Here is a 57267-nt window from a genome sequence, read left to right on the forward strand (position 1 = left end):
TGAGCCGCCAATGGGGGATTCGTGTGACGTGTTTGTGACAGGGAATGTCATATAAGTGTCATGGTAAGAGTGGCGAGCCGCGTTGAATTTTTCTTCCAACGGTTCGCGACCGATTGCCGCTGGGGCGGATTGCAAGGCTCGGCATGGATTCGAACCTGCATTCGTCCTAAATGCCAGCTTTGCACGGAAGGCGGCTATCCCATGATCCTCATTACCGGCCACGTCATCATGACCCCCGAACATCGCGAGCACGCGATCGCGCTCGGCGCTGAGCATAGTGCGCGGTCGCGAGCCGAAGCGGGGTGCCTGGCGCACAACTGCCATGTCGATGTCGAGGACCCGCTGCGGCTTGTCTTCGTGGAGGAGTGGGAGAGCGTCGATGCGGTGCGTGCCCATTTCGCGGTGCCCGCGTCGGGCGCCTTTGTGGCCGAAATGCGCGCGCTGTCGCCAGAGCCGCCAGTGATCCGGATTTTTGCCGCCGAGGATGTTACCGCGAAGCTGATGGGGTGACCGTCTTCTCCCCTCCCGCCTGCGGGAGGGGTTGGGGGATGGGTCGCGAGCGATGGCGAGCATTCGGGGTTGCATTGCCCATGCCGCTGCGACTAGCGAACATGTCGCAAGTCTCGCTGCCCTTCCCGCTTGCGGGCGGGGAAGAGGTTAGCCGGGGGCATATGAGCGGGTTCGAATTCATCTTTTCGCTGTTCGGGCTGATCCTTGGCCTCGCGCTGGCCGAGGGGCTGGGCGGGCTGGCGCGCGCGCTGAAGGCCAGCCACAAGGTGCGCATCGGGTGGCCGACCGCATTGCTCGGCCTGTTCGTGTCGTGCGACGTCGTGACCTTCTGGATGTACGGCTGGGCGATGCAAGGTCAGTTGCCGCTCGGCTGGCCGGTGATGTTCGGGGGCTTTGTCGTTACCGCTATCTATTATGTCGCCGCGTCGCTGGTATTTCCCGACGACCCCGAGGGGTGGAGCGATCTGAACGCCCATTTCGACAAGCACCGGCGCAAGGTGATCGGCGGCATTTTCCTGTGCAACATCGCGCTGATCGTCACTTATGGCGTGCTCGTGGACGTCCCGCCCTTTGACCTGCGCCGGATCGTCATCACCTGGAGCTTCTTTCCCGCCGCGGCCGTTGCGATCTGGGCAAAGGACCGGCGCGTCGTCATCGCCTGCCTGATCTGGCTGATCGCCACTTATCCGCTGTCGGCGGTGTGGCATTGACGGCCGACTGACGCCCGCGTCCTCGTCACCCTCGAACGAGGCCCGTGCCTCGGCCGACTTTATCCGAGATCCATGACTTCGGCGCCGTGGTGGATCCCGGATCAAGTCCGGGATGACGAGGTTGCGGGACAGGCCCTCCCCCAAACCCCTCCCTGAAGGGAGGGGCTTAGCTATTTCAGCAACGGTGCTAAATACTGCCCGGTGAAGCTGCGCTTTTCCTTCACCACTTGCTCGGGTGTTCCCGCCGCGACGATCTCGCCGCCCTTGACCCCGCCTTCGGGGCCGAGGTCGAGGATGTAGTCGGCGGTCTTGATGACGTCGAGGTTATGCTCGATCACCACGACGCTGTTGCCCTGATCGACCAGCGCCTGCAGCACTTCGAGCAATTTGCGCACATCCTCGAAATGCAGCCCGGTCGTCGGCTCGTCGAGGATGTAGAGCGTCTGTCCCGTCGAGCGGCGCGATAGCTCCTTGGCCAGCTTGACGCGCTGCGCCTCGCCGCCCGAAAGGGTCGTCGCCTGCTGCCCCACCTTGATGTAACCAAGCCCGACACGAACGAGCATCGCCATCTTGTCGCGGATCGCGGGGACCGCCTTGAAGAACTCAGCCGCGTCCTCGACCGTCATGTCGAGGACGTCGGCGATGCTGAGTCCCTTGAACTTCACTTCAAGGGTTTCGCGATTGTAGCGTTTGCCGTGGCACGTCTCGCACGTCACATAGACGTCAGGCAGGAAGTGCATCTCGATCTTGATCAGTCCGTCGCCGGTGCAGGTTTCGCAGCGACCGCCCTTGACGTTGAAGCTGAAACGCCCGGGCTTGTACCCGCGCGCCTGGCTTTCGGGCAGGCCCGCGAACCAGTCGCGGATGATCGTGAAGGCGCCGGTGTACGTGGCGGGGTTCGAGCGCGGAGTGCGACCGATCGGCGACTGGTCGATGTCGATGACCTTGTCGCAATGTTCCAGCCCCTTCAGGCTGTCGTGCGGTCCCGCGACCATGCGCGCGCCGTTGAGTACGCGCGCCGCGCTGGCATAGAGGGTGTCGATGATCAGGCTCGACTTGCCCGATCCCGACAATCCGGTGACGCAGGTAAAGGTGCCGAGCGGGATCTTCGCGGTGACATTGTTCAGGTTGTTCGCGCGTGCGCCCTTCAGCACCAGGTCGAAGCCGTTGCCGGGACGGCGGCGTTTCGGCACCTCGATCCTCTTCGCGCCCGTCAGATAGGCTGCGGTCAGGCTGTTGGTATTGGCAAGGACTTCGTCCAGCGTACCCTCGGCGACGATTTCGCCGCCGTGCAGGCCCGCGCCGGGACCCATGTCGACGACATAATCGGCGTGGCGGATCGCATCTTCGTCATGTTCGACGACAATCACGGTGTTGCCGAGGTCGCGGAGGCGCTTCAGCGTCGCGAGCAGGCGGTCGTTGTCGCGCTGATGCAGGCCGATCGATGGTTCGTCGAGGACGTAAAGCACGCCCGAAAGCCCCGATCCGATCTGCGAGGCGAGGCGGATACGCTGGCTTTCCCCGCCGCTGAGCGTGCCGCTGGTGCGATTGAGGTTGAGGTAGTCAAGCCCGACATTGTTGAGGAAGCCAAGCCGCTCGTTGATTTCCTTCAGAATGGCTTTGGCGATCTGGCGCTGGGTATCGTTCAGTTTCTCGTCGAGCGTGCTGAACCAGCTCAGCGCGTCGGCAACGCTGCGCTGGGCCGACAGGCTGATGTCCTCGCCTGCGATCTTCACCGCCAGCGGTTCGGGGCGCAGCCGCGCGCCGTGGCAGGTCTCGCACGGCTGCGGCGTCTGATACTTGCTGAGTTCCTCGCGCATCCAGGCGCTTTCGGTCTGCAGCAGGCGGCGGTTGAGATTGCCGATCACCCCTTCGAACGCCTTGTGCGTCGTGTAGCTGCGCTTGCCGTCCTTGAACGTCAGTTCGACGGGCTTGCCGCCGCTGCCATAGAGGATGATCAGTTGTACCTCGCCGGACAAATCCTGCCACGGCGTCGTGAGGTCGAAGCCATAGGCTTTGCCAAGGCTTTCGAGCACCTGCATATAATAAGGCGAGGGCGGGTTCGACTTGGCCCACGGCACCACCGCGCCCTTTTTCAAGGACAGCGCATGGTTCGGGACGACCAGGTCGGGGTCGAATTCCTGCCGTTCGCCCAGCCCGTCGCAGGCGGGGCAAGCGCCCTGCGGCGCGTTGAAGCTGAACAGTCGCGGTTCGATCTCCGCGATCGTGAAGCCCGAGACCGGGCAGGCGAATTTCTCCGAGAAGATGATGCGATTGGCAGGAATGCCGGCGCCCTTCATGGCCCCGCCCATATCCTCTTCCTCACGGCCCGGCACCGGTCCGTCCGCAAGGTCGACATAGGCCAGCCCCTCGGCAAGCTTCAGCGCGGTCTCGAAGCTGTCGGCGAGCCGCGTGCCAAGGCCTTCGCGAACCGCGATGCGATCGACGACGACCTCGATGTCATGCTTGAACTTCTTGTCCAGCGCCGGCGCGTCGCCAATCTCGTGAAACTCTCCGTCGATGCGGGCGCGCGTGAAGCCTTCCTTCTGCCATTGCGCGAGTTCCTTCTTATATTCGCCCTTGCGACCGCGGACGACCGGCGCGAGCAGATAAGCGCGCGTACCCTCGGGCAGTTCCATCACGCGATCGACCATCTGGCTGACCGTCTGCGCGCTGATCGGTTCACCGGTCGTCGGCGAATAGGGAATGCCGACGCGCGCCCACAGCAGGCGCATATAATCGTAGATTTCGGTGACCGTTGCGACCGTCGAGCGGGGATTTCGCGAGGTCGTCTTCTGTTCGATGCTGATCGCCGGCGACAGGCCGTCGATATGTTCGACGTCGGGCTTTTGCATCATTTCGAGGAACTGACGGGCATAGGCCGACAAGCTCTCGACATACCGACGTTGCCCCTCGGCATAGATGGTGTCGAAGGCGAGCGATGACTTGCCGCTTCCCGAAAGCCCGGTGATGACGATCAGCGCGTCGCGCGGCAGATCGACGTCGATGCCCTTGAGATTATGTTCGCGCGCCCCGCGAACCTTGATGTGGGTGAGACTCATGGGAGGAGTATGTTCCAGATTTGTTCTTAACGCGCAAGAGGCGCGAATTGGTTGGGAAGATGGGAGCCGACGCCGAAGCGCGCAAGGGCGAACAGGACGTCTTTGTGTATTGCTTATATAATACACTAATGCTAGTTTCTCCCGGACTGGAGAGGCGATGGCGGCGTTGGTGGAATTGGGATCGGAGCGTTGGCTGAAGCCCGGACGCTATCGGTGGCTTCGTGCGCTGGCGTTCCTCGCTGTCCTGGCGGTCGCCTGCATCCTGGCGTTCAATCTGGCCGCCGATGCAACGCTCCGTCTTGCGGCGATGTTGGCGGGTGAACCCTTCACGACCCGCGCGGCCGCGCCGTCCGGCGCCCGGCTGTCGGCGGTGTTGGTCGGATCGGTGGGGATGCTCGGCACTTATGCGCTGGCGGTGCGGCTTGGTGAGGGGCGTGCGGCGCGCGAAATCGATCCGAAGCGGGCGCCGCGCGAACTGGCGTTGGGCATTGCGATCGGCGGCGCTATCATGGCGATCATCATCGGTGTGATGTGGAGCGCCGGCTGGGTCGTCATTTCCGCGGCGCCAATCACTGGCGTCGCCGAAGCGATGAAGCAGGCGATCCAGTCGGCCGTGATCGAGGAAACGCTGATGCGAATCATCATTTTTCGCATGTTGTGGCGCGCTTTCGGTGTGTGGCCGGCCTTGCTGTCGACCGCCATTCTGTTCGGCGGACTCCATCTGGCAAACCCCGACGCCAGCCTGTTCGGGGCGATCTGCCTCATCGCTGGCGAGGGGATCGGTGCCGGCCTGTATCTGCTGACCGGGCGCGTGTGGATGTCGATCGGCATGCACGCGGGCTGGAACTTTGCGCTTGGCTGGTTGTTCGGCAGCGCGGTTTCGGGCCTGGACAGCTTCGTGAGCGGGCCGCTGCGGATGCATCCGGCGGAAGGGGTGACGACGCTGCTCAGCGGGGGAGGGTTCGGCCCGGAGGCCTCGGTTGCCGCGTTCGTCGTCTCGCTGGCGGGCAGCCTGATCTGCCTGACGCTGGCGTGGCGAAAGGGGCGGCTCCAAGCATAGCGGGCGCCCGGCTTTCCACCAACATCCCAAAGACTTCGACCAGCGTCCGGTCGCTCGCTTGACGCCTTGGAGCGCGGAGCGGACAAGGATAGCCATGTGCGCCGTCCTGCCGGACGGCGCGGGACATGAGGGAGACCGGGGATGAAGAAGCTTTTTGCAGGTGCGGCGGGGATTGCCATTGCCGTATCGCTCGCGGCGACGCCCGCCGCCGCGCGCCAGATCGCCGCTGAGGCGACACTGGCCGCGAAGGCCGACGATGACGGCGCCGTACCCGCCAAGGACGAGGGGTCGCTTAACGCGCTCACATTCGGTAGCTGGGGGGTCGATCTCGGCGCGCGCGACACGAGCGTCAGGCCGGGTGACGATTTCGACAGATATGCCAACGGCGGGTGGTTCGCGCGAACCGAAATTCCGTCCGATCAGGCGTCGGCAGGGGTCGACTACGACGTCTACAACCTGACGCAGCGCCAGCTTCGCCAGCTTGTTACCGGAGCGCCCGCAACGAGCCAGGTGGGCGGACTGTATCAAAGCTTCCTCGACGAAGCGCGCGTCGATGCGCTTGGCGCCAAGCCGGTGATGGTGGACGTCAATGCGGTCGCCGCGATCAAGGACAAGAGCGCGATGGCGCGCTTCATGGGTACGACGCAAGGGACCTTCGGGTCGACGATCGTCAGCGGCGGGCCTTATGCCGACACCAACGACCCCACGGTCAATGTGCTGTGGCTGGGGCAGGCCGGATTGGGCCTTCCCGAGCGCGACTATTATCTGAACGACAGCTTCAAGCCGCAGCGCGACGCCTATCGCAACTACATCGCCCGCACGATGAAGATGGTCGGCAACGCCGCGCCGGAGAAGGCGGCTGACGCGATCATGGCGTTCGAGACCGAAATCGCGAAGGCCAGTTGGGCGATCGCCGATCGCCGCGACATCGGCAAGATCAACAACCCGATGTCGTCGGACGAGCTGGCGGCCTATGCGCCGGGGCTGGACTGGAAGGCGTGGTTCGAGGGTGCCGGCATCGCGCCGCAGCAGCGGATCATCGTCAATGAAAACACCGCTATCCGCGACATCGCGGCGCTCTATGCCAAGACGCCCCTCGATACGATCAAGCTGTGGCAGCAATTCCACATTGCCGACAATGCCGCGCCTTATCTTTCGAAAGCGTTCGTCGATAGCCGCTTTGAATATACCAAGGTGCTGAGCGGGGTCGGCGAACTTCGTCCGCGCTGGAAGCGCGGATTGACGCTGGTCGACGGCAGCCTCGGCGAATTGGTCGGCGAGACCTATTCGAAGCAGTATTTTCCGGCCAGTGCGAAGGCAAAGATGGAAGCGCTCGTCGTCAACCTGAAGCTTGCGATGGGCGACCGTATCCGAAACAATAGCTGGATGGCGCCGGAGACCAAGACGGCGGCGCTTGCCAAGCTCGAAAAGATGGACGTCATGGTCGGCTATCCCGACAAATGGCGCGACTATTCGGGTCTGAAAATCGATCCCACCGACCTCTATGGCAATGTGAAGCGCAGCGCGGCGTTCGAATATGCCTATGCGCTGTCCGATCTGAACAAGCCGGTGGACCGCAAGAAATGGTCGATGAATCCGCAGGAAGTGAACGCCTATAACGGTGGGCTGGAGAACAAGATCGTGTTCCCTGCCGGCATCCTTCAGGCGCCCTATTTCAGCGAAAGCGTCGACGATGCGGTCAATTACGGCGCGATCGGAGCGGTGATCGGGCACGAGATCACCCACGGCTTTGACGACCAGGGGCGCAAGATCGATGCAAACGGTGCGGTTCGCGACTGGTGGACCGCCGCCGATGCCGCCCGTTTCGAGGCGCAGGCCAAGGGTTTTGGCGCGCAATACGCAACCTATGAGGCGGCACCTGGCGCCTTCATCAACCCGGACCTGACGATGGGGGAAAATATCGCCGATCTTGCCGGGCTGGAGGTCGCCTATGACGCCTATCACCGGTCGTTGAACGGCAAGGAAGCGCCGGTGATCGACGGGCTGACGGGCGATCAGCGCTTCTTCCTCGCTTTTGCGCAGGCGTGGCGCGACAAGGCGCGTGAGGATTCGGTCAAGCAACAGGTCGCGAGTGACCCGCACAGCCCAGCCCGCTGGCGGATCATCGGCCCGGTCCGCAACGTCGATGCCTGGTACAAGGCGTTCAACGTCACGCCCGACAGCAAATATTACATCAAGCCCGAAGCGCGCACGCGCATCTGGTAAAGGCCCGTTCCTCCCTGTGCCATGGGCACGGGGAGGGCGGCCGCGACCCGCAGGTTTCCGCCGCCCGTGCCCGAATGGTCGGGCGCTTGATGGCTCCTCTCGCTCTCGCGGGGAATCTGCCCTAATGCCGTTGCATGACTCCACCGACCACCCGATCCCGGTTTACGGCTCGGGGTGGGAACGGATTGCGGGGGCGGACGTTGGACCGGGCAGGTGCCTCGATGGAAGGAGAGCTTCGATGATCAGGACGATTTTCACGGCAGTGGCGGGGTTTGCGTTGCTTGCGGGGGCACAGGCGGGCGCGATGCAGAAGCAGCCCGACGGCACAACGGCCGAAGAGCGCGCCAATACTGCGCGATTGAATGCCGAGCAGCAGGCGAAGGCGCAGGCTGAAACCGATGCCTATAATGCGCGCGTTGCGGCAGCGGCGCAGACCGAAGCGGCGGCGCAGGCAACCTATGCACAGGAAACCGCGGCTTACGAGGCTGAAAAGGCGCGCGTAGCGGCGCTGTCGGCGGAAGAGCGGATGAAGTGGGAGGCCGACGTCGCGGCCTGCAAGGCCGGCGAAGCCGCGCGTTGCGCGCACCCCCAACCCGAACCCCGGAACTGATCGCTACTGCGGCGGGACAGAAGGCTCCGGCGGTTCGCCGGGGCCTTCTTTCTGCTTGGCCGTCGGTCCCGCGGCCGGGTCGGGAAGTTCAACCGGCACGATCATCCTGGGGACCGGCATCGCGGGGACGGGGGCGCCGCCGGGCAGGGGCGCGGGGTCGGGAAAACGCCCACCATAACGATATTCGTCGTCGGCCTTAAGGCGCGGCGCCGGCGGATCGATATCCACAGCATCCAGTTCGCGGAACGGTTCGCTCATCCGGCGATCATGCTCCTCGCGAAGCCGGCGGCCCACTCCATAGCTGTCGGCACAGCCGGGGCAGGGTATGGCGGAGGCGTCCGCGCTGCTGACCAGCGCATCGGGGTTCGAGCTAAGCCCAGCAAAGGACGGGGCTTCGCTCCCGCCGCCGCGCAGGCCGTCGCCTACCGCCAGCACCCCGAGCAGAGCGCCGGTACCGAGTCCCGCAGCCGCCAGCACGGAGGCCAACATCAGCCGCCGCATGGAGGCATCGCGACTCGCGGCCGACTTGCGCTTCCTTGCCATGCGGCAAGAAGGCCATGATGAACGCCGGATTACAAGCTTTCGGCCACTGGTCGATGCGCGGGCGCGCTTCGTCCTTCCAATCGATGGCGTCTCGGGGCCGGTCGAACCGTGCGTGCGATCGGCATGGCGATCCGGCATTTCCGGTTTGCGGGATGCGGGAGGGTCTTGGTCTTCCCCGGTTCCAATCTCTTTCGTGTCCCGCATCATCATCCCCCAGATGAGAGGACGCTCCCCATGTCGAAACTATCCCTGATCCTGATCGCAGCCCTTGCAGGCAGCGCGGCCAGCCCCGCTTTCGCCCAAGATGGCGATGAGCGGCCAACCGCAACGGTCCGCTACGACGACCTCAACCTGTCGACCGCCGCGGGCCGTGAACGGCTCGATACCCGTGTCCGCATGGCGATCCGGTCGATGTGTGCGGTCGATCCCCGTCCATCGCTGCGCCAGCGTGCGGAAGGTCGTGAATGCGAAGCTATCGCGAAACGCAGTGTCGATCCTCAGGTCGCGGCGCTCTACAATGGCAGCCATGCGCGGTTCGCGAGCGAAAAGCCGCCGGTGGTCGCCGCTCCCTGACGGCAAACGGCGACGAAGGCGGCCATGCCCCGGTGGCATGGCCGCCTGTTCGCATTAGGCGTGCATGATCGCCTTGACGTCGTGCAGGTAGGTCCGCCCGATCCGGTGGATGCCACCTTCGCCCAGATCGACGCTCCACGCACCGTCGCCATGGTGTTTGAGCCCGACGATACCGCCGCGGCGGATCATCTTCGATCGGTGGATACGCATGAACTGGTCGGGGTCCATCCGCGCCTCCAGCGATTTGATCGTCTGGTGAATAAGCCAGCTACGGCCGCCTACATGAAGGCGCATATAATCACGTTCGGCCTCGATCAAATCGACCTGGGCGGCATCGATCCGCAGCATCTCGCCGCGATTCTGGACCCAGAATTCGGTAATCCACTTGCTCTTCTGCTTTGGCGCCCGATCGGCGGAGCGCCACTCGCGGACACGTCCGAGCGCGCGCGAAAGGCGGTCGGGCGAAACCGGCTTCAGCAGATAGTCGACCGCCGCGACGTCGAAGGCGGCGACGGCATATTGATCGAAAGCGGTGACGAAGACGACGGCGGGTGGATTGTCGAGTTTGTCCAGTGCGGCGGCAACGGCAAGGCCGTTGAGGTCGGGCATCGCGATGTCGCACAGGACGAGGTCGGGCGCCAGCGCATCGACCATGCGGAGCGCGGAGGCTCCGTCGCTCGCGGTACCGACGAGCGATACACCGTCCTGCTGCCCCGCCAGGATCTGGAGTCGTTCGATTGCGAGCGGTTCGTCGTCGACAATCAGGGTTCGAAGCGTCTGCATCATGTCAGCAACCTTCCCGCGCCAAGGGTAGCCACAGCGATACGAAGAAACCACCCGTATCGGACGGGCCCCATTCGCAGCCTGCGGTGGGACCATAGCGCGTCAGCAGGCGCTCGCGCACGTTTCCGAGCCCGAGGCCGGTCCCCGACGCGGGCGCAGGGGCCTTTGGATCGATGTCGTTCTCTACCCTGACGACCAGCAAGCCATATTCGCTGCTCGCCGTCAGGCGGATCGCGATCTTTCCCTTGCTGGGTGCGACGCCATATTTGATCGCATTCTCGATAATCGGTTGCAGAATCAGCACCGGGACGCACGCATGTTGAAGCTCGGCGGGCATGTCGACCTCGACCTGCAGACGGTCGGGGAAGCGCGTTTGTTCGATATCGAGATAGAGGCGCTGGAGAGCAATTTCCTCGTCCAGACTGACAAGCTGTTCGGGATCGACGGCAAGGCTCGACCGGAGGAAGGACGAGAGATTCATGATCATCGTCTCGGCCTCCGCCTTCGACCCGCGCAGGACGAGTGTCGAAAGCGAGTTCAGCGTGTTGAACAGGAAGTGCGGATTGACCTGATAGTGGAGTGCGCGAAGCTGCGCCGTCTGGGCTTCGATCCGGAAATGATTGGCGCGGCGTTCGACCGCGCGCATTTCGTTGGCATAGCCGAAGGCGACATAGAGCGCGGCCCACACCGCGAAAAAGAAATACCAGCGGATCGAGCTGTCGACGATCAGGACGGTTTCCCATGCAATCGGAAATTTGGATTGCACTTCCTTGACGATCTGCGCGGCATCGGGCCCCGGAAACCAGTAGAAGAAGACGAGGAGGTTGATCGAGGCATAGAGCCCGACCAGCGGCACCGCCGCGCCGAGCGCCACGGCAAGCCGTGCGCCGAAGCCGCGCGGCTGAACCCGCTGAATAAGCTGGTAGAGCACGAAGGTGCAGAGGATACCCGCGACGACGACGATCGCGCGGCGGCCGGCATATTCCCATTGCTCGGCCCCGGCGAGAATGCCGAGCCCGGTCGTGATCAGGAAATAGAGCATCCACATCGCGAGGATCGAGCCGATCGCGACGCGCGGATTGACGCGGGCGTCGGATGCACGCCAGTCGGGCGCCGCTGCCAGCATTTTTGCCCGCTGATCGCGCAGCGCCTCTTTGCGGATAGTCCCGTTCATCGATGCGGCTTTAGCGTCAAACATCGCCTGTTGCCTAGCAGACGCCGGGCCGCCAGTCGAAGGTGTGCGGTGTTTTGTCGAAAGCGAACGGTTCAGACCGTCTTCGGTTGGGGAAGTGCGCGGCGCCAGTTGCCGCGCTTGTAGACGATCCAGGCCATCGCGAGCGAGGCGAGCGAAGAGAGCGGGAAGCTCCACCAGATGATGTCGCTGCCGATCAGGGGATATCCGAAGTAATAGATGCCAAGCCGGATCGGGAACATCGACAGGAACAGGATGACGAGCGGCGGGACGACCGACCCGTTCGCGCGCAGCGTGCCGATCAGGACGATGGTGGTGCCGAAGGGCAGGAAGGTCCACGTCGCGATATACTGGATGTTGCGGGCGACCTCGATCGCCGCGCTGCCGCTGCCAAGGAACAGGGCCAGTGCGGCGCGGTCGAAAAGGAGCAGCAGGGCGATCAGCACGCCGGTCATGGCAAGGTTGATCGCGATTCCGCTGTTCGTGACGCCCGCGACGCGATCCCAGCGCTGTGCGCCGATATTCTGTGCCGCCATCGAACTGACCGCCGCTCCGACCGCGAGCGCGGGCATCTGGATATAGTTCCAAAGCTGAAGCGTCGCACCATAAGCTGCGGCCGTAACCAGCCCTTCCCGGTTGACGAGGCCGACCATGATCAGCCCGGCGCCCGAAATGACCAGCATCTGCGCCCCCATCGGCAGGCCGCGTCCGACGATGAAGCGCATCTCGTCCCAGTTGGGCAACAGATAGGCCAGTTCGCGGCGGCGCAGGCGCAGCACATGATCCTTGGCATAGAACCAGCCGATCATGCCGATCAGGCTGATGGTACCAGCGATCGCCGTAGCGAGCGCGCTTCCCGCGATGCCGAGGCGCGGTGCGGGACCGAGCCCGAGGATCAGGATCGGATTGAGCGCGATGTCGAGGACGACGGTCAGGATCATGAAGCGCAGCGGAGTGACGGCGTCGCCTGCGCCGCGTGAGGCCATCGACAGCATGACCATCAACATGCTCGCGGGGACGGCGACGAAGGTCACGCGCAGATAATCATGCGCGAGCGTGAAAGCTTCGGCCGGCGTTTCGAGCCAGCGCAATATACGGTCGGATGCAAACCAGCCGACGACCGCGATGACCAACGAAAAGGCGATAGCGAGGCCAATGGCTCCGCCGCTGGCGCGCCGCGCGGCGTCGATATCGCCGCGGCCGATCGACTGGCCGATGAGGACGGTTGCGGCCATGCCAAAGCCAAAGAAGGCACCGAACATCAGGAACATGATGATGTTCGCATTGGCGGTGGCGGCAAGCGCGCTTTCGCCGAGGAACTGGCCGACCCAGATCGAATTCACCGATCCGGACAGTGTCTGGAGGATGTTCGAGGCAAGCGTCGGCAGCGCGAACAACAACAGCGTCCTGGCGATCGGCCCGTTCGTCAGGTCGATCGCCCCGCTGCCGCGCACGACCTGGCGCGGAGGGACGGGTCCCGAAGCCGGGTCGCCCGCCGTGGCGGCAGGCGGCGGGGTTACGGGTTCGCCGTCGCTCACCCCAGCCGCGCCAATGCGGCGTTCAACCGGTCCGCTTCGGCTTCCTTGGCGGCGTGGTCGGCGCGCGCCTTTTCGACCGCTTCGGGCTTCGCGCGCTCGACGAAGGACGGGTTGTTCAGTCGTCCGGCAAGACCGTCGCGTTCCTTGGCCGCCGCGGCGAGTGCCTTGGTCAGGCGATCGCGTTCTGCTGCGATGTCGATCACGCCTTCCAGCGGGACGGCGATCGTCTCGCCCTCAATGACGAGCTGGGCCGATGCGCCGGCGGGAGCGGGATCGAAGCGGACCGCTTCGAGCCGTGCGAGGCGATCGATCTGCGCGGCAAGCTTTTCGGTGCGCGGCTTGAGCGACGCCGGGAAATGCGCGGCGAGACGCGCGCCCGGCGGCAGACCGAGTTCGGACTTGGCGGCGCGCAGTTCGCTTACCAGCTTGATGAGCCAGTCGATGTCGGCGCTGGCGTCTGCATCGCGTGCCGCGTTCGGCGCGGGCCATTTCGCGGTAATGAGCGGGTAATCGGCGCGGTTGCCGAGCCCGGTCCACAGCTCTTCGGTGATGAAGGGCATGAAGGGATGGAGCATGACCAGAATCTGGTCGAGCACCCAGCCAGCGACGGCCTTCGTTTCGTCGTCGATCGCGCCCTTGATCAGTTCGAGATACCAGTCGCAGAAGCGGTCCCAGGCGAAGCTGTAGATCGCATTCGCGGCATCGTCGAAGCGATAGGCGGCAAAGGCCTTGTCCATCGCGGCGACGGTGTCGACGACTTCGCCAATGATCCAGCGGTTGACCGGCAGGCTTGCGGGAGGCGCTTCGAGGCTGGTCGAGGCCGAAATGCCATTGGCTTCGCAGAAGCGCGCGGCGTTCCAGAGCTTGGTCGCGAAGTTGCGATAGCCGGCGAGACGTGCGTCATCCATCTTGATGTCGCGGCCCTGGCTTTCCATCGCCGACATGAAGAAGCGGAGGGCATCGGCGCCATATCGGTCGATGAGGCCGAGCGGATCGACGACATTGCCCTTCGACTTCGACATCTTCGCACCGTCGGGCGCGCGAACGAGGCCGTGGAGATAGAGCGTCTTCCACGGCACATCGCCCATGAACTCCATCCCCTGCATGGCCATGCGGGCATCCCAGAAGAAGAGGATGTCGAAGCCCGAGATGAGGACGTCGTTCGGATAGTGGCGTTTCAGCAAGTCGGTATTCTCGGGCCAGCCGAGGGTGGCAAAGGGCCAGAGCGCTGAAGAGAACCAGGTGTCGAGAACGTCTTCGTCACGGGTCAGGGTTATGCCCGCGCCCGCTTGAGCCTGCGCCTCTTCTTCGGTCTCGGCCACGAAGATGCTTCCATCCTCGGCGTACCATGCCGGAATCCGGTGGCCCCACCAGAGCTGACGCGACACGCACCAGGGCTGGATATTCTCCATCCAGTTGAAGAAGGTTTTTTCCCACGTCTTGGGGACGATGTTTATGCGGCCGTCGCGTACGGCAGCCATCGGCGGCTGTGCCAGCGTCGCGGCATCGACATACCATTGGTCGGTCAGCATCGGCTCGATCACGACACCGCCGCGATCGCCGAAAGGTTGCATGATCAGCTTGTCCTCGACCTTGACCATCAGGCCTTCGGCGTCGATGTCGGCGATGACGCGCTTGCGCGCTTCATAGCGGTCAAGTCCGCGATAAGCCTCTGGAACGAGGTTGAGTGCGTCGATCTCCGCCGCGGTTGCGGGGGCGCCGTGCGCGATTTCGACGGCGCGTGTCGCCGCCTCGACATAGCTTGGACCGTCGGTGCGCATCGCCGCGACCTCGTCCATCAGCCGGTACATCGGAATATTGTTGCGCTGGGCGACGCCATAGTCGTTTTCGTCGTGCGCACCGGTGATCTTCACCGCGCCCGAACCAAAATGCGGATCGGGATACTCGTCAGTTATGATCGGGATCAGGCGGCGATGTTCCTTCGGCCCGACCGGGATCTCGCAATATTTGCCTACGATCGGGCGATAGCGCTCGTCATCGGGATGCACCGCAACCGCTCCGTCGCCGAGCATGGTCTCGGGGCGCGTGGTCGCGATCGAGATATAGTCTCGCTCTTCCTGAAGCACGATATTCCCTTCCGCATCGCGCTCGACATAGGTATAGGTCTCGCCGCCCGCGAGCGGATATTTGAAGTGCCACATATGCCCCGGCACTTCGTGCGATTCCACCTCGAGATCCGAGATCGCCGTCTTGAGCGCGGGATCCCAGTTCACGAGCCGCTTGTCGCGATAGATCAGACCCTTTTTGTGCAGGTCGACGAACACCTTGACCACCGCCTGGGTGAAATGCGGGTCCATGGTGAACTGCTCGCGGCTCCAGTCCATCGAGCAGCCAAGACGGCGGAGCTGACCGGTGATCTGGCCGCCGCTTTCGGCTTTCCATTCCCAGACCTTGCCGACGAACTCCTCGCGGGTGAAATCGGTGCGTTTCTGCTGGCGTTCGTTGAGCTGGCGTTCGACGACCATCTGTGTTGCGATGCCGGCATGGTCCATGCCGACGACCCACAGCGCATCCTTGCCGCGCAGCCGTTCGTAGCGGACGAGGACGTCCTGCAACGTGTTGTCGAGCGCATGGCCGATGTGCAGCGCGCCGGTGACATTCGGCGGCGGGTTGACGATCGTGAAAGGTGTCGCGTCGGGGCGCTCAGGGCGAAACAGCCCGCGGCTTTCCCATTCATGGGCCCATTTCGCCTCGATGGCGGCGGGATCGAAGGTTTTTTCCATCGGCATAGCCGGCGCGCTTTGCCAGCCGGTGTGCGGGCTGGCAAGCCGGATCGGCAGAGATTAGGGTGGCGCGGACTTGCAGGAGCAGGGCCATGGACGATGCGATGCGTAGCGGAGTCATCCGCTTTGCCGATTATGCCGCAAAAGTGCCGACCGCAGCGGGCGAACGGTCGGTACTGGCGCTGAAGCGCGGGACGCTCGACGTCCGCCTGTCGGTCCCCGTTCCGCCGAACCGCCAGACGCCGCATGAACAGGACGCGCTTTACGCGGTCATGAGCGGTGAAGGCGTGCTGATCCACGGCGGCGAACGCACGCCGTTCGGTGCGGGTGACCTGTTGTTCGTCGCGGCCGGAGTCGACCATCATTATACCGATTTCAGCGACGACCTGTCGCTGTGGCGGATCTTCTATGGCGAGACGGGCGGCGAGATCCCCATGTGACCTGCCGCCCGCCGAGGCTTATTTCTTCAGATAGCTACCCAGCCAGTCGAACACGGTGCGGTGCCACTGGACGCTGTTCGCGCCTTTCAGCACCCAGTGATTCTCGTCGGGGAAAACGAGCAATTGCGATGGCACGCCGCGGCGCTGGAGCGCGGTGAACGCCGCCAGGCCCTGCGTATAGGGAATGCGGAAATCCTTTTCGCTGGTGATGACCAGCATCGGGGTCTTCCACTTGGCGACATGGTTCACCGGGTTCCATTTTTCGAATTCCTCCGGAACCGCGAAATAGGGACCGCCATGTTCCCACTCGTCGAACCACAGCTCCTCGGTTTCATAAGCCATGGCGCGCGCGTCGAAGACGCCGTCGTGCTGGACGAGGCATTTGAAGCCGTCGGTCCACTGTCCGGCGATCCAGTTCATCATGTACCCGCCGTAGGAGGCGCCGAGCGCGCAGGCGTTGGCGATGTCGAGCTGCGCATCCTGCTTGCCCGCCGCTGCGAGGCCGAGTTTCAGGTCTTCGAGCGGCTTGCCGCCCCAATCCTTGTTGATGCTGTCGGTGAAGGCCTGCCCGTAGCCGGTCGAACCATGAAAATCGACGGTCACGACGCCATAGCCCTGTTGCGCGAAGAGGCGCGGGTTCCAGCGCGTCGACCAGCTGTTGCCAAAGCTCGACTGCGGGCCACCGTGTACGATGAAGGCGACCGGCAGCTTCGAGGCGGGACTGGCCGCCGGCTTCAGGATCATGCCCCATACCTTGTCGCCGTTGGCGCCCGCAAACTGCAGGCGGTCAAGCGTCACCGGATCGAATTCGGCGAGTGCAGCCGCGTTCACCGCGGTGATCTGCTTCACCTTGCCTTTCGCGTCGCGAATATACAGGTCGGTCGGCGCCAGCGCGCTGTTGCGCGAATAGAGCAGCGCGCCGCCGGGCAGGACGTTGACGTCCCCGACATTGCCGTCGAAGGCTTCGGCCGATGCTTTCAGCCTCTCGACCTTGCCGGTGGCGGCGTCCACCCGGAACATGGGATGTTCGAGCGTGTCCTGCGCGGTGACGAACAACGACTTGCCGTCGGCCGCCCATGCGATCGACGCCACCGAGCGATCCCAGGCGTCGGTCAGCGCCTTCGTTTCGCCATTTTCCAGGTTACGCAGCATCAGCACCTGCCGATCGGCTTCGTAACCGGGGCGCGCCATCGCGGCATAGGCCAGCCATTTGCCGTCGGGCGACGGAGCGGGCAGGGTATCGGTCGCTTCGTTCCCCTGGGTCAGGTTGACCGGCATCATCCGGCTGTCGACCAGCCAGCTATAGATATCGAGGTTGGTCGATGTCGGTTCGTTCCGATCGGCCTTGCGCAGCGTGAAAAAGACGGTGCGGCTGTCGGCGCCCCAGGCGAGTTCCTCGCCGCCGCCCATCGGCTTTGACGGGCTGTCGCCGATCAGTCCGGCATCGACCGGGCGGGCCATGCTCGCCTTGCCGCCGTCGAGATTGAAGACGAAGGGGCGGCTGTAGGTGCCCGGGGTTTCCCATTGATCCCAGTGACGGACAAAGCCGACGCCGTCCTTATACAGCCGGCCGCTGCCGGGCCCGACCAGCGCCCCCTTGTCCTTGGCGTCGCAGCCGAAGTCGACGCATTCCTTCGGAATGTCGCCCCACGCGAGCAACCTCTTGCCGTCGGGCGAGATCTTGAACCCGGCCACGTCGGCCTTTGTGTCGGTGACCTGCGCTGCGGCGGTGCCGGCTGCAAGGTCGATGCGCCAGATCTGGTCCTTTCCAGAGGCGTTCGAGAGGAAATAGAGGCCGCCGTCCGGCGCGAAAGCGGGTGCGGTTTCATTCTTGCCCGCGATGTCGGCGATCTGGACGGGCTTCGCATCCTTTGCCTTGCGATCGACAACCCACAGCCCCGTCGATCGCTTGTAGCTGTCCTTTTCGGTTTCGGTCATCTGGAAGACGACCCAGCGTCCATCGGGGGACGCCGCGGGCGCCGCGACACGCTTCAGCGTCGCCAGATCGACTTCGGTCATCGGGCGGGACAGTGCGGGGGAGGAGGAGAGGGCGGCGGTGAGCGCGATCGCGCTGGTCAGGAGATAGTTACGCATGAAAGCGGTTTAGCGCCGCCCCTATACTACGCAAGGAATTTGGCCTGCTCCGGCGATTGCGGTTCATTTCCATTCGAGGCCTGCTGTCTCGAAAACAAATTGCTGTCGCCCCATCTGGAAAAATTCCGCCTCGACAACGGTCCGCTTGGCCTTTTTGAGGCCCGCGAGCATACGGGTCTGGTTGGTGAAAAATGCGACATTGTTCGATCCGTCGCTGCTGTCGGTACATCCCATCGACTGGACGGGCCCATTATCGAATTTCACGGATACGCGGGAGTCGCCGAAGCTGTTGCAAAGAATTTGACCTGATTCGACCGACAGCATCACGTCCAGGCCGTTTTCGGGATTCTGGCGGACAGTCAACCGGCCGCCCTGCCTGCCATAAGGGAAGTCCAGGTCTATCTCGTTTTCGCTGGTCAGTTCGGCGTAGCGGCTCTCCGTGCCGCGCATCTCGTCCTTCTGCGCATTATAGGACCATTTCGATCTGACGGCGTCGCCGTCGGGGCTAGCGTCCTTGGCGGCAACAGCGGCGGTATCGCCGCGGTCGTTTTCGGCGACGTCCTTGCCCGTCGGCTGGGGGACGGCGATCATCATTCCGACGAATGCGGCGGCCGCTATTCCGCCGAAATGTTTCCGTTTGAGTTGCCCGATATAGGGCTTCACGATTCCGATGACGGCGGCAAGAAAAACAAGAGTCAAAAGACCCATCATGAGAGTTGCCCTTCAAGACATTCCTGTTGAAACAGCAATCATCTTGAACCGAAGGCGTGAGGCATTTCCATAAAAGACGTCTCGAAATCGATGCCTTTTTCAGATGACGAGAAAGTCGGGGATGGAATGCGCCCGCGTCAGTCGGGGGTCAGCGAACGACGGCGCCGCCCTTCATCACATGATCGATCGCCTCCAGCGCCCTGATGTCTTTCAGCGGATCGGCTTTCACCGCGATCATGTCGGCAAAGCGGCCCGGAACGATCGCGCCGACGTCGCCGCGGCCCATTTCCTCCGACGCTCGTCCGGTCGCTGCCTGGATGGCCTGCATCGGCGTCATGCCATATCTGACCATATAGGCGAATTGCCGGGCATTGAGGCCGTGCGGATACACGCCCGCGTCGGTTGCGAAGCCGATGTTGATGCCCAGTTCGACCGCGCGCCGGAACGCGGCGCGCTGTGTGTCGGTCGTCTCGCGATTCTTGCGGAGATATTCCTCGGGCCAGCCCTCCTTGGTGCCGATATCGTCGATATAGTCGCCGTTGTAGATGTCCATCGCGAGCCAGGTACCATGCGTCTTCGCGAGCTGCAGCGTTGCTTCGTCGGCGAGGCTGGCATGCTCGATGCTGTCGACCCCGGCATTGATCGCATTCCGGATGCCGATCGCGCCATGGGCATGCGCCGTCACGCGCTTGCCGCGCGCATGCGCGACCTGCACGATCGCGCGGAGTTGGTCTTCGGTGAGTTCGGGCGCGCCGGGTTCCGTGCCGATTGCGAGCACCGCGCCGGTCGCGATGGTTTTGATGAAGTCCGCTCCATGGTCGAGCAGGAAGGCCGCCTTTGCGGCTGCTTCCTCCGGCGTTGCGGCAACTCCGAGGCGCATGTCGGGCGGAAGCTGGTCGTTCGGCACGACACCATTGAGTTCGCCGCCGCCGCCCGGAATGGTGAGATAGGACCCCGCGACCCACATGCGCGGGCCGGGGACGTCGCCGCGATCGATCGCATTGCGCAGCGCGACGTCGGTCAGGCCGCGATAGGTGCCGACGTCGCGCACGCTGGTGAATCCGGCGTCGAGCGTGACCCGTGCGTTGCGCGCGCCAACCAGCGCTGTTTCGGCGGGCGACGCCTTCATCGGCGCGGCCAGGTCGGCGCTCTGGCCAAGGTCGGCAAGGTGCGTGTGCAGGTCGATCAGCCCGGGCAGGACGGTGTAGGCCGACCAGTCGATTATTCTGGCCCCGTCGGGCGCCTTTCCGCACGGACCGACAGCCTTGATATGATCGTCGGCGATCGTGATGCACTGGCCCGTGCGGACCTGGTTCGACAGCCCGTCGATCAGGCGGCCGGCCTGAACATAGACCGTCTCGGCAGCGGCGGGGACAGCGGTGAGCGCCGTTGCGGCGATCAGAGCGACGAGTTGAAGGTGTCGCACTGTTTCGGGTCCCCCGTCTGCAGCCCGCGGCGCAGCCAGCTCATCCGCTGCTCACTGGTCCCGTGCGTGAAGCTTTCTGGAACCGGGCGCTGGCCGGCCGATCGCATCAGCGTGTCATCGCCGATCGCGTTCGCGGCGCGCATCGCCTCTTCCATGTCGCCGGGTTCCATCACCGACTGACCGTCCTTGTTGCGTGCGCGGCTGGCCCATACGCCGGCATAGCAGTCTGCCTGCAATTCCATGCGGACCTGATAGGCGTTGCCTTCGGCCTGCGAAGCGCGCTGTTGCGCGCGGCGAACCTGATCGGAAACACCGGTGATGGTCTGGATGTGATGGCCGACCTCATGCGCGACGACATAGGCCTGCGCCGCGTCGCCGGCAGCACCGAACCGCTGGGCCAATTCGCCGAAGAATTCGGTGTCGAGATAGATGCCGTGATCGGCGGGGCAATAGAAAGGCCCCATCGCCGCCTGCGCCGCGCCGCAACCCGAGTCATTCTCCTTCGTGAAGAAACGGAGATTCGGTTCGGAATAGCCGTTGATCTGGGTGGCCCAAAATCGATTGGTCGAACTGAACACCTGACAGGCAAAACGCTCTGCCTGCGTATCGCAGGCGGCGGCGCCTTGCGTGCCGCGGCTGTCGGCAGCGGGGTCCGCCGTTCCGCTTCCGCCGCCGAGCATCTGCATGCCGCCCCCAAAAAAGACAAAGGCGAGGACGCCCAGCAATATGATCGTGCCGCACCCCATCTTGCGACCGAGCAACATCGGCAACAGGCCGATGAGCAGACCGCCCATGCCGCCGCCGCCGCCGCCGCCGAAACCTCCACCGCCGCGCCCGAGGTCGCGGATATCGTCGCCGGGATCATAATCGTCGAGGCGCATGGGGTCCCTCCAGCCGCTAACGTCTTGTCTGTCCCCGTTTGTGGCAGCAGGTCGGTGCAATTGGAAGAGCCTTCGCACGCCGATGATCGCATTGGTTTGCTTGCAATCTTCTCTGTTGCGGTGCAAAAAAGGGTGCGGGTGCCGACCGCAGAGAAGAGGATCGTCCGAGTCCATGCCTCGCCGTGCCGCCCGCGCCGCCTTGCCGCTTCCCGATATCGTCGTGCTCGTTCTGCAAGGGGGCGGCGCGCTCGGCGCGTTTCAGGCCGGCGTTTACGAGGCGTTGATCGAGCTTGGTATCGAGCTGGACTGGATAGCGGGCATTTCGATCGGCGCGATCAATGCCGCGATCATCGCGGGCAATCCGCGCGACGAGGCCGTGGGCAAGATGCGCGAATTCTGGGACGGCGTATCGTCCGCGCTGCCGTCATTGCCGCTCATCGACAACGACCTCGTCCGCGAATGGACCCATCTGGGTGCGGCGGCGCAGGTCGCGACATTCGGGGTTCCGGGCTTCTTCGTGCCGCGCATCCCACCGCCGATGTTTGCCGAGCGACAGACGCCTGCGGCGGTCAGTTTCTATGACACTACGCCGCTGATTGCGACGCTCGATCGGCTGGTCGACTGGGACCGGCTTAACGAGGGCCGGGTTCGGCTATCGGTCGGCGCGGTCGCGGTCGAAACCGGGAACTTCCGATATTTCGACACGAAGACCGACCGGATCGACGCGCGCCACATCTTGGCATCGGGGGCGCTGCCGCCCGGATTGCCGCCGGTCGAGATCGATGGCGTCTGGTATTGGGACGGCGGACTGGTTTCGAACACCCCGCTCGAGCATGTCGTCGAAAGCGGGGACGAAGACATGCTGGTCTTTCAGGTCGACCTGTTCCCCGCGCGCGGCGAGCGCCCGCACGATCTGGAGGAAGCCTGGTCGCGTGAGAAGGATATCCGTTATTCCAGTCGCACGCGGCGCATTTCGGACGGACTCGTCCGACGCCGCAAGGAGCATCGGCTGATCGACCGGATGCTGCGGAAGCTGCCGGCCGAGTTTGCAGATCTCGCCGAGGTCAAGGCGGTTCGGAAAATGGTCGACTGCAAGGCGCTCAACGTCGTTCAGTTGATCCACGAACCGCCCGCGTGGCAGACCGGCGCCCGCGACTTCGAATTTTCGCGATCGACGATGGACGTCAACTGGGCGCTCGGGCGCGCGGCGGTCGAGGCTGCGATGAAGGACGGGACGCTGCTCGCCGAAAGCATCGCCGAAGGGCGGTCGGACAGCTTTGCCGTCCGGTCCGGCGATCTTCGCCCCAAGGCCGATTGATATTCTCCCCCCGCTGAAAGGATTGAATGATGCATCTCAAAGGCAAAACCGCGCTTGTCACCGGATCGACATCGGGCATCGGGCTTGGCATCGCGAAAGCGCTGGCGGCCGATGGCGCGAATATCGTCATCAACGGCTTCGGAGACGCTGCGGCGATCGAGGCCGAGCGGGCGGCGCTCGAAGTGCTGAACGGCGGCAAAGCCGTTTATGACGGCGCCGATCTGACCAAGGCCGACGAGATCGAAGCGATGTTCAAGCGCGCCGACAAGGATCTGGGCGGAATCGACATTCTGGTGAACAATGCCGGCATGCAGTTCGTCGCGCCGGTGGAGGATTTCCCGGTTGAAAAGTGGGACATGATCATCGCGCTCAACCTGACCGCGTCGTTTCACACGATCCGCCATGCGGTGCCCGGAATGCGCAAGAAGGGCTGGGGACGCATCATCGCGACCGCTTCGGCGCATTCGCTGGTCGCGTCGCCGTTCAAATCAGCCTATGTCACCGCGAAACATGGGCTTGCCGGATTGACCAAGACGGTTGCGCTGGAAGTGGCCGAAGCGGGAATCACGGTCAACTGCATCAGCCCCGGCTATGTCTGGACGCCGCTCGTCGAAAATCAGATTCCCGATACGATGAAGGCGCGCAAGATGACGCGCGAACAGGTGATCAATGACGTTCTGCTTGCCGGCCAACCCACGAAGAAGTTCGTGACGGTCGATCAGGTTGCGGCGATCGCAAGCTTTCTGACCCGCGAGGAAGCCGCGAATATCACGGGAGCCAATCTCAGCGTCGATGGCGGCTGGACGGCCGCCTGACGGGGCAGCCAGCGGGAGCGGCCTTGAGCATTTTTCTTGTCGCTCCTAAGGTCGGCGAAAGGCCGACCAGGAGGGACGGAACATGCGGGGTCGCATCCCAGGGATTTCAGTACTGGCACTCGGGCTGAGCCTTGGCGCTTGCCAGACGGTAGCATCGCCGCCGCCTGCCGCCGATCCGCCAGCGGCCGTCGAGGCCGATCCTGCCGGCAGTTGGCGCGCGACCGCGACGGTGCAGGACAAGCAGCGTATCCGGAACTGGTATTCGAGCTGGCAGGCTGCGATCGCGGATGCGCGGGCCAAGGGATTCGGCACCGACATCGATCGCGAGGCGGAGCTTTTGCAGCCGATGGCGGCGTTGCCCAACCCGCATCTGCCGCCCGGCGATTACCGATGTCGTACGGTCAAGGTGGGGACGCAGGGGGGCGGCACGCTCGGCTATATCGCCTATGACTGGTTTCGCTGCCGGGTGTCGGCCGAGCAGGGGTTGACCAGCCTGACCAAATTGACGGGCTCGCAGCGTCCGATCGGGCTGATTTTTCCGGACAATCTGAAAAGGCAGGTGTTTCTGGGAACGCTGGTACTGGGCGACGAGTCGATGCCGGTCAGCTATGGCAGCGACCGGATGCGCGACATGGCGGGACTGGTCGAACGTATCGGCGACAATCGTTGGCGGCTGGCTTTGCCGTCGCCGGCGTATGAATCCATGCTCGACGTGATCGAGCTTGTTCCGGCTAGCTGAAAACGGGGGAAAGATAATGCGGATCTTGTGGACGGGCGTCGCCGCCCTTGCGCTCACCATGCCGGCCACGGCGCAGGACCTTGGCGGCGAAGTCCAGAAACAGATGCCGTCGCTGATGGCGATCTACAAGGATCTGCACGCCAATCCCGAACTCAGTTTCATGGAAGTCCGCTCGGCGGGCATTCTGGCAGCCGAAGCGCGCAAGCTTGGTTTCGAGGTGACCGAGAAGGTCGGCGGCACGGGTATTGTCGCGGTGCTCAGGAACGGGCCGGGCCCGGTGGTCCTTGTGCGCGCCGATATGGACGGGCTGCCGGTGGTCGAGCAGACCGGCCTCGCCGGAGCGTCCAAGGTGCGCGTGACCACGAAGGAGGGTGTCGAAACCGGCGTGATGCACGCCTGCGGTCACGATACGCATATGACCGCGTGGGTGGGTACCGCCCGCCTGATGGCGGCGAACAAGGATAAATGGTCGGGGACGCTGGTGATGATCGGGCAGCCCGCCGAGGAACGCGGCGCTGGCGCGCGAATGATGCTTGCCGATGGGCTTTATACCCGCTTTCCGCGGCCGCAATATGCCATCGCCTTTCACGACGCGGCCGGGTTTCCCGCCGGGATGATCGGCTACACCCCGGGCTATGCCCTGGCGAATGTCGATAGCGTCGATATCCTGGTAAAGGGGCTTGGCGGCCATGGCGCCTATCCGCAATCGACCAAGGACCCGATCGTCCTGGCAAGCCGCATCGTCACATCGTTGCAGACGCTCGTGTCGCGCGAGATCAGCCCGCTCGACAGCGCCGTGGTCACCGTCGGCAGCTTCCACGCCGGCGCCAAGCACAATATCATTCCCGATGAAGCGCGGTTGCAATTGACGGTGCGCAGCTACACCGACGAAGTCCGCGCGAAACTGCTCGGCGGGATCGAGCGTATCGCAAAGGGCGAAGCCATCGCCGCAGGCATTCCCGACGACAAGATGCCCGTGGTGAGTGTCGAGAAGGACGAATTCACGCCGGCGATGTTCAATACCCCCGACTTTACGCAGGAGATGGCGGGTTTCCTCAAGACCCGCTTTGGCGAGCAGCGCGTGATGCAATTGCCGCCGGTAATGGGTGGCGAGGATTTCAGCCGCTTTTCGCGCGAAGAGAACAAGGATATCAAGAGCCTGATCATCTGGGTCGGCGGTGTCCCGCAAGCCGAATTCGATGCCGCGAAGAAGGAGGGGCGCACGCTACCGAGCCTTCATTCGCCCTTCTGGGCGCCCGACGCTCCGGCCGTGATTGCGACCGCGACCGAGGCGTTGACGGCCATGGCGATGAAATTGATGCCGAAATAGGCGCTATTTCAGCGCTTCCAGCCAGGTCAGAATCTCGCTCTCCAGCCGGATGCGCGCGTCGGACCAGCTATGGTCGGTCGCGACATGAAGGGTTTTGACCCTTGATCCGCCTGCCTTGCGGATCGCCTCGGCGAGCGCGTCGGTTCCCGGCGCGAGCCCGTCGTCCGACGACAGGATGAACAGGTTCGTCGCGGCGAGCGCCGATGCGGCGTTGGTAAAGTCGAAGCTGTTCCTGTTCGCGATCATTTCGTCGGCCATCGTTTCGGGAGACGTACCGGCCAGCGCCTCCTGTCCGTTTTCGCGCATCTCGGCAGCAAGCTGATCGCGCGGCGCATTGCCGAACGCACCGAGGTTCGCGGCCGATATCATTACGGCGCCGCGAAGATCCTTGTCGGCTGCGGCAGTGAGCGCGGTCACCCAGCCGCCCATGCTATGACCAATGATGACGAGGCGTTTCGGATCGATCCTGAGTTTTGCAGTGTTCGCCGGATCGCGGGCGAAGGCGAGGACGGCGTTCGCGTCCTCCAGATTCTGCGCGAAGCGGTACTGGCCGGGGCTGCCCCATGATCCGCGATAGTTGAAGGTGATGACCGTCCAGCCCGCGCGGCGCATCGCCTGCGCAAGGTCGAGGCTTTTTTCGTTGCCGGGAAGGCCGTGGCAGAGGACGACGGTCGGGTGCGGCCCGGCGCCGGCGGCGATATAGACGACGCCGTTGATCTCGACCCCGCCGGTCGGGATATGGACGACCTCCATCGCGGCGGGATGCGCTTTGTCGGGCGCGGGGTCGGTGTAGATGGCGGCCGGAATGTCCGGCGCCTCGGCCTGCACGGCGAAGGGCAGGGTGGCCAATGCTGTCGCGACAAGCAGATATCGCATCCTATTCTCCCTTGAAAGCGGCGAAGCTGCCGCCGCGCCCGGTGCCTTCGGTAAAGCGCTTCGCGCCCGCTGCCGCCCCTTGGCGCAGCGGTGCGGCGCCTGCGTGCGCCTCGTGCGCCAGTGCGCCTTCAATGTCGAAATCCCACTGGCGATAGGCGCTGAGCCGGTCGCTGTTCATGCAGATTTGCAGAAAGGCCGCAATCTGCCTTGCCAGTTCGACCGAGGCAGCCAGCGCTCCGCCATCGGCGACGACGCGATCCGCGAGGCCGATACGCAGTGCCTCGTCGGCGGCCACCGGCCGGCCGGTCAGGATCATGTCCATCGCGCGGCCCTGCCCGACGATACGCGGCAGGCGAACGGTACCGCCATCGATGAGTGGAACGCCCCAGCGACGACAATAGACGCCGAACACGGCGCTTTCGGCGGCGATGCGCATGTCGCACCAGAGAGCGAGTTCGAGACCGCCAGCAACCGCATGTCCCTCGACCGCGGCGATCACCGGCTTTTCAAGCAGCATCCGCGTCGGACCCATCGGGCCGGGGCCGTCGGGATCGTAGCGCGACGTGCCGACCGCTCCGAGATCGAAACCCGCGCAGAAATGCCCGGCGCTGCCGGTAAGGATCGCGATGCGCGCGCTGTCGTCTTTCGCAAACGCCGTGAAGGCGTCGCGCAACGCGATGGCGGTATCGGGATCGACGGCATTGCGTTTGGCAGGCCGGTCGATCGTCACAATCGTAACCGGGCCATCATGGTCGATCAGAACGGTCATATACTCTCCAATGCTCGGCGATCCGATGCTCTTTCGGGCTAGCACGACCGATGGGGCGGGGGCAAAGCCTTGCAACACCGATCGCGGCTCCCTAAATAACAGTCATGCGGGCCGGGCCCCTCTGGCGTCGGCGGAAGAAATTCCGCCACGTGATGTCGGACCGCATCGGGTGACACCGATGCTCTGGGCCCTCCTCCCCCCTCAATCCTGGGTCCGGCATCGGCGTCACCTGCTTGATTTTTCAATCAGGAGGCCCCTTTTATGACGCTTAATCCCCGATTTTACCGGCTGACCGTGCTGCATCGCCAGCTTGACGATGCGCTGCGCCGTGAAAATCGCCGCGGCGATGGTGACCCGTTCCGGCTGCTGCGGCTCAAGACGCTGAAGCTCGCCGTGCGCGAGCGGCTTGCCGGCCTGTCGCGCCGACCCGCGCTGACGCTCTGACCTGACACAATAAGCGACTGACGGCGCTGCCCGGCAAGGGCGGCGCCCTTGGTGCACACCAGGGATATTCACCATGGAATTTCTGTTCGCCGACTGGCTGGGTACGCCCGCCTGGTTCTGGCTGGCTTTCATCGGCCTTGTCGTCGCGCTGACGGCTTTCGACCTTGGCTTTCTCAACAAGGAGAACAAGGAGATGGGGGTTGGCGAAAGCCTGAAGCTTTCGCTCTTCTACATCAGCATCGCCCTCGCATTCGGCGCGTGGATATGGATGGAGAAAGGCGGCGAAGCCGGCCTCCAATATTATACCGGCTTCTTCATCGAGAAGGCGCTGTCGATCGATAATATCTTCGTGATTTCGCTGATCTTCACGACTTTCGCGATCCCACCGCGTTTTCAGTATCGCGCGCTCCTCTGGGGGATCGTCGCGGTGATCGTGCTGCGCGGTATCATGATTGCGGGTGGCGCGGCGCTCGTCACGGAATATGGCTGGCTGCTCTATGTCTTCGCGGCCTTCCTGATCTTCACCGGCATCAAGATGCTGTTCGCGGGCGAAAAGCCGATGGACGTCGCCGGCAATCCGGTGGTCAAATGGCTGTCGCGCCATATTCCGATCACACATGAACTGCGCGGCGAGAAATTCTTCGTGCGCGTTCCCGATACGAAGACCGGAAAACTCGCGCTCGCCGCAACGCCGCTGTTCCTGGCGCTCGTCGTGATCAACCTGGCCGACCTGGTATTCGCGGTCGACAGCGTGCCCGCGATCTTCGCGATCACGACCGACACCTTCATTGTCTATACGTCGAACATCATGGCGATCCTTGGCCTGCGCGCGCTCTACTTCGCGCTCGCGGCGATGGTGCACCGTTTCCACTATCTCAAATATGCGCTCGCGCTGGTGCTCGTCTTCATCGGGTCGAAGATCTTCGTCGCCGACTTCATCCTCGGCGGCGACAAATTTCCGCCGCTCGTCAGTCTGGGCGTGACCGTCGCACTGATAGCCGGCGGCGTGATCTGGTCGCTGGTGAAGACGCGGGAGGAAGATGCCGCAGCCGCATAGGGCGGGAGGGCGGGTGTCAGACCCGCCCTTTCAGACGGCCATCAGCAAGACGTCGTCATCGCGCGGAGCACCTGCTTCGAACGAGGGCAGCGGTTCGAAGGTCTCATCCTCAAGCTCGGGAGCGCCAAGGCCATCGAGCTTGAAATGGCCTAGGCGGCGTTCGTCGTCGGACCGCCAATTCTTGTCGAGATTCAAGGCGCTGACGAACAGCGCGCCATGTCGTTCGAAGAGCTGGTGGGGCGCAAGCGTCATGCGCGTACCATTATAGCGCGCCGTAACCCTGCGGCGTCGCGCGATGGCTTCCATCAGCTTCAGCCGGTTGTCACTCATGTAAAATCGCCTTGGGGAGGTTTTGTGCGTTGCAGCATAATGCCTCGTCGGCGTCTGCGATTCAAGGGGGAGGGTGTCCGCTACGCCAGTTTTTCTTGAGGGGCCCACGAAAATGTCCGCCGGAGGCCTTGCGGCTTCCGGCGGACAGGCTTTCCTCCCCAGGAAAGCTCGGGAGGCGCGGGACATCGGGTCGCTGGATGCCCCGCGCCAGGACGGGTGGCACGAGGGGGTGCAACGGGCCCCTCGCGCCAAGCTCGTATCAGGCGGCGAACTGATTCATGGTGTTGTCCTTGCCCGCGGCCTTGAGGGCCGCTTCGCCCGCGAAATATTCCTTGTGGTCGTCGCCGATATCGCTGCCCGACATATTCTGGTGCTTCACGCAGGCGATGCCCTGTCGAATTTCGGCGCGCTGGACGCCCTTGACGTAGCCGAGCATCGCTTCGTCGCCGAAATATTCCTTGGCGAGGTTGTCGGTGCTGAGCGCCGCCGTGTGATAGGTCGGCAGGGTGATCAGGTGATGGAAGATGCCAGCCCGCTTGGCCGCGTCGCGCTGGAAGGTGCGGATGCGATTGTCGGCCTCGTCGCCAAGTTCGGTGCCATCATAATCGACGCCCATCAGCTTCGCACGATCATAGGCGCTGACGTCCTTGCCTTCGGCCTGCCAGCCATCGAACACCTGCTGGCGGAAGTTGAGCGTCCAGTTGAAGCTGGGCGAATTATTGTAGGCCAGCTTCGCATTGGGAACGACTTCGCGGATGCGGTCGACCATGCCGGCGATCTGTTCGATGTGCGGCTTTTCGGTCTCGATCCACAGCAGGTCGGCGCCGTTCTGAAGGCTGGCGATGCAGTCCATGACACAGCGATCCTCGCCGGTTCCCGGACGGAACTGGTAAAGGTTCGAGGGCAGGCGCTTCGGACGCATCAGCTTGCCGTCGCGGTTGATGAGGACGTCGCCCGGGTTGCCCGCGCCTTCGACCTCTTCGCAGTCGAGGAAGCTGTTATACTGATCGCCAAGGTCGCCGGGTTCCTTCGAGAAGGCGATCTGCTTGGTGAGGCCCGCGCCGAGACTGTCGGTGCGCGTCACGATGATGCCGTCCTCGACGCCGAGTTCCATGAAGGCGTAGCGGCAGGCGCGGATCTTCGCGATGAAATCCTCGTGCGGCACGGTAACCTTGCCGTCCTGATGGCCGCACTGCTTTTCGTCCGAGACCTGGTTCTCGATCTGCAGCGCGCAGGCGCCGGCCTCGATCATCTTCTTGGCGAGGAGATAAGTCGCCTCGGCGTTGCCGAAGCCCGCGTCGATGTCGGCGATGATCGGCACGACATGCGTTTCATGATTGTCGATCGCGGCCTGGATCTGTTTGGCCTTGAGCTCATCACCCTCGGCGCGTGCGGCGTCGAGTTCGCGGAACAAGCCGCCGAGTTCGCGGGCGTCGGCCTGGCGCAGGAAGGTGTAGATTTCCTCGATCAGCGCCGGAACGCTGGTCTTTTCGTGCATCGACTGGTCGGGCAGCGGACCGAATTCGCTGCGCAGTGCGGCAATCATCCAGCCCGAGAGATAGATGTAACGGCCCTTGGTGGTGCCGAAATGCTTCTTGACCGAGATCATCTTCTGCTGCGCGATGAAGCCGTGCCAGCAGCCGAGCGACTGGGTGTAGTTGGCGGGATCGGCGTCATAGGCGGCCATGTCGGCGCGCATGATGCGGGCGGTGTAACGCGCGACGTCGAGGCCGGTGCGGAACTTGTTCTGGGCGCGCATGCGGGCGATGCTTTCGCCGCTGATGCCGTCCCACGTGCCGTCATAGTCGCGGATGAGGCGGCCTGCCTGCGCCATGTCTTCTTGGTAGCCCATCGTCTTGTCCTTGGCTGCGACCCGGAGGGGCCGTGAGGTGATGGGGGCTTTTTGCCGACCCTTGCGGACAAAGTGAAAAGCTTTGTCAATAATTCTTGTGAATTATGCCGATGAAGTGCAAAATGGCGTGTAAATTAGTAAAGAAAGTTACAATCATGGCTGAACGGCGCATCTTCGCGGGGCCGGCGGTACGCAAGGTGCGGCGCGAGGCGGCCATGACGCAGGCGGCCATGGCCGAAGCCCTCGACATTTCGCCAAGCTATCTCAATCTCATCGAACATGGCCAGCGCCCGCTCAGTGCGACGGTGATTGTAAGGCTGGCCGAACGGTTCGGGTTCGATACCGCGAAACTGGGCGCGGAGGATCTGCCCGGCGGCCTTGCCGGTCTTCGGCGGCGGCTTTCCGATCCGCGCTTTGCCGACCTTGGCATTGGGGCGCAGGAAATCGAAGAGTGGGTGCAGAGCGCGCCAGCGACCGCGGCCGCCTTTGCGCGGATGTTCGACGTCGCGGGTGAGGCGGCGGCGCCCGTTCTCGCCGAAGCGCCCGAAGTCGACGCGGTTCGACGCGCGATCGAGAAATGGCGCAACCATTTCCCCGACCTCGATGTGCGTGCCGAGGAGCTGGCCGACGAATTGCGGCTTGCCGGGGGTGACCTGTATGGCACGATCGCAGAGAGGCTGCGCACGCGCCATCAGCTTGGCATTCGCATCCTTCCCGCCGATGTCATGCCCGATCGGCTGCGCTGGCTAGACTGGCATGCAAGGCAGTTGATGCTGAGCGAATTGCTGCGCCCGGCGTCGCGGACCTTTCAGGCCGCGGCAACGCTTGCGCAGATCGAGGCGAAGACAGAGATCGATGCGCTGGTTGTCGGAGCGGAGTTTGCCGAGGCGGCCGCAGCGCGGATGTTTGAAAGGCATCTGATCCACTATTTCGCAGCGGCGTTGATGATGCCTTACGGCCGGTTCCTGCGGGCGTGCGACGCGACGGGATATGATCTGCTGTTGCTTCAGCGACGTTTCGGCGCCGGGTATGAGCAGGTCGCGCACCGGCTGACCACCTTGCAACGTGTCGGCGCACGCGGACTGCCCTTTTTCATGCTGCGGATCGACCGGGCGGGACAGGGGAGCAAACGCTATGCGGGGGCGAGCCAGTCACCCCTTGTGGATGGCGACGCACGCTGCCCGCTTTGGGGTCTGCACGAAGCGTTTGCCCGGCCGGGAGAGGTGGTGGCCGATCTGGTCGAACTGGAAGATGGCTCGCGCTGGTTCACTCAGTCGCGCAGCGTTGCGGCACCAGGTGCCACCGGCAGCGGCACGCCCGCACGCTTCGCGGTCTGTGTCGGCGTCGATGCCAAGGTCGCCGCACCGCTGATCGCTGCGCGTGGGATCGACCTGATGCGCAGCCCTGCCACTCCGATCGGTCTTGGTTGCCGGCGCTGCGTGCGCACCGGGTGCATCCAGCGCTCGATGCCGCCGCTCGGGCGTCCGCTGCGCTTCCGGGATGGCGAGCGCGGCATGAGCGCGTTCGACTTCGCTGGCGACTGAAACGCGGGGATATACGTCAATTTAAGAAAATCCATTGTAGCGCCGGAGGTTGAGGTCGGCGGGGGGCCGTCCTCGGAACGACGGGGCCGTTTGAGGAATGCTGGTTCGAATCAAACCGGAAGATGTCGAGATCGGCATGTTCATCCACGCCTTTGAAGGGTCGTGGTTCGATCATCCGTTCTGGACGAAGCATTTCTGTGTCGAAACGGCCGAACAGCTTCTTCGTATCCGTGGGTCGGCGATCGACGGGTTGGTCATCGACCAGAGCCGAAGTCGCGTAACGACCAGCGAAGCGGTATCGCCGCCGCAATTTACTCGCCCAACGGCTGTCGAAGAGGTCGCGCCACCGTTCCGTCGCGCTCAAGTGGCTTTCGGTTTGCCGTCGACACCGCCACGGGACGAACTGCGCCGAAAGCCGGGCTATAACAGTGAATGTCGCCGCGCGCGCCGCCTGATCGACAAGTCGCGTGACGCGGTCATCGACATGTTCGACACGGCACGTCTTGGCCGTGCGGTCGAGGCGCGGCGCATGGTTCCGCTGGCACGTTCGATCGGCGATTCGATCGAGCGCGATACCAAGGCGCTGGTGAATCTCGTGCGGCTGAAGGAAAAGGACGAATATACCTACGTCCATTCGGTCGCGGTGTGCGCGCTGATGATGAATTTCGGGCGCCATCTGGGACTCGACGAGCCGGTGGTTCAGGATCTGGGGGTCGCGGGATTGCTCCATGACCTGGGCAAGGTCGCCATCGCGGACGACATATTGAACAAGAACGGAAGCCTGTCCGAAGGCGAGCTGCATTCGGTGCGCGGGCATCCACTCGCCGGGCACGCCCTGCTCGAAAATTCGCAGGGCGTTCCCGAGGCCGCGCTCGAGGTTTGTCTTCGCCATCACGAAAAGCTCGACGGTGGCGGCTATCCGGGGGGATTGCGCCGCGAGGCCCTTTCCCTTTTCGCGCGCATGGGTGCGATCTGCGACGTGTATGACGCCGTCACCTCGAACCGACCATACAAGGCGGCGTGGGCGCCATGCGAGGCGTTGACCGAAATGCAGGGATGGACAGGGCATTTCGATGTGCCGTTGCTTGACCGTTTTGCCGATAGTCTGGGGATTTTTCCGATCGGTACGCTGGTGCGCCTTTCCTCCGGGGAATTGGGAATCGTGATGGGCAGCGGTGGCGAGGCATGGGAAGACGTGATGGTTCGCGTCTTCTTCGACTGTGAAACACTCGCCGAATGCGACCCCTTTGATCGCGCGGTCGCTCCGTCGGCCGAAAACCCGCGAATTGTCGGACGCGATAGCCCGACCTTCTGGCGGTTCCCCGACTGGGATATGATGCGGTGGCGCGTGATGGCGGCCGAGGTTGCGGCATAGGACTGGCCCGCGTCGCAAAACTCTGCAAATAAGAGAAACTTGTTCAGCATAGCGAGCCAAAGTGACCGCGATCAACACCGACGCCTTTCGCCTTCTTCTGGAAAGCGTTCCCGATGGATTCTTCGTCCATGACGAGAGCGGTCGGTTTCTCGATGTCAATGCGCGGTCCTGCATCGATCTTGGCTATTCCCGTGAGGAATTGCTGGGGATGTCGATCAACGACATCTCGCGAGGGGCCGAAGGCGAAGCCAACGAGCGGCAGTGGGCCGAGGCCCCCGTCGGGATGGCGATGAGTTTCCTGGAACGGGCGCTCCGCAAGGACGGGTCGACCTTTCCGGTCGAGATCAGCCTGACCTGCCAGATGATCGGCGACCGAAAGCTGTTCTTCGGCCTTGCGCGCGACGTCAGCGAACGCGAAACCGCGCATGCGGCCATCGAATGCCAGATCGCGGATCGGACCGCCGAACTGGCGGATGCCAACGAACGCCTGACCATGGCTGTCCGCGTCGGTGGCCTGGGTATTTGGGATTATGACATTGTCGCCGACCAGCTTCAGTGCGACGAGCAATGGTACAGGATCATGGGGCGCAAAGCCGAGCGGCCTGTTCGGACGATCGCCGAATTTCGCGAATTCATCCATCCCGAAGATGTCGATGCCGCCACGGAGGTTGATCGCACGGCCGCCGATCTGGCTGCGATGGGGCGCGACTATGGCATGCTCTTCCGTATCTTTCGTCCTGATGGAAGTATGCGCTGGGTGCGGTCGGCAGCCCGCATAGTCGGAGATTCGCTGGGACAACCCGTGCGTGCGGTGGGTTTCGTCGTCGATATCACGGAATCGAGGCTTGCCGAACAGACGCTCGAACGCAGCGCGCTCGAGGATCCGCTGACCGGGCTTGCCAACCGCAGGCGCCTCGACGACGAACTGGTAAAGGCATGCCTGCATGCGACGCGCTCTGGCGAACCTCTGACGTTGGCGATGATCGATGTCGATCATTTCAAGCTTTATAACGACGGGGAGGGTCATGTTCGCGGCGACGCGGCGTTGAAAGCGCTTGCGGGGATATTGCAGGGCGTCACACGGCGCCCATATGATCTTGCGGCGCGCTATGGTGGTGAGGAGTTTCTGCTGCTGCTCCCCGGAGTCGACTCGCCCGAACCCATTTTCCAACGGATCATGGATGAGTTGCGGGCGCTTCTTATCCCGCATCCGTCCTCGCCGGTTGCGCCCCATCTGACCGTGAGCTGTGGTTGCGTCATCGCATCCGAACTTGCCGACTTTGCGCCTCTCGATCTGGTGACGGCGTGCGACCGTGCCTTGTATCGCGCCAAGCAAGGCGGCCGCGACCGCGTCGAGATTATCCGCCTCTGAGCGTCCGGATTTCTGTCCCTTAGAGCAGTAGCCAGCGCGGCACCGCGCGGCGGTAGGCGTCGTAGGCGTCACCGAATTGCCTGGACAGATGGATTTCCTCGACGCGCGTCTGGAGATGGCATGCGGCGATGAAGGTCAGTGCGCCGGCCCAGCCCCACGGCGTTCCGGCGGCGACTGCGATACCGAGAGCCATCAGGATCATCCCGACGAAGATCGGGTTTCGGCTGACGCGGAACAGTCCGGCGCGGACGAATAGCGGCGCGTCCCCATCACGCACCCCGATCCGCCAGGCGTTGCCCATCTGGATTTGTGCGATCGCGACGATCAGCGCGCCGAGCGCGATGCCGACGGTTCCGAAGGCCCGCCGATCAGGGGGGACGGTGAGTGCGCCCGATGCCAGCAAGGCCGACAGCACGACCAGTGTGCCGCACGAGACTACAAAGACGACGCCCGACAGCCGCTGCATTCCGCGTGCATTCGTGAAAGCCCAGGCGCTGGTGCCCGATCGTGCCCGCACGGCGCGCCCGCGCAGCAAGGTCATCAGAATGACGAGCAGAAAAAGCAGGAAAGGCAGGGTGGCAAGCATCGGCATTCTCCCGTTCTGAGGGTCGATGCGTGATTCGCTACACCCTGTAGGAACTACAGGGTCAAGGGGCCGGGGGGCGATTGACGGGCTCTCACGGCTTCCCGCACTTCCTGGCTGCGGTCCAGCGGCATCACCAGGATATCGTCGCCATCGACGATCACGGCGACGTCCCGCATTCCGATGACCGAAACCCGCTTCCGTCCGGCGCGAACCAGTGTTCCCGCGGCGTCGTGCAGGAAGACGTCGCCGGTCGTGGCATTCCCGTTCCCGTCCTTGGCTTCCGCAAGATTGTACACGGCCTGCCAACTTCCGAGGTCGGACCAACCCATCGATACGGGTACGACCGCGACACGGTCGTCCTTTTCCATCACCGCATAATCGATCGAGTCCGACGGTGCCCGCGCAAAGGAAGACGCATCGGCATAGAAGGCATCGCCGTCGTACCGGCCCGCCGCCACCGACTGCTCCACCGCCTCGAAAATCGCGCGGCATTGTTCGAGCATCGCATCGCGCATCCGTCCAGCCCGGAACAGAAAAATCCCCGCGTTCCAGCTATATCCCCCTATCGCAAGCATGCGTTCGGCGTCTTCCAGCGGTGGCTTCTCGACGAACCGATCGACCGCGAAGCCGCCTTGCTCCAATGCGCCGCCGCTGGCGATATAGCCGAAACCGGTATCGGGACGATCGGGCGCGATGCCGAATGTCACGAGCCAGTCCTGGCGGGCGAGGTCCGCGCCGAGCGTGATCGCCGCGTGGAAGGCATCGACATCTGCAATGACATGGTCGCTCGGCATGACCAGCAGCAGGTCCTCGGCGTCGGCGCGCGCCACGGCGAGCGCGATCGCCGCAGCCGTGTTGCGCGCGATGGGTTCGACCAGCAGGATGGCTTCGCGGCCATCCATCTGGTCGCGAACGGCGACGACATGGGGATCGCCGCACACCACAAAGGGCGGCAGGAACGCCGACCCCGCGGGCGTTCGCCGCAAGGTTTGCCGAAACAGGCTTTCCTCGCCGTGCAGGGACAGAAACTGCTTGGCCTGTGTGCCGCGTGATTCGGGCCATAGGCGGGTTCCGGCACCGCCGCACAGGATAACGGGTCGTATCATAACGCTCATCGGTTCGATGTATCGCCTTGCCGTATCTCCGTCATCCCTCAATAGGGTGCGTCCAAGTGTAAAATTAACCGACAGTTGACGCCTCTGCGCTACGGTCGTTTCCCGAAAGGGCCAGATGTTTCCATGTTCCGACTGTTCAAACATTATGTGCCACACGCGGTCGTTTGGCTGGCGCTGATCGAGTTCATCGCATTGCTCGGTTCGGCCGAGGGGGCGTGGCACATCTATGCGCATTTTGCCGACTTTGACGCGGGTGATCTTGGGACCCGCTGGTTGCCGCTTACCACCTTCGCCCTGTCCAACTCGCTCGCGATGATGGCAACCGGCATGTACGGAAACGAGGCACTGCGGTCGATGAAGTTCGCGACCGCGCGCCTTCTGGCGGCTATTTCGCTGGGCGTCATCTTCCTTGCCGTTGTCGGATTCCTCTTGCCGACCGCGACATTGTGGCGGGTGAACAGTCTCTACGCGATGGGCCTGGCAATTGCGGCGCTGTTCGTCATTCGCCTGATCCTGACGCAGTCGGCGGGAGCGGAAGCCTTTAAGCGCCGGATTCTTGTTTTGGGAGCAGGGTCGCGCGCCGCCCGGCTGCAGTCGCTGGCAGAGATGCCGGGCAGCGGGCTGGAGATCGCCGGCTTCGTCGCGATGTCGGGCAGCGAAAAGGTGGTGAAGGGCGCGGTTGCGCGGGAAGCGATCCCCAATCTGTCCGAACATGTCGTCGCGCTTGGTGCGGGTGAAGTTGTGATGGCCATGGAGGAACGGCGTAACACGCTGCCGCTGGGAGATCTGCTTCGCGTCAAGACGACCGGCGTGCATGTCAACGATATCGCCAGCTTTATCGAGCGAGAGACCGGGCGCGTCGATCTGGCGACGACAAACCCAAGCGCGCTCATCTTTTCCGACGGCTTTTCGGCGGGGCAGCGAATCTCGAAGGTCGGCAAGCGCGTGTTCGACATCCTGGCAAGTCTGATCGTCCTCGTCGTCGGTCTGCCCTTGATCCTGCTCGCGGGAATCGCGGTGAAGCTCGATAGCAAGGGCCCCGTCCTCTATCGTCAGTCGCGGGTCGGGTTGTTCGGCGAACCGTATGACATCTACAAGATCCGGTCGATGCGCGCCGATGCGGAAGCCGCGGGAAAAGCCGTTTGGGCGAGCGAGAATGACCCGCGGATCACCCGCGTCGGCAACGTCATCCGCAAGCTTCGTATCGACGAACTGCCACAGCTCTGGTGCGTGTTGAAAGGGCATATGAGCTTTGTCGGCCCGCGTCCCGAGCGGCCGTGCTTCGTCGACGAGTTGGAGGAGCAACTGCCCTATTATGCCGAACGGCATATGGTGAAGCCGGGCCTCACCGGCTGGGCGCAGATCAACTATCCTTATGGCGCGTCGGTCGAGGACGCGCGCGCGAAGCTCGAATATGATCTTTACTATGCGAAGAATTATTCGCCCTTCCTCGACCTTTTGATCCTGCTCCAGACCGTGCGCGTCGTGTTGTGGCCGGAGGGGGCGCGCTGACCGTGATGCTCGCCGGTCTGTCCGATATTCTGTCTGCGTTGGCGCTAGCGGCTTTTGCGGGGGTTGCGTTGTGGCTGCTCGCACGGCCGCGGAGTCGGATGTTGGTGCTGATGCCGGCACCGCGCTGGCTGGCGATCGCGGCCGCGGCGACCGCCGCGTGGTGTGGGGCACTTTATGTCTGGTCGCCCGGATCGTCGCAGGCGCTGGTCGTGCAGGCTTTGCGCGACCTTGCGATGCTGGGCTGGCTGCGCATGACATTCTGGTCGCCGTCAGCGCCGATGTCGCGGCCGCTCCGCTTGGTCCTTCGCCTGCTGATGACGATCAGCGGCGCGATGCTGCTCGTCGGCGGGGCCGCGCACTGGCGCCACGGCGCGGAGGCCGCCGAGTGGCTGGGCTCGACGCTCGCCATCTCGGCCATGATCGTGGCGACGGGTGGATTGCTCATTGTCGATGGCGCGGTGCGCCGCGCGGGTGCCGGGCTGCGAATGCCGGTGATGGCCGTCGCGGGCGGCTTTGCGATGCTCTGGTCCTATGAACTCAACGTGCAGTTGATCGGTGCGCTGACGGACAAGCCCGCGTCGACGTTGATCCATCTGCTTCCCGCAGTTGCGCTGTTGATCCTGCCGACGTTCGTGGTCGCCGCGATGGATGTCGGGCGCGAGCGGATCCGATTGTCGCGGACGGCGGCGATGCGGACGCTGATCCTGATCGGCGCTGCGACCTATCTGATCCTGATCGGTCTCGTCGGTGCGCTCGCGCGGTTGATCGGCGGCGACTATGGCGAACTGGCGCAGGGTACTTTCCTGATCTTTGCGCTCGGCGCGGGCGGGCTGCTGTTCCTCTCTGCGCGCGCCCGCGCATGGTTGTCGGTGATGATCTCGAAGCATTTTTTCGAGCATCGCTATGACTATCGCGCCGAGTGGATGCGCTTCACCGCGACGCTCGCGCAGGGCGATGGCGAAGACGACCGAAACCTCCATCGCCGTGCCGCGAAAGCGCTTGCGGAGTTGACGGGCAGCCCGGGCGCGTTGCTGATGCTGCCCGATGCCCTGGGGGCGTTCCGTGTTGCCGAGCAATGGCACTGGCCGGCGGGAATCGAGGGCGAAGCGTCGCTATCGCTTCGGTCGGCGTTCATGCTGCAGGAAACCCGGCACATCGTCGATCTGGATGCCGAACGGCGGGGTCGATCGTCAGACGAACAGGATCTGGCCGTCCCCGACTGGCTGCTTGCCGATCCGCGCGCATGGGTGGTTGTGCCAGTGCTGCACTTCCACCGGATGATCGCGGTCGTTGTCCTTCACCGCCCGCCGGTGTCGCGCGCGCTCGATTGGGAAGATCTCGATGTACTGCGTATCGCGGGGCAGCAGGCCGCAAGCTACCTTGCTGAATCGCAAAGTCAGGCAGCGCTGTCCGAAGCGAAGCGTTTCGACGAATTCAATCGGCGCTTTGCGTTCATCATGCACGACATCAAGAATCTCGCGAGCCAGCTCAACCTCCTTGCAAGTAACGCCGAACGCCATGCAGATAAGCCGGCGTTCCGCGCCGATATGGTCGAGACCCTGAAGATATCGTCGGGTCGACTGTCCGACCTGCTCGTCCGTCTGTCGGCGCGCGAGCGCGGCAAGGCGGCCGAAGCAGAACGGACCCTGGTTGAGCCGCTGTTGAACGCGGTTGCGGCCGACGCGAATGCGCGGCGGGCCCTGTTCGTCGGCTGTCAGGCGGGAATTGCCGCATGGGGTGATGCGGGGTCGATCCGCCAAATCGTCCAGCATCTCGTCGCCAACGCAATCGACGCCTCGCCGGCCGATACGGCAGTTCAGGTGATTGCCGTTGCCGAGCAGGGTCGGGCGCGGATCGACGTGATCGATCAGGGCGCGGGCATGACCCGTGCCTTCATCCGCGACGAACTGTTCAAACCCTTCGTATCGACGAAGGAGGGCGGGTTCGGTCTGGGCGCGTTCGAAGCCTTGCAACTCGCGCAAGCGATGGGCGGGACAATCGAAGTGGCAAGCGAACCGGGCAAGGGGAGCAACTTCACCCTGTGGTTGCCGCTCGCCGATACGCGCCCTGGCGGAGCAATCGACGAACGGATCAAGAAGGTGGCAGGTCAATGAGCGAGAATGCAGCCGATGTGCGCAAGCTGCTGGTCGTCGAGGACGACCCCGGTCTCCAGGCGCAGCTCAAATGGGCCTATGACGGCTACGAGGTGCTGATCGCGGGTGATCATGACGGCGCGATGGGTATTCTGCGCGTCGAGGAACCCGCCGTCGTAACGCTCGATCTCGGCCTGCCGCCCGATCCCGACGGGACTCGTGAGGGCTTTCGCGTGCTGAAGGCCATTCTCGAAGCCAAGCCCGACACCAAGGTGATCGTCGTGTCGGGCCATGGCGAGCGGACGAGCGCGCTTGCAGCGATCGCGAACGGAGCGTGGGATTTTTACCAGAAGCCGATCGATATCGAAGAACTGGGTCTGATCGTCCGCCGCGCCTTTCACGTGCGCGAACTGGAGGTCGAAAACGCACGGCTTGCCGAACAGGGTGCGAGCGACAACCGTGTTCTGGGTGCGATGATCACCGGGGCCCCCGAAATGCTAAAGGTCGCGCGGACTATTGAGCGCGTGGCCAACCTCGACGTGTCGGTGATGCTTCTCGGCGCCAGTGGCACCGGCAAGGAACTGCTCGCGCGTGGGCTGCACGAGGCAAGCGGCCGCCGCGATGGTGCCTTTGTCGCGATCAATTGCGCGGCGATCCCGGAAAACCTGCTCGAAAGCGAGCTGTTCGGGCATGAAAAGGGCGCCTTCACGGGTGCGGTCAAGACGACCGAGGGCAAGATTGAGCTGGCACATGGCGGGACGCTGTTCCTCGACGAGGTCGGTGATATTCCGTTGCCGCTTCAGGTGAAATTGCTACGTTTCTTGCAGGAACGAACGATCGAACGGATCGGCGGGCGCAAGGCGATTGCGGTCGATACGCGCATCGTGTGCGCGACGCACCGCAACCTCGATGCGATGATCGCGGAGCAGAGCTTTCGCGACGATCTTTATTACCGGCTTGCGGAAATGGTGGTGAAGATTCCTTCGCTTGCCGAGCGGCCGGGCGATGCGGTGTTGCTCGCGCGCCATTTCCTGCATCAATATGCGCCAGCGATGAATCCCGCGGTACGCGGCTTCGCGCCAGACGCGCTGCAGGCGATCGACGAGGGGGGCTGGCAGGGCAATGTTCGCGAGCTTGAAAATCGCGTCAAACGTGCCGTGATCATGGCCGACGGCAAGCTGGTGACGCCGGGCGATCTTGATCTTGCGGGACGGTCGGATGGAGAGGGCGAAGGCGGTGAGGATTACCTGAATCTGCGTAGCGCGCGCGAGGCGGCGGATCGCGTCGCGATCCGCCGCGCCATGACGCAAAGCGACGGCAATATCTCGCTTGCTGCGAAGTTGCTCGGGATCAGCCGCCCCACCCTGTACGATCTGCTCAAGCAATATCGGATGCACGCCTGAATGGGCATCGCTCGGCCTCTGCTTGCTGCTCTGATTGCGGCAGCGGTGCTGGCCGGCTGCAATGGCGCCCCTGCGGCGGCATCGCGCGATGTCTGGCGGCAGCAGATCGCCGAACAGAAGGCCGCGATCGCGAATGATCCTCACGATATCGCGGCGCGGGTCAAACTGGCGCGCGCGCAGATCCGATTGGGTGACGGGATCGGTGCCGAGGCGACGGTCAGGGCAGCGCTCGCGGCTGGGGGAAAGGGGGACTATCTGCGCCCCCTGCTTGCGCGGGCATATGCGCTGCAGGGCGATGGTACGCGCGCCTTCGAGACGCTCGACGGCGGGCCGATCGCGCCTGACATGATCGGCGAAGCCGCATGGGTTGCGGGCGACATTCATCTCGACAACGGAAATCTCGACGCGGCGCGCGACGCCTATGACCGTGCGGTTCGAGAACTGCCGCGCAATTCGATGCTGTGGGTTGACGTCGCACGGTTTCGCGACGCCAATGCCGACACGCTGGGCGCGCGGGACGCAATCGACTTCGCGATCGAGCTCGACCGGGGGAACAGCGCTGCCTTTGCGTACAAGGCGAACCTTGTCCGCACCCAACAGGGACTCGGCGCATCGCTAGAATGGTACGAAAAGGCGCTCGCCGCCGACCCGGACAATGCCGATGCCCTGATCGAACAAGCGGCGACCTTTGGCGATCTTGGTCGATACAAGGACATGCTGGCGGCGCTGCGTCGTGCCGCAACGTTCGCGCCGGATAATGCGCGACTCTTTTATCTGCAGGCCGTTCTGGCCGCCCGCGCCGGCAACTATGTGCTTGCGCGCAGCCTGCTTCAGCGAACGCGCGGTGCGCTTGACGATGAACCGGGCTTCATGCTGTTGAGTGCGGTCGTCGAGTTGCAGCTCGGAGGAGAGGCCGTGGCCGCGACCTGGGCGGACCGGTTGATTGCCGAGCAGCCGAACAACCTCGTGGCGCGCCGTATTCTTGCGGTCGCCGACTGGGCAGACGGTGATGCCGATGCTGCCGCCGAGGCGCTGGCGCCGATCGTCGGGCGTACCGATGCCGATAGTTGGTCGCTGCTGCTCGCCGCGCGTGTGGCGGCCGAAACCGGACAGCGCGATGCATCCTTATCCTTCCTTGCGCGCGCCGCGTCGCTGAATCGTGGCAATGCGCCACCGTTTGCGGTCAATGACAGCTATGGCCTGGTCGCGATGGGGGGCGACGCGGCGCCGCTTGATCCGGCGAAGGCGATCCCGGCGATTTCGGCCGATATGGCTGCGGGCAATTATGCCAGCGCCATCGCGCGCGCGACGAAGCTACGCGACGCGAACCGTGGGGTTGCCGACGCTCACATCCTGCTTGGCGACGCTGCGCTCGCCGGCGGGCGTTACGCTCTTGCGATCCAGTCGTACCGTTCCGCTCGCGATCTGGACGCCGGCGAGCGTACGACACTGCGTCTCGCCAACGCGCTTTTCGCCTCGGGAGACTCGGCTGGTTCGGGTGCCGCCATTCTTGCGCTGCGCGACAGCCAGCCGTCGAGCATCGCCGCCGACCGTCTGGCCGGGCATCTGGCGATGGACATCGAGCATTGGGATCAGGCGATCGGGCATTTCGAGCGCGTCCGTCAAAAGATCGGCAACCGCGATGTCGTCGTCTTGCGCGAACTGGCGCGTGCATGGGCCGCCAAGGGCGATCGCGCCCGCGCGCTGCCATTGATCGCGCTCGCCTATCGGCTGCAGCCGCTCAATTCTGAGATCATGCTGTTTTACGCAGACCTGCTCGATCAGCGCGGCGACAGCCAGAACGCCATGGATTTAAGGAACAAGGCTGAACAGATCGGCCGTTGATCAGGCGTCGGTAAGATTGAGCAGCGTCTGGGCGTCGAGACCGATGCGACGCATCTGTTGCGCGACCGGCGGCCAGACATTGGTAAGGAAATCTTCCCGCATCAGTTCACGCAGGCGATCGGTTGCGCCTTCGGCCACGAACATGCCCACGCCGCGCTTCACCGTGACGAGGCCTTCGTCCTGAAACGTCTGATAGGCCTTGGCGACGGTCAGCGGGTTTGCGCCTTCCTCCGCCGCGAGCGATCGGACCGACGGCAACATGTCGCCGTCACGGAAGCTGCCGTCGAGGATGGCGTTCGCGATGACATCGCGCAGACGCTGGTACACGGGTTTGGACTGATCGAGCATGCCGCCTTAATGCCATAAGACAGCAGCACAGTCAAATCTTGAAAGTTAGAGAAATGCCGGCTGAATTGAAATTAAATGTCCCAAGTACTGACAATGTCATCATATTCGGGGCGCGGGCGTTCGGACAGGTCTGCTCCCGCAGTGCCAAGGAAGAAATAGCCGACGATGGTGTCGCCGTTGCCGACTCCGAACGCCTGCGCGACGGCCGGGCTATAGGCGGCCCAACCGGTAAGCCAGCTACCAACGAATCCATGGGCGTGTGCGGCGTGGAGAAGGTTCATGCCGACCGCGCCTGCCGACATCTGTTGTTCCCAGATGGGCACCTTGCTGTCCCGAACAGGGGTCGAGATCAGTACCGCGAGGCTTGGTGCCTGATGCGCGAACTGGTCGAGTGCCGACAGGTCCATTCCCGCAGCGCCTGGATTTTCGGCGACCCATGCGTTTTTGAGCAAGGTCGCGAACGCTTCGCGCTGGTTTGCCGCGATTGTGACAATCCGCCATGGCGCAAGCTTGCCATGGTCGGGCGTGCGCAGCGCGAGCGCGATGATGTCGCGCAGTTCGTTGGCGTCGGGGCCGGGGGCGATCATGTCGCGTGCCTTGCCCGAGCGACGGGTGGCGAGGTGCGAGCGGAGAGTGCTGGTGTCGTTGAACATGGGAGGTATTTGACGATCTTCGCGCACATCCGCAAGTGTTGCGAATGATTCGCAATAAATTTTCTTGCGGGTTCGATATGGTTTCACGCGCAATTAGATTCTTCCCTTGAGCAATTTTCGCGCTAGGTTACGCGATCATTACAGCAAGGGGGTGGGATTTCCGCGGAGCGGAATGCGGCATCCTCGCAATCAAAACATACCGGGGAGCCCGATTGATGACGAACGAAGTGGACCAGACCGCATCGCTGGAGCCAGGCGCGCCGCCTGCCGATGTCCGCATGATCCACCCCGGCGACCACAATGGCTGGTTCGGCCACCCCCGGCAGTTGAAGCGCCTGTTCACCACCGAGATGTGGGAGCGTTTTGGCTACTACGGGATGCGCGCCATCCTGACGCTGTATCTCGCGAACCATTTCCTGTTCAGCGACACGACGACCGCCGGCATTTATGGTGGTTTCACGGCACTGGTGTACCTGACGCCGCTGATCGGCGGCCTGATCGCAGACCGCTATCTGGGTTCGAAGCGATCGGTGAAGTTCGGCGCGATCCTGATGGCGCTCGGCTATTTTACCCTCTGTTTCGGCGGCGATACCGCGAAACCCTTCGCGACGATCGATGCGCAGCGTTATGACGTCACGATCGAGGCGAAAGCCGATGGCGGCGGGGACGCGCGGTTCGTCACCGTCGATGGCCAGAAGCTGGAAATCCGCGGGAACGAGGACAAGTCGGTCTCGTTGCTCAGCGCGGACGGCGCCGAAGCACGCAAGATCGCGCCCGAAAACTTCAAATCCGATGCCGAGCGTTCGCCGATGTTTATCGCGATCCTGCTCGTCGGCCTTGGCCTCGTCACGGTCGGCAACGGTTTCTTCAAGCCCAATATCTCGACCATCGTCGGTTCGCTTTATGACGATGGCGACCGCCGCCGCGATGCCGGTTTCACCATTTTTTACATGGGCATCAACCTCGGCTCGCTGGTCTCGCAATTCTTCTGCCCGATCCTTGCCGAAGCGGTCGGCTGGTGGGCGGGTTTCGGCCTTGCGGCGATCGGCATGACCTGTTCCTGGCTGCTGTTCCAGTTCGACGGCGGGCGCCTCAAGGGCTATGGCGAACGACCGGAAGGCGCCGATCCGAAGAAGGACTGGCTGATCTACGGCGGCGCGCTCCTCGCGATTCCGCTGGTCTATTTCCTCTTTTCGAACCTCATGGGCTATGTGAAGCCGGAAGCGGGCACCGGCCTGATCGGTTATCTGTCCACCCTGCCGATCATGGGCAAGGTCATGTTCGGAACCTTCATCCTCGCGATCCCCGGCATCCTGGCCTGGGCGTGGTTCGCGGGCAACCGCACCGAATTCCAGATGATGCTCGCCGCGATGGTGCTGATCGTCTTCAACGTCGTGTTCTGGACGCTGTTCGAACAGGCGGGGTCCTCGCTGACGCTGTTTGCCGAACGCAACACGATGCTCGAGATCGGCTGGACCCAGCCGCTGTTCGCGATGTTCCGGTCGCTTCCCTTCACTTATTATCTGTTCTTCGCCGCGGTGTTCGGCGGGGTGGCCTGGCTGGCATGGTGGTTCTTCTCGCGCGGGGAAGACGCGGCCGTGAAACGCACGATGGCGATCGCATGGATCGTCGTCGGCGTTGCCGCGATGATCGGGATGCATATCGCCCGGATGAACGGGTTCGGCAGCGAGCGCGTCTATGTGATGCCGGCCGGACAGACGCAGATCTTCAACGCGCTGTTCATCGTTCTGCTGGCGCCCGTGTTCAGCATGCTGTGGAACGCGCTCGCGGCGCGCGGGCTTGAACCCAATATCCCGGTCAAGTTCGGCGTCGCGCTGATGGGCGTCGGCGCGGGCTTTCTGTTCCTCGTCTGGGGCTCGCAGTTCGCCGATAGCCGGGCGCAGGTCGGGCTGGTCTGGCTCGCCGGTCTCTACCTGATCCACTCGATCGCCGAACTGTGCATTTCGCCCGTCGGGCTGTCGATGATCACCAAATTGTCGATCGCGCGCGTTGTCGGGTTGATGATGGGCGTCTGGTTCCTGTCGATCGCGACCGCGCAATATGTCGCGGGCATCGTCGCCCAGTTTGCGAGCGTCGAGACGGTCGGCGGACAGGTGGCCAACCTGAAGGTCAGCCTTGATACCTATGTCGGCGTATTCCAGACGATCGGGCTTGTTTCGATCGCGATCGGCGGCGTGCTGCTGCTATTGGCATGGCCGCTCAAATATCTGATGCACGGCGTTAAATAAGGGGTTCCCGAACATGCGTTTATCGATCGCGGCGTTGCCGCTGCTCGCCCTTGCTGCCTGCACGTCCGGGGCCGGCGGCCCGCAATCGGCGGGGGACAAGCCCGCCGCGACCGCATCGGCCGAAAAGCCGGTGAAGTTCAACAAGGACCCTTATCCTTCGACTTACAAGGCGTATCCCAGCCGCCTGACGGTCGTGAAGAACGTCACCATATTTGACGGCGAAGGCGGGCGGATCGACAATGGTTCGATCGTTCTGTCGAGCGGCAAGGTCCTGTCGGTGGGCGGCCCCGACATGGAACTGCCGACCGACGCCGACGTCTATGACGGCACCGGCAAATATCTGACGCCGGGCGTGATCGATATCCACAGCCATCTGGGCGATTATCCATCGCCCAGCGTCGAAGCGCATTCCGACGGCAATGAGGCGACGGGTCCGATTACGGCCGAGGTGTGGAGCGAACATAGCGTCTGGCCGCAGGATCCCGGTTTCACGCGCGCGCTTGCCAATGGCGGTATCACGACGCTGGAAATCCTGCCGGGCAGTGCGAACCTGATGGGCGGCCGCTCGGTCGTGCTGAAGAATGTTCCGGCGCGCACGGTGCAGGGGATGAAATTCCCCGGTGCGCCCTATGGCCTGAAGATGGCGTGCGGCGAAAATCCGAAGCGCGTTTACGGCAGCAAGGGCCGGATGCCCTCGACCCGCATGGGCAATATGGCGGTCGATCGCCAGACCTGGGCCAAGGCCGCAGCGTACAAGAAGAAACTCGACGAAGGCAAACCCGTCGACCGCGACCTCGCGATGGAAACACTGGCGGGCGTGCTGTCGGGCGAAATCCTCGTCCAGAACCACTGCTACCGCGCCGACGAAATGGCAAATGTCATCGATATGAGCCACGAGTTCGGGTACAAGGTGTCGGCGTTCCACCATGCGGTCGAGGCCTACAAGATCGCCGACCTGCTGAAGAAGGAAGGCATTTGCGCCGCGATGTGGGCCGACTGGTGGGGCTTCAAGATGGAAGCCTATGACTCGGTGCCCGAGAATATCGCGCTGATGTACAAGGAAGGCGCGTGCACGATCGTCCATTCGGACGACGCGAACCAGATCCAGCGCCTCAATCAGGAAGCGGCCAAGGCGCTTGCCGCCGGTCGCCGGATGGGCATGCAGATCAGCGACGAACAGGCATGGACCTGGCTTGGCATCAATCCGGCGAAGGCCATCGGCCTGCAGGACAAGATCGGCAGCCTGAAGCCCGGCAAGATGGCGGACGTCGTGCTGTGGAATGGCAATCCGTTCAGCGTCTATACGCGCCCCGAAAAAGTTTGGATCGACGGCGCGCTGATGTTCGATGCGAATGATCCGAAACGGCGGCCGGTGACCGACTTCGAACTTGGCCAGCCGGGCGAAGGAGACGTGAAATGATCCGGACTCTCCTTCTCTCCGCCGCCGCGCTGATCGCGCTTCCCGCCGCCGCGCAGGATATCGCGATCACCAACGCGAAGCTGGTCATCGGCGACGGCAGCGCGCCGATCGAGGGCGGCACCGTGGTCGTCCGCGGCGGCAAGGTCGTCGCGGCGGGTGCGGGCGTTGCGGTTCCGGCCGGCATCGAGCGCGTCGATGCGCAGGGCCAATATGTCACGCCGGGTATCGTCGCGGCGTTCAGTCGTGTCGGGCTGGTCGAGGTGGATGCGGTCACCGGGACCAACGACCGCTCTGCAACCCGGTCGCGCTTCTCGGCCGGGCTCGACATCGCGCCCGCGCTCAACCCCATGGGTTCGCCGATCGCGGTCAATCGCGCCGCCGGTGTCACCCGGGCGATCGTCGCGCCGGGCAGCAGCAGCAATCTGTTCGCCGGACAGGGCGCGGTCGTCGATCTGGCCGATGATATGGACATGGTGACGCGGGCGCGCGCGCTGCAATATGTCGCGTTCGGCGAGGATGGATCGGCCCAGGCGGGGGGGAGCCGCGCGGCGACTTTCCTGCTGTTCCGTGAACAATTGCTGGCAGCGCGCAGCTATGCCCGTAACCCCGGCACGCTGGCCGAGTGGGGTAATGACGCGATGATCCAGCGCGCCGATGCCGAAGCGCTGGTGCGGGTGATCAACGGCACGACGCCGCTGTTCGTGCGCGTCGATCGCGCCGCCGACATTCTGAATGTGCTGAAGCTTCGCGACGAATTCCCCGCGCTCAAGCTTGTTCTTGTCGGGGCGACCGAGGGATGGCTGGTCGCGCACAATATCGCGGCGGCGAAGGTCCCCGTGCTGGTTTCGCCGCTGAGCGACCTGCCCGACAGTTTCGAACGGTTGGGTGCGACGCAGTCGAATGCCGGGCGGATGAAGGCGGCGGGGATCGACGTGTCGGTCGGCGTGTTCGACGATGATGACGCCCACAAGATGGGATATACGACGCAATATGCCGGCAACCTCGTCGGCCTGTCGCGGCTGCCGGGTGCGAGCGGGCTGACGTGGGATCAGGCGTTCGCCTCGATCACGAGTGCGCCGGCGCGGGCAATCGGCATGGACGGGACGATCGGTTCGCTGAAGGCGGGCCGCGTCGGCGATATCGTGATCTGGGACAAGGATCCGCTCGAACTCGGCAGTCGTCCGACGATGGTCTGGATCGACGGCAAGCGCCAGTCGCTCGTCACGCGTCAGGACCGGCTGCGCGATCGCTATCTGACGCCGGTCGAAGGGGCTTTGCCCAAGGCGTATGACAGGTGATAATGTCGGGTGAGGGCGTTCGTCCCCAATTCCTCATCCCGGTGAAGGCCGGGTTCTCGACGTAGCGACCACGCACGGGCGAGACCCCGGCCCGCGCCGGGGTGACGATTTGACGATGAACGGCCCCGAAAGGAGAGGGGCCGTTCATGCAACCCATGTCGCTTTTGATCACGACCTGCGTCCTGTTCGTCGGGACGCATTTCGCGTTGTCGCATCCGCTTCGCGCCGGGCTCGTGGCGCGACTGGGCGAACGTGGCTTCCTGATCACCTATTCGATCGTCGCTATCGCGACCTTTGTCCTGATCGTGCAGGCGTGGCGCGGCATGCCGCCCGAGCCACCGCTCTGGATCGTCGACGATCCGCTGTGGATGCTTGCGTCCGTGCTCGTGCTGTTTGCGAGCATCCTGTTCATGGGATCGCTGATCGGCAATCCGGCGCTGCCGGCGCCGAACGCCGCAGCGGCAACGCAATCCGCGCCGCGCGGCGTCTTCGCGATCACGCGGCACCCGATGATGTGGGGATTTACACTCTGGGCGCTGGCGCATGCGCTGGTGATGCCGACCCCCGGACAGATCGTGCTTTCATCGACCATCGCATTCCTCGCGCTCGTCGGATCGGCGGGGCAGGACGCGAAGAAGGCGCAGGTGATGGGCGATAGCTGGCGACACTGGGCGGCACGGACGAGCTTCGTTCCGTTCGCGCGGCAAGTCGGGGGTGTCACGCCGTGGGGCGATACGATCCCGCGCGGTCATGCGTTGTTTGGTGGCATCGTGCTGTGGCTTGTCGCGACATGGGCGCACGGCGCGCTTGGTTTCATGGCGGCCGGGTTGTGGCGCTGGGTAGGATAGGGACGCGATGAACCGCGAGGAAAAGATCGCCGACCTGTCGCTGCGGCTGCTGGGCCGCGCTTATGATCAGCTCGATCCGGCGGAACAGCGCGTCATTGGCGCGATTGCCGAGCGCCAGCCGACGAGCCGGGATCCGGGCGACGACGATGATGACGATGAAACGGCGCGGGGCAGTTTCGGCGACCGATTGGCCGACAGGGTGGCGGCGGTCGGTGGGTCTTGGGGTTTTATCATCGGTTTCGGCATCGTGCTGTTCGTGTGGATGCTGGTCAATTCGAAGGCGCTCGAAAGTCTGGGCCTGACCTTCGATCCCTTTCCGTTCATCTTTCTGAACCTGATGCTGTCGATGCTGGCGGCCATTCAGGCGCCGGTGATCATGATGAGCCAGAATCGGCAAGCGGCAAAGGACCGGCTGACCGAAAAACTGGACTATGAGATCAATCTGCGCGCCGAGCTGGAGATCATGCGGCTGCACGAGAAGCTCGATCAGCTGCGCTTTCACGAACTGCGCGACAAGGTCGACGAACTGTGCACGCGGCTGGGCAAGGACGGTTGAGCCAAGGGCGGTTCGGGGTGGGCACCTGATCGGTGCTGGCCCACCCCCAACCCCTCCCGCCTGCGGGAGGGAAGAAGAACCTCCGCAACCGGTCGAAACCGGCCGCTGCCGCCCTAAAGCCGCACCATCCGCATCCCCCGTTCGCCATAGCGCGGTCCGCTCGTCCCGCCTCGGGGGGCTGCCGCGTCGATGGCGGCAAGGTCGTCGGCGGTCAGCGTCACGTCGGCGGCGGCCACGCTGTCTTCCATCGTCGCGCGGCGTTTGGTGCCGGGGATGGGGACGATGTCGTCGCCCTGTGCCAGCAGCCAGGCCAGCGCGATCTGGGCGTTCGAGACGCCATGCCTTGCCGCCACGCCGGCGATCGCATCGACGATCGCGAGATTGGCGGGAAGATTTTCTTCCGAGTATCGCGGATCGTTGCGGCGCCAGTCATTCTCCGGCAGTTCGTCGCGGCTGCGGATCGTGCCCGCCAGGAAGCCGCGGCCGAGCGGCGAATAGGGAATGAAGCCGACGCCGTTGTCGCGGCAGGCGGCCAGGATTTCCTCTTCGACGTCGCGTTCCCAGATCGAATATTCGCTTTGCAGCGCGGTGATCGGCGCGACCTTGGCGGCGCGGCGGATCGTGTCGGGGCCCGCTTCGGACAGCGCGATGTGGCGGACCTTGCCCTCCTTCACCAGGTCCATCATCCCGCCGACGGTCTCCTCGATCGGCACCGACGGATCGACGCGGTGCTGGTAGAACAGGTCGATCGTGTCGATGCCGAGCCGCCGGAGCGATCCTTCGCAGGCGCGGCGGGCATTCTCCGGCGAGCCGTCGATGCCGACGACCTCGTTGCCGTCGAAGCGGAAGCCGAACTTGGTCGCGATGACCAGACCGTCGCGTTTGCCCCTGATGGCTTCGCCGAGCAGTCCTTCGTTGCTGAACGGCCCATAGAGTTCGGCGGTGTCGAAGAAGGTGACGCCCAGATCGATCGCGCGATGGAGGGTGCGCGTCGATTCATCGAGGTCGGCGGCTTCGCCGTACAGGATATTGCCGCTCTTGATCATCGGCATGCAGCCGATACCGATCGCGGACACTTCAAGGCCGTGGCCGAGCTTGCGATATTTCATGGCGTCTCTCCTGCTGGGGGTGCATTATCATCGGTGCCGTTGGCGGCATATCTGGTCGCGGCGACGTCGGCGACGACATTGCCGAGGGTGCGGAAGATGTCGGGGAAGGTTTCGACCGCGACCAGCAGACCGAGCGGCGCGACGGGCACACCCATCGATATCGCGATCGGCGCGATCGAAGTCACGAAGCTGATCGAGCCGGGAAGGCTGACCGACGACAGCGCGGCGGCGAGGGCGACCGCCAGCCCGATCGCCATTTCCCATGGCGTCAACTGGATGCCGAACAGCCAGGCGAGGTAGACGACGACCGCGAGGTTCATCGCCGGGCTGGTGAAACGGAACAGCGCAACCGCGAGCGGCAGGACGATGTCGGCCTTCTTGGGATCGACGTCCAGATCGGCGGCGGCCCGAAGCATCGCGGGCAGGCTGGCCAGCGAGCTTTGCGTGCTGAGTGCGACGGCGAACGTCGGCACCATCGCCCGCACGAAGCGCCGCAGGGGAATGCGGACCACGAAGGTGGCGAGCAGGAGCCCGAGAATGATCGTGCAGACGCCGATGGCCGAGAGCATCAGCACATAGTGCAAGAGCCCGCCGAACGCCGCGACGCCGGCCTTGACCGCCAGCGCGTAGCCAAGCGCGAATACCCCAATCGGCGCAAGCGCGAGTACCCAGCCGATCACGACCAGCATCGCATCGCCGAGCGCCTTGAAGAAGCCCGAAAGGGTCGCACGCTCTGCGGTGCCGATGCGGGTGATCGCGAAGGCGAATATGGTGGTGAAGACGATCAGCGGCAGGATCGCGCCTTCGGCAGCGGCGGCGATCGGGTTCGTGGGAATCAGCGACAGCAGAAAGTCCGCGAAATGAGGAGATGTCGCCGCTTCGGTGCTGCCGCCGAGACCGTGGCGCAGTCCCTCGGCCGCGCCGATGGACATCGGGAAGGCGCGCAGCAACAGGGGCAGAACGAGCAAGGTCATCAGGCCGGCCAGAAGGTTGGCGACGATAAAGATCGCGACCGCCCGTCCCGCCAGTTTGCCGGCGCGCGCGGCGTCGGCCGTCGCGGTGATGCCGGTGATCAACAATGCGACGATCAATGGGACGATCGTCATCTTGAGCGCGTTGAGCCAGAGCAGGCCGATGGGTTCAATGAAAGGCAGGGTGGCGGTGCCGGTCGCCGGCGACACCATCTCGACGGCGATACCCAGAAGCATGCCGACGACCAGCGCCGAAAGGATGATCCATGCGGATTTCAAGTTCGATTCTCCCGGTGCCGGTCCCGGCCAGCTTGCCAAGCCAAAAAGGGTGACCTAGGGCCGTCCGGTGTGCGGGGTGGGCTCTTGTCCTGCCCAACGGATTAAGTAGCAGAGGTGGCATGCGCAAGTTTTTCGGAACCGACGGGATTCGCGGGCTCACCAACCAGGTTCCGATGACCGCGGAAACCGCGATGCGCGTCGGCATGGCAGCGGGCGCGCATTTCCTGCGCGGCGACCACAAGCACCGCGTCGTCATCGGCAAGGACACGCGGCTATCGGGCTATATGCTCGAAAATGCGCTTGTCGCCGGCTTTACCAGCGTCGGTATGGACGTCGTTCAGGTCGGCCCGATGCCGACGCCGGCGGTCGCGATGCTTGCCCGATCGATGCGCGCCGACCTTGGCGTCATGATATCGGCCAGCCACAACCCGTTCCACGACAACGGGATCAAGCTTTTCGGTCCCGACGGGTACAAGCTGTCCGACGAGGACGAAGCCCAGATCGAGCATCTGCTGACGGTCGAGCCCATGCTTGCCCGACCCGGCCAGCTTGGCCGCGCCAAGCGGATCGAGGACGCGCGCGGTCGATATATTCATGCGGTCAAGCAGAGCCTTCCCGAATCGGTGCGGCTCGACGGCCTGAAGATGGTTCTCGATTGCGCGAATGGCGCGGCCTACAACAGCGCGCCCACCGTCTTTTGGGAACTGGGGGCCGATGTCATAACCGTGGGCGTCACCCCCAACGGGACGAACATCAACGACAAGTGCGGATCGACCGCCCCGGGCCTGTTGCAGGAAACCGTCGTGGCGAGCGGTGCCGACATCGGTGTCGCCCTCGACGGCGATGCCGACCGGCTGATCGTCGTCGACGAGAAGGGCGCGATTGTCGACGGCGACCAGATCATGGGATTGATCGGCGCGAGCTGGGCGCGGCAAGGGCTGCTGAAGGGCGGCGGGGTCGTCGCGACCGTCATGTCCAACCTTGGCCTCGAACGTTTTCTCGCGGGGGAAGGGCTGAGGCTCGAACGCACGAAGGTCGGCGATCGCTATGTCCTGGAACGCATGAAGAGCGGCGGGTTCAACGTCGGCGGCGAACAGTCGGGCCACATGATCCTGTCGGATCATGCGACGACCGGCGACGGCACGCTCGCCGCGCTGCAGGTGCTGGCCGAGCTGGTGCGGTCGGGCAAACCCGCAAGCGAATTGCTCCACCAGTTCGATCCCGTCCCCCAGCTTTTGAAAAATGTCCGCTTCGCGGGCGGCAAGCCGCTTGAAAACGCCAATGTTCAGGCGGCGATCGCCGAGGGCGAGGCCGCGCTGGCCGGGCGCGGCCGCATCGTTATCCGCGCATCAGGCACCGAGCCTGTCATTCGCGTCATGGCCGAAGGCGACGATGCCGGACAGGTAACCCAAATTGTCGATATGATCTGCGACGCGGTGCGCGTCGCGGCAGGAGAATAGATATGCTCGAAATGCGACCCGATTGCGAAAAATGCGGCCGCGATTTGCCGGCGGATATCCACGGCGCCTTCATTTGCTCGTTCGAATGCACTTTCTGCGCCGATTGCGCCGACAAGCTCGACGAACGCTGCCCGAACTGCGGCGGCGACCTGCTCGACCGGCCGCTGCGCGAAGGCGCGGCGCTGCACAAGTTTCCCGCCTCGACGGAGCGGAAATTCAAGCGTTGAGCCTTCTCCTTTTTCGTCACGTTGAACGGGAGGGCGTGTCGTGACCGCGCGCGTCCTGATCGTCGCCGGCTCGGACAGCGGTGGTGGCGCAGGTATCCAGGCCGATATCAAGACGGTGACGATGCTCGGCGGGCATGCGATGACCGCGATCACGGCGATCACCGCGCAAAATACGCTGGGCGTGCAGGCCGTTCATCCGATCCCGACCGCGATGGTGCTGGCGCAGATCGACAGCGTCGCCGGCGACATCGGCGTCGATGCGGTGAAGATCGGGATGATCGGCAGTGCCGAGACGGCTGCCGCCGTCGCCGAAAGGCTGGCACAGCCCGACCTTGCGCAAGCCGCCGTGGTGTTCGATCCGGTGATGGTCGCAACAAGTGGTTCGGTGCTTGCGGATGCGCCGACGATCGCGGCATTTCGCGCCCTGCTTCGTCGCGCGATGGTCGCGACCCCCAATCTGCCCGAACTCGATGCCCTGGGCGGAGAAGAGGCGGTGCTGGCACACGGTTGTTCGCTGCTCGTCAAGGGCGGCCATGCCGAAGGCGAGACGGTGATCGACCGGTTGCTGGAGGCGGACGAGGGCGACGTCGCGCGCTGGGAGGCGCCGCGCATCGCGACCCCGCACAGCCATGGCACCGGATGTACGCTCGCGAGCGCCATCGCGACGGGACTCGCGCAGGGCATGCCGCTTGAACCGGCGATTGCGCGCGCGCGCGATTTCGTGCGGCTCGCGCTGCTCGACGCGCCGGGGTTGGGGCAGGGGCATGGTCCCATGGGCCAGCAAAACGTACGCAACGACGGGCTGTTCACCGGCCCCGCGCTCAACCAGATGACGCTCCCCGCCGATGATTACGGGACATCGGTGGCGTTTTACAAACAGCTCGGCCTGACGCAGATCGTCGACAGCCCGTCGAACGGCTATGCGCGGTTCGAAGCGGCGAACGGCGTCACCCTGTCGATTCACGTCGGCGACGGCGAACCGGGCGGTGCGACGACGTATCTGGAAAGCGGGGCGCTCGATGCCTGGGTCGCCTATCTGGCCCGGCGCGGCGTGACGTTCGACCAGATGCCGAAAGATGAGGAATGGGGCTGGCGCGAGGCGCGGCTGGCCGATCCCGCAGGCAACCGGCTTTGCCTGTATCAGGCGGGCGAATATCGGCGATATCCGCCATGGCGATTATAATCTTCCTTCCCGCCGGGGGGAGGGGATGGGCGCGAGCGAAGCAAGATCTTGCCGCCGATATGACCCACCCCGCTGCGACTAGCGAGCAAGCTCGCAAGTCTCGCCACCCCTCCCGCTTGCGGGCGGGGAGACCATGCTGATCGTCGGGGTGGACGAGGCGGGGCGCGGACCGCTGGCGGGGCCGGTGGTCGCCGCGGCCGTCTTGCTTTGCGACGGCGGCATCGCCGGGCTGGACGATAGCAAGAAGCTGACGGCGAAGCGTCGCGCCGAACTGGAGACCCAGATCAAGGCGCGTTGTCGCTGGGGTATCGGCGAAGCCAGCGTGGCCGAGATCGACCGCATCAACATCCTGCAGGCGACGTTCCTCGCGATGACGCGCGCCGTCGAGGCGCTGGGCTTTGAGCCGCACGAGATTCTCGTCGATGGGAACCTCCTGCCGAAATGGCGCTATGCCGCGCGTGCGATCGTCGGCGGCGACGCGCTCCATCCCTGCATCTCTGCCGCAAGCATTCTGGCCAAAGAGCATCGTGACCGCTTCATGACGCGCGTTGCCCTGGATTATCCCGGTTTTGGCTGGGAGACGAATATGGGCTATGGCACGGCTCGACACCTGGAGGCGTTGCGGCAACATGGGCCGACCCCGCACCACCGGACCAGCTTTGCGCCGGTCGCACAGATGATACTGATCTGACGAGCAGGAGAGGGCGATGCGCAGCGGATTTACGGCCGATGACGTCGCGGACCAGACGGGGCGGCGTTTTCTCGTCACCGGCGCCAATGCCGGTCTCGGTTTCGAAACGGCGAAAGTGCTGGCGGCGCGCGGAGCCCATGTCGTGCTTGCGTGCCGCGACAAGGATCGCGCCGCGGCGGCGATGGATCATATTCGGGCGGACACTCCCGGTGCGGAGCTGTCGTTTCAGCCACTCGACCTCGCCGACCTCGATCATGTCAAGGACGCGGCAGCCGCAATTCTCGGCGGGCCGCGCATCGACGTCCTAGTCAACAATGCCGGCGTGATGATCCCGCCCCGAACGCTCACGAAGCAGGGATTCGAGCTGCAGTTCGGCGTCAATCATCTTGGCACCTTTGCCTTCACGGGGCTCGTTCATCCGCACGTCGACGATCGCATCGTCATCACCGCCAGTCTCGCGCACAAGGGCGGGGCGATGGACTATAGCGATCTGTCGG

General features: G+C 63.9%; 50 protein-coding genes (1 of these 50 cut by a window edge). 30 read left to right on the plus strand and 20 right to left on the minus strand.

The window, feature by feature from the left end; genetic code table 11:
- Positions 1–201 precede the first annotated feature (201 nt).
- Together JNM03_RS08960 and JNM03_RS08965 are read left to right on the plus strand one after the other, a co-directional pair.
- On the plus strand, positions 202–510 hold the full coding sequence (locus tag JNM03_RS08960) for a putative quinol monooxygenase (protein ID WP_294036108.1): 309 nt from the start codon (positions 202–204) through the stop codon (positions 508–510).
- A 101-nt stretch (positions 511–611) separates the two neighbouring features.
- Complete coding sequence (locus JNM03_RS08965; RefSeq protein WP_294036109.1) at positions 612–1220, plus strand: hypothetical protein; 609 nt, start codon at positions 612–614, stop codon at positions 1218–1220.
- A gap of 170 nt (positions 1221–1390) precedes the next feature.
- Here JNM03_RS08965 and uvrA read toward each other — a convergent pair whose 3' ends face one another.
- Complete coding sequence (gene uvrA / locus JNM03_RS08970) at positions 1391–4282, minus strand: excinuclease ABC subunit UvrA (RefSeq protein WP_294036110.1); 2892 nt, start codon at positions 4280–4282, stop codon at positions 1391–1393.
- Positions 4283–4439: 157 nt separating this feature from the next.
- Here uvrA and JNM03_RS08975 point away from each other — a divergent pair, with 157 nt between their 5' ends.
- From JNM03_RS08975 to JNM03_RS08985, 3 genes are all read left to right on the plus strand, one after another.
- Complete coding sequence (locus JNM03_RS08975; RefSeq protein WP_294036111.1) at positions 4440–5342, plus strand: CPBP family intramembrane glutamic endopeptidase; 903 nt, start codon at positions 4440–4442, stop codon at positions 5340–5342.
- A 141-nt stretch (positions 5343–5483) separates the two neighbouring features.
- Positions 5484–7568 (plus strand): M13 family metallopeptidase, encoded by a 2085-nt coding sequence (locus JNM03_RS08980; protein WP_294036112.1) that lies wholly within the window; start codon positions 5484–5486, stop codon positions 7566–7568.
- Positions 7569–7806: 238 nt separating this feature from the next.
- Positions 7807–8178 carry a hypothetical protein gene (locus JNM03_RS08985; RefSeq protein WP_294036113.1) on the plus strand — a complete coding sequence of 124 codons (372 nt, stop codon included), beginning with the start codon at positions 7807–7809 and terminating at the stop codon, positions 8176–8178.
- 3 nt (positions 8179–8181) lie between these two features.
- Here JNM03_RS08985 and JNM03_RS08990 read toward each other — a convergent pair whose 3' ends face one another.
- Entirely contained in the window at positions 8182–8667 is a 486-nt protein-coding gene (locus JNM03_RS08990; RefSeq protein WP_294036114.1) for a hypothetical protein, read from the minus strand.
- A gap of 288 nt (positions 8668–8955) precedes the next feature.
- On the opposite strand from JNM03_RS08990, the gene JNM03_RS08995 reads away from it, so the two are divergent.
- Positions 8956–9294 carry a UrcA family protein gene (locus JNM03_RS08995; protein ID WP_294036115.1) on the plus strand — a complete coding sequence of 113 codons (339 nt, stop codon included), beginning with the start codon at positions 8956–8958 and terminating at the stop codon, positions 9292–9294.
- 54 nt (positions 9295–9348) lie between these two features.
- Here JNM03_RS08995 and JNM03_RS09000 read toward each other — a convergent pair whose 3' ends face one another.
- The 4 genes from JNM03_RS09000 to JNM03_RS09015 form a co-directional block, all read right to left on the minus strand.
- Complete coding sequence (locus JNM03_RS09000) at positions 9349–10080, minus strand: LytTR family DNA-binding domain-containing protein (protein WP_294036116.1); 732 nt, start codon at positions 10078–10080, stop codon at positions 9349–9351.
- A 1-nt stretch (position 10081) separates the two neighbouring features.
- On the minus strand, positions 10082–11251 hold the full coding sequence (locus JNM03_RS09005; protein ID WP_294036117.1) for a sensor histidine kinase: 1170 nt from the start codon (positions 11249–11251) through the stop codon (positions 10082–10084).
- Positions 11252–11343: 92 nt separating this feature from the next.
- Positions 11344–12807 carry an MATE family efflux transporter gene (locus JNM03_RS09010; protein WP_294036118.1) on the minus strand — a complete coding sequence of 488 codons (1464 nt, stop codon included), beginning with the start codon at positions 12805–12807 and terminating at the stop codon, positions 11344–11346.
- Complete coding sequence (locus JNM03_RS09015; RefSeq protein WP_294036119.1) at positions 12804–15557, minus strand: valine--tRNA ligase; 2754 nt, start codon at positions 15555–15557, stop codon at positions 12804–12806. The genes JNM03_RS09010 and JNM03_RS09015 overlap by 4 nt, the downstream gene beginning before the upstream one ends.
- 86 nt (positions 15558–15643) lie before the next feature.
- Between JNM03_RS09015 and JNM03_RS09020 the strand changes: the two genes are divergently transcribed.
- Positions 15644–15991 (plus strand): cupin domain-containing protein, encoded by a 348-nt coding sequence (locus JNM03_RS09020; protein WP_294036120.1) that lies wholly within the window; start codon positions 15644–15646, stop codon positions 15989–15991.
- A gap of 18 nt (positions 15992–16009) precedes the next feature.
- On the opposite strand, the gene JNM03_RS09025 is transcribed toward JNM03_RS09020, so the two are convergent.
- The 4 genes from JNM03_RS09025 to JNM03_RS09040 all read right to left on the minus strand — a co-directional run bounded on the left by JNM03_RS09025 (position 16010) and on the right by JNM03_RS09040 (position 21103).
- On the minus strand, positions 16010–18085 hold the full coding sequence (locus JNM03_RS09025) for a S9 family peptidase (RefSeq protein ID WP_294036121.1): 2076 nt from the start codon (positions 18083–18085) through the stop codon (positions 16010–16012).
- A gap of 63 nt (positions 18086–18148) precedes the next feature.
- The gene (locus tag JNM03_RS09030) at positions 18149–18796 is read right to left on the minus strand and encodes a hypothetical protein (RefSeq protein WP_294036122.1); all 648 of its coding nucleotides are present in this window, start codon (positions 18794–18796) and stop codon (positions 18149–18151) included.
- A 148-nt stretch (positions 18797–18944) separates the two neighbouring features.
- Positions 18945–20222 (minus strand): amidohydrolase family protein, encoded by a 1278-nt coding sequence (locus tag JNM03_RS09035; protein WP_294036123.1) that lies wholly within the window; start codon positions 20220–20222, stop codon positions 18945–18947.
- Positions 20195–21103: a neutral zinc metallopeptidase gene (locus tag JNM03_RS09040; RefSeq protein WP_294036124.1), complete on the minus strand. Its 909-nt coding sequence runs from the start codon at positions 21101–21103 to the stop codon at positions 20195–20197. The genes JNM03_RS09035 and JNM03_RS09040 overlap by 28 nt, the downstream gene beginning before the upstream one ends.
- A gap of 172 nt (positions 21104–21275) precedes the next feature.
- Here JNM03_RS09040 and JNM03_RS09045 point away from each other — a divergent pair, with 172 nt between their 5' ends.
- The 4 genes from JNM03_RS09045 (at position 21276) to JNM03_RS09060 (ending at position 25305) form a co-directional block, all read left to right on the plus strand.
- The gene (locus tag JNM03_RS09045; RefSeq protein WP_294036125.1) at positions 21276–22421 is read left to right on the plus strand and encodes a patatin-like phospholipase family protein; all 1146 of its coding nucleotides are present in this window, start codon (positions 21276–21278) and stop codon (positions 22419–22421) included.
- A gap of 29 nt (positions 22422–22450) precedes the next feature.
- A complete protein-coding gene (locus JNM03_RS09050) occupies positions 22451–23236 on the plus strand; it encodes a 3-hydroxybutyrate dehydrogenase (RefSeq protein ID WP_294036245.1) in 786 nt (261 codons plus the stop codon).
- 82 nt (positions 23237–23318) lie between these two features.
- Positions 23319–23975, plus strand: coding sequence for a DUF4893 domain-containing protein (locus JNM03_RS09055; protein ID WP_294036126.1), 657 nt, complete (start codon positions 23319–23321; stop codon positions 23973–23975).
- A 16-nt stretch (positions 23976–23991) separates the two neighbouring features.
- Positions 23992–25305, plus strand: a complete 1314-nt coding sequence (locus JNM03_RS09060) for an amidohydrolase (RefSeq protein ID WP_294036127.1) — start codon at positions 23992–23994, stop codon at positions 25303–25305.
- Positions 25306–25308: 3 nt separating this feature from the next.
- On the opposite strand, the gene JNM03_RS09065 is transcribed toward JNM03_RS09060, so the two are convergent.
- Both JNM03_RS09065 and JNM03_RS09070 read right to left on the minus strand, forming a co-directional pair.
- A complete protein-coding gene (locus tag JNM03_RS09065) occupies positions 25309–26181 on the minus strand; it encodes an alpha/beta hydrolase (protein WP_294036128.1) in 873 nt (290 codons plus the stop codon).
- Position 26182: 1 nt separating this feature from the next.
- The gene (locus JNM03_RS09070; protein ID WP_294036129.1) at positions 26183–26950 is read right to left on the minus strand and encodes a crotonase/enoyl-CoA hydratase family protein; all 768 of its coding nucleotides are present in this window, start codon (positions 26948–26950) and stop codon (positions 26183–26185) included.
- 261 nt (positions 26951–27211) lie between these two features.
- On the opposite strand from JNM03_RS09070, the gene JNM03_RS09075 reads away from it, so the two are divergent.
- Together JNM03_RS09075 and JNM03_RS09080 are read left to right on the plus strand one after the other, a co-directional pair.
- The gene (locus tag JNM03_RS09075) at positions 27212–27394 is read left to right on the plus strand and encodes a DUF465 domain-containing protein (RefSeq protein WP_294036130.1); all 183 of its coding nucleotides are present in this window, start codon (positions 27212–27214) and stop codon (positions 27392–27394) included.
- Positions 27395–27467: 73 nt separating this feature from the next.
- The gene (locus tag JNM03_RS09080; protein WP_294036131.1) at positions 27468–28451 is read left to right on the plus strand and encodes a TerC family protein; all 984 of its coding nucleotides are present in this window, start codon (positions 27468–27470) and stop codon (positions 28449–28451) included.
- A 30-nt stretch (positions 28452–28481) separates the two neighbouring features.
- Here the strand turns inward: JNM03_RS09080 and JNM03_RS09085 are convergent, their stop codons facing one another.
- Together JNM03_RS09085 and JNM03_RS09090 are read right to left on the minus strand one after the other, a co-directional pair.
- Complete coding sequence (locus JNM03_RS09085; RefSeq protein ID WP_294036132.1) at positions 28482–28781, minus strand: WYL domain-containing protein; 300 nt, start codon at positions 28779–28781, stop codon at positions 28482–28484.
- Between the two features lie 259 nt (positions 28782–29040).
- On the minus strand, positions 29041–30633 hold the full coding sequence (locus tag JNM03_RS09090; protein ID WP_294036133.1) for an isocitrate lyase: 1593 nt from the start codon (positions 30631–30633) through the stop codon (positions 29041–29043).
- Between the two features lie 155 nt (positions 30634–30788).
- Here JNM03_RS09090 and JNM03_RS09095 point away from each other — a divergent pair, with 155 nt between their 5' ends.
- The 3 genes from JNM03_RS09095 to JNM03_RS09105 all read left to right on the plus strand — a co-directional run bounded on the left by JNM03_RS09095 (position 30789) and on the right by JNM03_RS09105 (position 34924).
- Complete coding sequence (locus tag JNM03_RS09095; RefSeq protein WP_294036134.1) at positions 30789–32177, plus strand: short-chain fatty acyl-CoA regulator family protein; 1389 nt, start codon at positions 30789–30791, stop codon at positions 32175–32177.
- A 97-nt stretch (positions 32178–32274) separates the two neighbouring features.
- Positions 32275–33552, plus strand: a complete 1278-nt coding sequence (locus tag JNM03_RS09100; protein ID WP_294036135.1) for an HD-GYP domain-containing protein — start codon at positions 32275–32277, stop codon at positions 33550–33552.
- A 61-nt stretch (positions 33553–33613) separates the two neighbouring features.
- On the plus strand, positions 33614–34924 hold the full coding sequence (locus tag JNM03_RS09105) for a sensor domain-containing diguanylate cyclase (protein WP_294036136.1): 1311 nt from the start codon (positions 33614–33616) through the stop codon (positions 34922–34924).
- 19 nt (positions 34925–34943) lie between these two features.
- On the opposite strand, the gene JNM03_RS09110 is transcribed toward JNM03_RS09105, so the two are convergent.
- Entirely contained in the window at positions 34944–35510 is a 567-nt protein-coding gene (locus JNM03_RS09110) for an isoprenylcysteine carboxylmethyltransferase family protein (protein ID WP_294036137.1), read from the minus strand.
- A gap of 53 nt (positions 35511–35563) precedes the next feature.
- Entirely contained in the window at positions 35564–36625 is a 1062-nt protein-coding gene (locus JNM03_RS09115; protein WP_294036138.1) for a mannose-1-phosphate guanylyltransferase, read from the minus strand.
- Positions 36626–36748: 123 nt separating this feature from the next.
- Between JNM03_RS09115 and JNM03_RS09120 the strand changes: the two genes are divergently transcribed.
- From JNM03_RS09120 to JNM03_RS09135, 4 genes are read left to right on the plus strand one after another with little or no spacing between them, the layout of a single operon-like run.
- The gene (locus JNM03_RS09120; protein ID WP_294036139.1) at positions 36749–38137 is read left to right on the plus strand and encodes a TIGR03013 family XrtA/PEP-CTERM system glycosyltransferase; all 1389 of its coding nucleotides are present in this window, start codon (positions 36749–36751) and stop codon (positions 38135–38137) included.
- 5 nt (positions 38138–38142) lie between these two features.
- A complete protein-coding gene (gene prsK, locus JNM03_RS09125) occupies positions 38143–40251 on the plus strand; it encodes an XrtA/PEP-CTERM system histidine kinase PrsK (protein WP_294036246.1) in 2109 nt (702 codons plus the stop codon).
- The gene (gene prsR / locus JNM03_RS09130) at positions 40248–41633 is read left to right on the plus strand and encodes a PEP-CTERM-box response regulator transcription factor (RefSeq protein ID WP_294036140.1); all 1386 of its coding nucleotides are present in this window, start codon (positions 40248–40250) and stop codon (positions 41631–41633) included. Before prsK ends, prsR begins: the two co-directional genes overlap by 4 nt.
- Complete coding sequence (locus tag JNM03_RS09135; protein ID WP_294036141.1) at positions 41634–43478, plus strand: tetratricopeptide repeat protein; 1845 nt, start codon at positions 41634–41636, stop codon at positions 43476–43478.
- Here the strand turns inward: JNM03_RS09135 and JNM03_RS09140 are convergent, their stop codons facing one another.
- Entirely contained in the window at positions 43479–43826 is a 348-nt protein-coding gene (locus JNM03_RS09140) for a GntR family transcriptional regulator (RefSeq protein WP_294036142.1), read from the minus strand.
- A 71-nt stretch (positions 43827–43897) separates the two neighbouring features.
- Entirely contained in the window at positions 43898–44479 is a 582-nt protein-coding gene (locus tag JNM03_RS09145; protein WP_294036143.1) for a nitroreductase, read from the minus strand.
- A gap of 278 nt (positions 44480–44757) precedes the next feature.
- Between JNM03_RS09145 and JNM03_RS09150 the strand changes: the two genes are divergently transcribed.
- The 5 genes from JNM03_RS09150 (at position 44758) to JNM03_RS09170 (ending at position 50850) form a co-directional block, all read left to right on the plus strand.
- Entirely contained in the window at positions 44758–46728 is a 1971-nt protein-coding gene (locus tag JNM03_RS09150; RefSeq protein ID WP_294036247.1) for a peptide MFS transporter, read from the plus strand.
- Positions 46729–46741: 13 nt separating this feature from the next.
- Positions 46742–48148 (plus strand): amidohydrolase, encoded by a 1407-nt coding sequence (locus tag JNM03_RS09155; RefSeq protein WP_294036144.1) that lies wholly within the window; start codon positions 46742–46744, stop codon positions 48146–48148.
- Entirely contained in the window at positions 48145–49446 is a 1302-nt protein-coding gene (locus tag JNM03_RS09160; protein ID WP_294036145.1) for an amidohydrolase family protein, read from the plus strand. The genes JNM03_RS09155 and JNM03_RS09160 overlap by 4 nt, the downstream gene beginning before the upstream one ends.
- A gap of 146 nt (positions 49447–49592) precedes the next feature.
- Positions 49593–50294: an NnrU family protein gene (locus tag JNM03_RS09165; RefSeq protein WP_294036146.1), complete on the plus strand. Its 702-nt coding sequence runs from the start codon at positions 49593–49595 to the stop codon at positions 50292–50294.
- 7 nt (positions 50295–50301) lie between these two features.
- On the plus strand, positions 50302–50850 hold the full coding sequence (locus JNM03_RS09170; RefSeq protein WP_294036147.1) for a DUF1003 domain-containing protein: 549 nt from the start codon (positions 50302–50304) through the stop codon (positions 50848–50850).
- 113 nt (positions 50851–50963) lie between these two features.
- On the opposite strand, the gene JNM03_RS09175 is transcribed toward JNM03_RS09170, so the two are convergent.
- Together JNM03_RS09175 and JNM03_RS09180 are read right to left on the minus strand one after the other, a co-directional pair.
- Positions 50964–51959, minus strand: coding sequence for an aldo/keto reductase (locus JNM03_RS09175; protein WP_294036148.1), 996 nt, complete (start codon positions 51957–51959; stop codon positions 50964–50966).
- The gene (locus tag JNM03_RS09180) at positions 51956–53209 is read right to left on the minus strand and encodes a cation:dicarboxylase symporter family transporter (protein WP_294036149.1); all 1254 of its coding nucleotides are present in this window, start codon (positions 53207–53209) and stop codon (positions 51956–51958) included. Before JNM03_RS09180 ends, JNM03_RS09175 begins: the two co-directional genes overlap by 4 nt.
- A 119-nt stretch (positions 53210–53328) precedes the next feature.
- Here JNM03_RS09180 and glmM point away from each other — a divergent pair, with 119 nt between their 5' ends.
- The 5 genes from glmM to JNM03_RS09205 all read left to right on the plus strand — a co-directional run.
- A complete protein-coding gene (gene glmM / locus JNM03_RS09185) occupies positions 53329–54669 on the plus strand; it encodes a phosphoglucosamine mutase (RefSeq protein ID WP_294036150.1) in 1341 nt (446 codons plus the stop codon).
- A 2-nt stretch (positions 54670–54671) separates the two neighbouring features.
- Positions 54672–54896, plus strand: coding sequence for a DUF1272 domain-containing protein (locus tag JNM03_RS09190; RefSeq protein WP_237837384.1), 225 nt, complete (start codon positions 54672–54674; stop codon positions 54894–54896).
- Between the two features lie 40 nt (positions 54897–54936).
- Complete coding sequence (thiD, locus tag JNM03_RS09195) at positions 54937–56079, plus strand: bifunctional hydroxymethylpyrimidine kinase/phosphomethylpyrimidine kinase (RefSeq protein WP_294036151.1); 1143 nt, start codon at positions 54937–54939, stop codon at positions 56077–56079.
- A gap of 133 nt (positions 56080–56212) precedes the next feature.
- Positions 56213–56770: a ribonuclease HII gene (locus JNM03_RS09200; RefSeq protein WP_294036152.1), complete on the plus strand. Its 558-nt coding sequence runs from the start codon at positions 56213–56215 to the stop codon at positions 56768–56770.
- Between the two features lie 16 nt (positions 56771–56786).
- Positions 56787–57267, plus strand: partial view of an oxidoreductase gene (locus JNM03_RS09205; protein WP_294036153.1) — the 5' portion only. 416 nt of this gene lie beyond the right edge of the window; 481 of the gene's 897 nt are visible here — the first part of the coding sequence; the start codon lies at positions 56787–56789; the stop codon falls past the right edge of the window.

The sequence above is a fragment of the Sphingopyxis sp. genome (genome assembly GCF_016793825.1).
Classification (GTDB): domain Bacteria; phylum Pseudomonadota; class Alphaproteobacteria; order Sphingomonadales; family Sphingomonadaceae; genus Sphingopyxis.

What these genes read in the sequence shown, in the direction of transcription:
- JNM03_RS08985 (WP_294036113.1), top strand. Translation starts at nt 7,807, where the DNA reads ATGATCAGGACGATTTTCACGGCAGTGGCGGGGTTTGCGTTGCTTGCG.
- JNM03_RS09200 (WP_294036152.1), top strand. Translation starts at nt 56,213, where the DNA reads ATGCTGATCGTCGGGGTGGACGAGGCGGGGCGCGGACCGCTGGCGGGG.
- JNM03_RS09135 (WP_294036141.1), top strand. Translation starts at nt 41,634, where the DNA reads ATGGGCATCGCTCGGCCTCTGCTTGCTGCTCTGATTGCGGCAGCGGTG.
- JNM03_RS09170 (WP_294036147.1), top strand. Translation starts at nt 50,302, where the DNA reads ATGAACCGCGAGGAAAAGATCGCCGACCTGTCGCTGCGGCTGCTGGGC.
- JNM03_RS09025 (WP_294036121.1), bottom strand. Translation starts at nt 18,085, where the DNA reads ATGCGTAACTATCTCCTGACCAGCGCGATCGCGCTCACCGCCGCCCTC.
- JNM03_RS09055 (WP_294036126.1), top strand. Translation starts at nt 23,319, where the DNA reads ATGCGGGGTCGCATCCCAGGGATTTCAGTACTGGCACTCGGGCTGAGC.
- JNM03_RS09065 (WP_294036128.1), bottom strand. Translation starts at nt 26,181, where the DNA reads ATGCGATATCTGCTTGTCGCGACAGCATTGGCCACCCTGCCCTTCGCC.
- JNM03_RS09120 (WP_294036139.1), top strand. Translation starts at nt 36,749, where the DNA reads ATGTTCCGACTGTTCAAACATTATGTGCCACACGCGGTCGTTTGGCTG.
- JNM03_RS08975 (WP_294036111.1), top strand. Translation starts at nt 4,440, where the DNA reads ATGGCGGCGTTGGTGGAATTGGGATCGGAGCGTTGGCTGAAGCCCGGA.
- JNM03_RS09115 (WP_294036138.1), bottom strand. Translation starts at nt 36,625, where the DNA reads ATGAGCGTTATGATACGACCCGTTATCCTGTGCGGCGGTGCCGGAACC.
- JNM03_RS09005 (WP_294036117.1), bottom strand. Translation starts at nt 11,251, where the DNA reads ATGAACGGGACTATCCGCAAAGAGGCGCTGCGCGATCAGCGGGCAAAA.
- JNM03_RS09020 (WP_294036120.1), top strand. Translation starts at nt 15,644, where the DNA reads ATGGACGATGCGATGCGTAGCGGAGTCATCCGCTTTGCCGATTATGCC.
- JNM03_RS09000 (WP_294036116.1), bottom strand. Translation starts at nt 10,080, where the DNA reads ATGATGCAGACGCTTCGAACCCTGATTGTCGACGACGAACCGCTCGCA.
- JNM03_RS09155 (WP_294036144.1), top strand. Translation starts at nt 46,742, where the DNA reads ATGCGTTTATCGATCGCGGCGTTGCCGCTGCTCGCCCTTGCTGCCTGC.
- JNM03_RS09100 (WP_294036135.1), top strand. Translation starts at nt 32,275, where the DNA reads ATGCTGGTTCGAATCAAACCGGAAGATGTCGAGATCGGCATGTTCATC.
- JNM03_RS09140 (WP_294036142.1), bottom strand. Translation starts at nt 43,826, where the DNA reads ATGCTCGATCAGTCCAAACCCGTGTACCAGCGTCTGCGCGATGTCATC.
- JNM03_RS08980 (WP_294036112.1), top strand. Translation starts at nt 5,484, where the DNA reads ATGAAGAAGCTTTTTGCAGGTGCGGCGGGGATTGCCATTGCCGTATCG.
- JNM03_RS09075 (WP_294036130.1), top strand. Translation starts at nt 27,212, where the DNA reads ATGACGCTTAATCCCCGATTTTACCGGCTGACCGTGCTGCATCGCCAG.
- JNM03_RS09040 (WP_294036124.1), bottom strand. Translation starts at nt 21,103, where the DNA reads ATGCGCCTCGACGATTATGATCCCGGCGACGATATCCGCGACCTCGGG.
- JNM03_RS09045 (WP_294036125.1), top strand. Translation starts at nt 21,276, where the DNA reads ATGCCTCGCCGTGCCGCCCGCGCCGCCTTGCCGCTTCCCGATATCGTC.
- JNM03_RS08960 (WP_294036108.1), top strand. Translation starts at nt 202, where the DNA reads ATGATCCTCATTACCGGCCACGTCATCATGACCCCCGAACATCGCGAG.
- JNM03_RS09050 (WP_294036245.1), top strand. Translation starts at nt 22,451, where the DNA reads ATGCATCTCAAAGGCAAAACCGCGCTTGTCACCGGATCGACATCGGGC.
- JNM03_RS09030 (WP_294036122.1), bottom strand. Translation starts at nt 18,796, where the DNA reads ATGATGGGTCTTTTGACTCTTGTTTTTCTTGCCGCCGTCATCGGAATC.
- JNM03_RS08990 (WP_294036114.1), bottom strand. Translation starts at nt 8,667, where the DNA reads ATGTTGGCCTCCGTGCTGGCGGCTGCGGGACTCGGTACCGGCGCTCTG.
- JNM03_RS09160 (WP_294036145.1), top strand. Translation starts at nt 48,145, where the DNA reads ATGATCCGGACTCTCCTTCTCTCCGCCGCCGCGCTGATCGCGCTTCCC.
- prsK (WP_294036246.1), top strand. Translation starts at nt 38,143, where the DNA reads ATGCTCGCCGGTCTGTCCGATATTCTGTCTGCGTTGGCGCTAGCGGCT.
- uvrA (WP_294036110.1), bottom strand. Translation starts at nt 4,282, where the DNA reads ATGAGTCTCACCCACATCAAGGTTCGCGGGGCGCGCGAACATAATCTC.
- JNM03_RS09145 (WP_294036143.1), bottom strand. Translation starts at nt 44,479, where the DNA reads ATGTTCAACGACACCAGCACTCTCCGCTCGCACCTCGCCACCCGTCGC.
- JNM03_RS09080 (WP_294036131.1), top strand. Translation starts at nt 27,468, where the DNA reads ATGGAATTTCTGTTCGCCGACTGGCTGGGTACGCCCGCCTGGTTCTGG.
- JNM03_RS08965 (WP_294036109.1), top strand. Translation starts at nt 612, where the DNA reads ATGTCGCAAGTCTCGCTGCCCTTCCCGCTTGCGGGCGGGGAAGAGGTT.
- JNM03_RS09190 (WP_237837384.1), top strand. Translation starts at nt 54,672, where the DNA reads ATGCTCGAAATGCGACCCGATTGCGAAAAATGCGGCCGCGATTTGCCG.
- JNM03_RS09060 (WP_294036127.1), top strand. Translation starts at nt 23,992, where the DNA reads ATGCGGATCTTGTGGACGGGCGTCGCCGCCCTTGCGCTCACCATGCCG.
- JNM03_RS09165 (WP_294036146.1), top strand. Translation starts at nt 49,593, where the DNA reads ATGCAACCCATGTCGCTTTTGATCACGACCTGCGTCCTGTTCGTCGGG.
- JNM03_RS09085 (WP_294036132.1), bottom strand. Translation starts at nt 28,781, where the DNA reads ATGAGTGACAACCGGCTGAAGCTGATGGAAGCCATCGCGCGACGCCGC.
- JNM03_RS09090 (WP_294036133.1), bottom strand. Translation starts at nt 30,633, where the DNA reads ATGGGCTACCAAGAAGACATGGCGCAGGCAGGCCGCCTCATCCGCGAC.
- JNM03_RS09150 (WP_294036247.1), top strand. Translation starts at nt 44,758, where the DNA reads ATGATCCACCCCGGCGACCACAATGGCTGGTTCGGCCACCCCCGGCAG.
- JNM03_RS09175 (WP_294036148.1), bottom strand. Translation starts at nt 51,959, where the DNA reads ATGAAATATCGCAAGCTCGGCCACGGCCTTGAAGTGTCCGCGATCGGT.
- glmM (WP_294036150.1), top strand. Translation starts at nt 53,329, where the DNA reads ATGCGCAAGTTTTTCGGAACCGACGGGATTCGCGGGCTCACCAACCAG.
- JNM03_RS09095 (WP_294036134.1), top strand. Translation starts at nt 30,789, where the DNA reads ATGGCTGAACGGCGCATCTTCGCGGGGCCGGCGGTACGCAAGGTGCGG.
- JNM03_RS09110 (WP_294036137.1), bottom strand. Translation starts at nt 35,510, where the DNA reads ATGCTTGCCACCCTGCCTTTCCTGCTTTTTCTGCTCGTCATTCTGATG.
- JNM03_RS09070 (WP_294036129.1), bottom strand. Translation starts at nt 26,950, where the DNA reads ATGACCGTTCTGATCGACCATGATGGCCCGGTTACGATTGTGACGATC.
- JNM03_RS08995 (WP_294036115.1), top strand. Translation starts at nt 8,956, where the DNA reads ATGTCGAAACTATCCCTGATCCTGATCGCAGCCCTTGCAGGCAGCGCG.
- prsR (WP_294036140.1), top strand. Translation starts at nt 40,248, where the DNA reads ATGAGCGAGAATGCAGCCGATGTGCGCAAGCTGCTGGTCGTCGAGGAC.
- JNM03_RS09015 (WP_294036119.1), bottom strand. Translation starts at nt 15,557, where the DNA reads ATGCCGATGGAAAAAACCTTCGATCCCGCCGCCATCGAGGCGAAATGG.